General features: G+C 36.9%; 47 protein-coding genes (1 of these 47 only partly in view). 30 read left to right on the top strand and 17 right to left on the bottom strand.

All coding sequences use genetic code 11. From position 1 onward, the window contains the following. The 8 genes from secA to msrA form a co-directional block, all read left to right on the top strand. Positions 1-1,606 carry the 3' portion of a preprotein translocase subunit SecA gene (secA, locus tag FW781_RS20850; RefSeq protein ID WP_149389188.1) on the top strand. Its footprint begins 1,469 nt before the window's first position, so 1,606 of the gene's 3,075 nt are visible here — the last part of the coding sequence; the start codon falls outside the window, past its left edge; its stop codon occupies positions 1,604-1,606. Between the two features lie 151 nt (positions 1,607-1,757). Then, positions 1,758-3,944: a TonB-dependent siderophore receptor gene (locus tag FW781_RS20845; RefSeq protein WP_149389187.1), complete on the top strand. Its 2,187-nt coding sequence runs from the start codon at positions 1,758-1,760 to the stop codon at positions 3,942-3,944. Positions 3,945-3,991: 47 nt separating this feature from the next. Further along, positions 3,992-6,151 carry a TonB-dependent siderophore receptor gene (locus FW781_RS20840; RefSeq protein ID WP_149389186.1) on the top strand — a complete coding sequence of 720 codons (2,160 nt, stop codon included), beginning with the start codon at positions 3,992-3,994 and terminating at the stop codon, positions 6,149-6,151. Positions 6,152-6,190: 39 nt separating this feature from the next. Further along, the gene (locus FW781_RS20835; RefSeq protein WP_149389185.1) at positions 6,191-7,390 is read left to right on the top strand and encodes a PepSY-associated TM helix domain-containing protein; all 1,200 of its coding nucleotides are present in this window, start codon (positions 6,191-6,193) and stop codon (positions 7,388-7,390) included. Beyond that, the gene (locus FW781_RS20830; protein ID WP_149389184.1) at positions 7,390-9,504 is read left to right on the top strand and encodes a TonB-dependent receptor; all 2,115 of its coding nucleotides are present in this window, start codon (positions 7,390-7,392) and stop codon (positions 9,502-9,504) included. Before FW781_RS20835 ends, FW781_RS20830 begins: the two co-directional genes overlap by 1 nt. 51 nt (positions 9,505-9,555) lie before the next feature. Continuing rightward, positions 9,556-10,767 (top strand): PepSY-associated TM helix domain-containing protein, encoded by a 1,212-nt coding sequence (locus tag FW781_RS20825; RefSeq protein WP_149389183.1) that lies wholly within the window; start codon positions 9,556-9,558, stop codon positions 10,765-10,767. 79 nt (positions 10,768-10,846) lie between these two features. Next, positions 10,847-11,815, top strand: a complete 969-nt coding sequence (locus FW781_RS20820) for an ROK family protein (protein ID WP_149389182.1) — start codon at positions 10,847-10,849, stop codon at positions 11,813-11,815. A gap of 421 nt (positions 11,816-12,236) precedes the next feature. Beyond that, positions 12,237-12,791, top strand: coding sequence for a peptide-methionine (S)-S-oxide reductase MsrA (msrA, locus tag FW781_RS20815; protein WP_149389181.1), 555 nt, complete (start codon positions 12,237-12,239; stop codon positions 12,789-12,791). A 179-nt stretch (positions 12,792-12,970) separates the two neighbouring features. Here the strand turns inward: msrA and FW781_RS20810 are convergent, their stop codons facing one another. Together FW781_RS20810 and FW781_RS20805 are read right to left on the bottom strand one after the other, a co-directional pair. Beyond that, positions 12,971-14,731, bottom strand: a complete 1,761-nt coding sequence (locus FW781_RS20810; RefSeq protein WP_149389180.1) for a RagB/SusD family nutrient uptake outer membrane protein — start codon at positions 14,729-14,731, stop codon at positions 12,971-12,973. An 18-nt stretch (positions 14,732-14,749) separates the two neighbouring features. Further along, a complete protein-coding gene (locus FW781_RS20805) occupies positions 14,750-17,794 on the bottom strand; it encodes a SusC/RagA family TonB-linked outer membrane protein (RefSeq protein ID WP_149389179.1) in 3,045 nt (1,014 codons plus the stop codon). A gap of 330 nt (positions 17,795-18,124) precedes the next feature. On the opposite strand from FW781_RS20805, the gene FW781_RS20800 reads away from it, so the two are divergent. After that, the gene (locus tag FW781_RS20800) at positions 18,125-19,201 is read left to right on the top strand and encodes a phosphatidylinositol-specific phospholipase C1-like protein (RefSeq protein ID WP_149389178.1); all 1,077 of its coding nucleotides are present in this window, start codon (positions 18,125-18,127) and stop codon (positions 19,199-19,201) included. Between the two features lie 146 nt (positions 19,202-19,347). On the opposite strand, the gene FW781_RS20795 is transcribed toward FW781_RS20800, so the two are convergent. Both FW781_RS20795 and FW781_RS20790 read right to left on the bottom strand, forming a co-directional pair. After that, a complete protein-coding gene (locus FW781_RS20795; RefSeq protein ID WP_149389177.1) occupies positions 19,348-21,135 on the bottom strand; it encodes a metallophosphoesterase family protein in 1,788 nt (595 codons plus the stop codon). A gap of 75 nt (positions 21,136-21,210) precedes the next feature. After that, complete coding sequence (locus FW781_RS20790; RefSeq protein ID WP_149389176.1) at positions 21,211-22,050, bottom strand: hypothetical protein; 840 nt, start codon at positions 22,048-22,050, stop codon at positions 21,211-21,213. 360 nt (positions 22,051-22,410) lie between these two features. Between FW781_RS20790 and FW781_RS22555 the strand changes: the two genes are divergently transcribed. From FW781_RS22555 to FW781_RS20780, 3 genes are all read left to right on the top strand, one after another. Further along, positions 22,411-22,572: a hypothetical protein gene (locus FW781_RS22555; protein WP_172625774.1), complete on the top strand. Its 162-nt coding sequence runs from the start codon at positions 22,411-22,413 to the stop codon at positions 22,570-22,572. A gap of 291 nt (positions 22,573-22,863) precedes the next feature. After that, positions 22,864-24,327: a tetratricopeptide repeat-containing sensor histidine kinase gene (locus FW781_RS20785; RefSeq protein ID WP_149389175.1), complete on the top strand. Its 1,464-nt coding sequence runs from the start codon at positions 22,864-22,866 to the stop codon at positions 24,325-24,327. A 12-nt stretch (positions 24,328-24,339) separates the two neighbouring features. Next, a complete protein-coding gene (locus tag FW781_RS20780; RefSeq protein WP_149389174.1) occupies positions 24,340-25,005 on the top strand; it encodes a response regulator in 666 nt (221 codons plus the stop codon). 132 nt (positions 25,006-25,137) lie between these two features. On the opposite strand, the gene FW781_RS20775 is transcribed toward FW781_RS20780, so the two are convergent. From FW781_RS20775 to FW781_RS20765, 3 genes are all read right to left on the bottom strand, one after another. Further along, positions 25,138-25,587, bottom strand: a complete 450-nt coding sequence (locus FW781_RS20775; protein WP_149389173.1) for a GNAT family N-acetyltransferase — start codon at positions 25,585-25,587, stop codon at positions 25,138-25,140. Beyond that, positions 25,580-26,203: a ribosome biogenesis GTP-binding protein YihA/YsxC gene (yihA, locus tag FW781_RS20770; RefSeq protein ID WP_149389172.1), complete on the bottom strand. Its 624-nt coding sequence runs from the start codon at positions 26,201-26,203 to the stop codon at positions 25,580-25,582. The genes FW781_RS20775 and yihA overlap by 8 nt, the downstream gene beginning before the upstream one ends. A 68-nt stretch (positions 26,204-26,271) precedes the next feature. Next, entirely contained in the window at positions 26,272-27,033 is a 762-nt protein-coding gene (locus FW781_RS20765; protein WP_149389171.1) for an alpha/beta fold hydrolase, read from the bottom strand. Positions 27,034-27,305: 272 nt separating this feature from the next. Here FW781_RS20765 and mraZ point away from each other — a divergent pair, with 272 nt between their 5' ends. The 17 genes from mraZ (at position 27,306) to FW781_RS20680 (ending at position 47,098) form a co-directional block, all read left to right on the top strand. After that, positions 27,306-27,764, top strand: a complete 459-nt coding sequence (gene mraZ / locus FW781_RS20760) for a division/cell wall cluster transcriptional repressor MraZ (RefSeq protein ID WP_149389170.1) — start codon at positions 27,306-27,308, stop codon at positions 27,762-27,764. Positions 27,765-27,815: 51 nt separating this feature from the next. Continuing rightward, a complete protein-coding gene (rsmH, locus tag FW781_RS20755) occupies positions 27,816-28,709 on the top strand; it encodes a 16S rRNA (cytosine(1402)-N(4))-methyltransferase RsmH (RefSeq protein WP_047378000.1) in 894 nt (297 codons plus the stop codon). Between the two features lie 100 nt (positions 28,710-28,809). After that, positions 28,810-29,175, top strand: coding sequence for an FtsL-like putative cell division protein (locus FW781_RS20750; protein ID WP_002981890.1), 366 nt, complete (start codon positions 28,810-28,812; stop codon positions 29,173-29,175). Continuing rightward, positions 29,159-31,150: a penicillin-binding transpeptidase domain-containing protein gene (locus tag FW781_RS20745; protein ID WP_149389169.1), complete on the top strand. Its 1,992-nt coding sequence runs from the start codon at positions 29,159-29,161 to the stop codon at positions 31,148-31,150. The genes FW781_RS20750 and FW781_RS20745 overlap by 17 nt, the downstream gene beginning before the upstream one ends. A 57-nt stretch (positions 31,151-31,207) precedes the next feature. Continuing rightward, a complete protein-coding gene (locus tag FW781_RS20740; RefSeq protein ID WP_149389168.1) occupies positions 31,208-32,668 on the top strand; it encodes a UDP-N-acetylmuramoyl-L-alanyl-D-glutamate--2,6-diaminopimelate ligase in 1,461 nt (486 codons plus the stop codon). A 41-nt stretch (positions 32,669-32,709) separates the two neighbouring features. Then, on the top strand, positions 32,710-33,087 hold the full coding sequence (locus FW781_RS20735) for a four helix bundle protein (RefSeq protein WP_149389167.1): 378 nt from the start codon (positions 32,710-32,712) through the stop codon (positions 33,085-33,087). 44 nt (positions 33,088-33,131) lie between these two features. Next, on the top strand, positions 33,132-34,373 hold the full coding sequence (mraY, locus tag FW781_RS20730) for a phospho-N-acetylmuramoyl-pentapeptide-transferase (RefSeq protein WP_047377995.1): 1,242 nt from the start codon (positions 33,132-33,134) through the stop codon (positions 34,371-34,373). 82 nt (positions 34,374-34,455) lie between these two features. Beyond that, positions 34,456-35,781, top strand: a complete 1,326-nt coding sequence (gene murD, locus FW781_RS20725) for a UDP-N-acetylmuramoyl-L-alanine--D-glutamate ligase (RefSeq protein ID WP_149389166.1) — start codon at positions 34,456-34,458, stop codon at positions 35,779-35,781. 65 nt (positions 35,782-35,846) lie between these two features. Next, positions 35,847-37,085, top strand: a complete 1,239-nt coding sequence (locus FW781_RS20720; protein ID WP_149389165.1) for an FtsW/RodA/SpoVE family cell cycle protein — start codon at positions 35,847-35,849, stop codon at positions 37,083-37,085. A gap of 1 nt (position 37,086) precedes the next feature. After that, positions 37,087-38,190: an undecaprenyldiphospho-muramoylpentapeptide beta-N-acetylglucosaminyltransferase gene (gene murG, locus FW781_RS20715; RefSeq protein ID WP_149389164.1), complete on the top strand. Its 1,104-nt coding sequence runs from the start codon at positions 37,087-37,089 to the stop codon at positions 38,188-38,190. Positions 38,191-38,240: 50 nt separating this feature from the next. Then, the gene (gene murC, locus FW781_RS20710) at positions 38,241-39,599 is read left to right on the top strand and encodes a UDP-N-acetylmuramate--L-alanine ligase (RefSeq protein ID WP_149389163.1); all 1,359 of its coding nucleotides are present in this window, start codon (positions 38,241-38,243) and stop codon (positions 39,597-39,599) included. Between the two features lie 30 nt (positions 39,600-39,629). Continuing rightward, positions 39,630-40,601, top strand: a complete 972-nt coding sequence (locus FW781_RS20705; protein ID WP_172625773.1) for a cell division protein FtsQ — start codon at positions 39,630-39,632, stop codon at positions 40,599-40,601. A gap of 87 nt (positions 40,602-40,688) precedes the next feature. Continuing rightward, positions 40,689-42,074, top strand: coding sequence for a cell division protein FtsA (ftsA, locus tag FW781_RS20700; RefSeq protein WP_149389162.1), 1,386 nt, complete (start codon positions 40,689-40,691; stop codon positions 42,072-42,074). 91 nt (positions 42,075-42,165) lie between these two features. Then, the gene (gene ftsZ, locus FW781_RS20695) at positions 42,166-44,079 is read left to right on the top strand and encodes a cell division protein FtsZ (RefSeq protein ID WP_149389161.1); all 1,914 of its coding nucleotides are present in this window, start codon (positions 42,166-42,168) and stop codon (positions 44,077-44,079) included. Between the two features lie 89 nt (positions 44,080-44,168). After that, entirely contained in the window at positions 44,169-44,615 is a 447-nt protein-coding gene (locus tag FW781_RS20690; protein ID WP_149389160.1) for a GatB/YqeY domain-containing protein, read from the top strand. Between the two features lie 452 nt (positions 44,616-45,067). Further along, positions 45,068-45,478 (top strand): BrxA/BrxB family bacilliredoxin, encoded by a 411-nt coding sequence (locus tag FW781_RS20685; RefSeq protein WP_047379990.1) that lies wholly within the window; start codon positions 45,068-45,070, stop codon positions 45,476-45,478. A gap of 105 nt (positions 45,479-45,583) precedes the next feature. Further along, positions 45,584-47,098, top strand: coding sequence for a GH3 auxin-responsive promoter family protein (locus FW781_RS20680; protein WP_149389159.1), 1,515 nt, complete (start codon positions 45,584-45,586; stop codon positions 47,096-47,098). Positions 47,099-47,165: 67 nt separating this feature from the next. Here the strand turns inward: FW781_RS20680 and FW781_RS20675 are convergent, their stop codons facing one another. From FW781_RS20675 to FW781_RS20630, 10 genes are all read right to left on the bottom strand, one after another. Beyond that, complete coding sequence (locus FW781_RS20675; protein WP_149389158.1) at positions 47,166-47,576, bottom strand: hypothetical protein; 411 nt, start codon at positions 47,574-47,576, stop codon at positions 47,166-47,168. A 26-nt stretch (positions 47,577-47,602) separates the two neighbouring features. After that, the gene (locus FW781_RS20670; protein ID WP_149389157.1) at positions 47,603-47,965 is read right to left on the bottom strand and encodes a hypothetical protein; all 363 of its coding nucleotides are present in this window, start codon (positions 47,963-47,965) and stop codon (positions 47,603-47,605) included. A gap of 4 nt (positions 47,966-47,969) precedes the next feature. After that, complete coding sequence (locus tag FW781_RS20665; RefSeq protein WP_172625772.1) at positions 47,970-48,941, bottom strand: endonuclease/exonuclease/phosphatase family protein; 972 nt, start codon at positions 48,939-48,941, stop codon at positions 47,970-47,972. Between the two features lie 73 nt (positions 48,942-49,014). Continuing rightward, on the bottom strand, positions 49,015-50,007 hold the full coding sequence (locus tag FW781_RS20660) for an endonuclease/exonuclease/phosphatase family protein (protein ID WP_228720248.1): 993 nt from the start codon (positions 50,005-50,007) through the stop codon (positions 49,015-49,017). 9 nt (positions 50,008-50,016) lie between these two features. Beyond that, on the bottom strand, positions 50,017-50,745 hold the full coding sequence (locus FW781_RS20655) for a rhomboid family intramembrane serine protease (RefSeq protein ID WP_149389155.1): 729 nt from the start codon (positions 50,743-50,745) through the stop codon (positions 50,017-50,019). 6 nt (positions 50,746-50,751) lie between these two features. Next, a complete protein-coding gene (gene mutL, locus FW781_RS20650) occupies positions 50,752-52,542 on the bottom strand; it encodes a DNA mismatch repair endonuclease MutL (protein WP_149389154.1) in 1,791 nt (596 codons plus the stop codon). 316 nt (positions 52,543-52,858) lie between these two features. Then, positions 52,859-53,686 (bottom strand): YoaK family protein, encoded by an 828-nt coding sequence (locus FW781_RS20645; protein ID WP_149389153.1) that lies wholly within the window; start codon positions 53,684-53,686, stop codon positions 52,859-52,861. A gap of 26 nt (positions 53,687-53,712) precedes the next feature. Then, positions 53,713-54,207 (bottom strand): hypothetical protein, encoded by a 495-nt coding sequence (locus FW781_RS20640; protein WP_149389152.1) that lies wholly within the window; start codon positions 54,205-54,207, stop codon positions 53,713-53,715. A gap of 230 nt (positions 54,208-54,437) precedes the next feature. Further along, positions 54,438-55,838: a sensor histidine kinase gene (locus tag FW781_RS20635; protein ID WP_149389151.1), complete on the bottom strand. Its 1,401-nt coding sequence runs from the start codon at positions 55,836-55,838 to the stop codon at positions 54,438-54,440. A gap of 3 nt (positions 55,839-55,841) precedes the next feature. Continuing rightward, positions 55,842-56,549 carry a response regulator transcription factor gene (locus tag FW781_RS20630; RefSeq protein WP_149389150.1) on the bottom strand — a complete coding sequence of 236 codons (708 nt, stop codon included), beginning with the start codon at positions 56,547-56,549 and terminating at the stop codon, positions 55,842-55,844. Positions 56,550-56,755: 206 nt separating this feature from the next. On the opposite strand from FW781_RS20630, the gene FW781_RS20625 reads away from it, so the two are divergent. Then, positions 56,756-57,325, top strand: coding sequence for a helix-turn-helix domain-containing protein (locus tag FW781_RS20625; protein ID WP_149389149.1), 570 nt, complete (start codon positions 56,756-56,758; stop codon positions 57,323-57,325). Positions 57,326-57,671 lie beyond the last annotated feature (346 nt).

Below are 57,671 nucleotides of genomic sequence, written 5' to 3'. Positions count from 1 at the left end.
CACAATGAGCCAGCTACTGAAAGCATATACATTATTTGAAAAAGATGATGAATATGTAGTAATTGATGGTGAAGTAAAAATCGTTGACGAGCAGACAGGTCGTATCATGGAAGGAAGACGTTATTCTGACGGCCTTCACCAAGCGATCGAAGCCAAAGAGAATGTAAAAATTGAGGCAGCGACTCAAACTTTTGCAACGGTTACGCTTCAGAACTATTTCCGTATGTACAACAAACTTGCGGGGATGACGGGTACTGCTGAAACTGAAGCCGGTGAGCTTTGGGAAATCTACAAACTAGATGTAGTAGTTATCCCAACAAACCGTCCAATTTTAAGAAATGACAAACAGGACTTAGTTTTCAAAACTAACAGAGAAAAATATAATGCCGTAATTGAAGAAATTGAAAAACTAACAGCAGCAAGAAGACCTGTCTTGGTAGGTACAACTTCTGTTGAAATTTCTCAATTATTATCAAAGGCACTTCAGTTAAGAAAAATTCCACACCAAGTATTGAATGCGAAGCTTCACAAGAAAGAAGCAGAGATCGTAGCAGGTGCAGGACAGCCGGGAGTTGTAACTATTGCAACCAATATGGCAGGTCGTGGTACGGATATTAAGCTTTCTAAAGAAGTAAAAGAAGCCGGAGGTTTAGCAATTATCGGTACCGAAAGACACGATTCAAGACGTGTTGACAGACAGCTTAGAGGTAGAGCGGGACGTCAGGGAGATCCTGGAAGTTCTCAGTTCTATGTATCTCTTGAAGATAACCTGATGCGTTTGTTCGGTTCTGAAAGAATCGCTAAAATGATGGACAGAATGGGTCATAAAGAAGGGGAAGTAATTCAGCACTCTATGATCAGCAAGTCTATTGAAAGAGCTCAGAAGAAAGTAGAAGAAAATAACTTCGGAACCAGAAAGAGACTTCTTGAGTATGATGACGTAATGAATAAACAACGTGACGTAATCTACAAGAGAAGAAAGAATGCTCTATTCGGAGATCACCTGAAATATGACATTACGAATATGATTTTTGATGTTGCTAATTCTATCGTTGCGAAAGGAAAAGCTTCTGGAAGTTATAAGGATTTTGAATATGAGATCATTAAAACATTTACAATGGAATCTCCGGTTTCTCAAAATGATTTTAATAATAAAACCGTTCCGGATCTGACCAATATCTTATTCAAGGCCGCTCAGGAAGATTACGCAATGAAGCTGAACTTACTGAAAGAAAAATCTTTCCCAATCATTGAGAATGTTTACCAAAACCAAGGTTCAATGTTCAAAATGATCCAGGTTCCTTTCACAGACGGACACAAAACAATGACTATTGTAGCTGATCTTAAAGAGGCTTATGATACTCAGTGTGAAAGTTTAGTGAACGATTTCGAAAAGAACATTACTTTATCAATCATTGATGAAAACTGGAAGCTTCACCTTCGTGAGATGGATGACTTAAGAAGATCTTCACAAGGAGCTGTTTACGAGCAGAAAGATCCATTGGTAATTTATAAGCAGGAATCTTTCCACTTATTCAGCGAAATGATCGACAAACTCAACAAAGAAATTATTTCTTTCTTATACAAAGGAGAAATTCCAGCTTAAGAAAAATTTAATAATATTATCTAAAAACCGTTATGGCATTGACCATAGCGGTTTTTTGTTATTCAGTATATAATAATTTTATGATAAATATCAATTATATTATTTATTTAGAACAGTTAAAAATAATATATTTGCAAAAAATTTGACTTTCATGAAAAATATACTAATCTGTGCTTCTGTGCTGGGATCGGTAGTGACCTTTGCTCAACAGAAGGATTCTATTAACGCCAAAAGCATTGATGAAGTATTACTTATAAACACGTATATTAAAAAAGACAGTGAATATTCAAACAAAATGCCGCTAAAGGCTATTGAAAATCCACAAGTTTATTCAAGTGTTGATAAGAATATCTTAGAAAATCAAGGAATTTATACGGTAGACGATGCGTTTAAAAACATTACCGGCTTACAGCCCATGTGGACTTCAAACGGAAGAGCGGGAGACGGTGGCGCCTATGTAAGTTTAAGAGGTTTTGTATCTGCAAATTCTTTAAGAAACGGAGTTCTTGGGGCAGTAACAGGTACAATTGATGCCATAAACCTTGAAAAAATGGAGGTTCTTAAAGGCCCATCAGGAACTCTATTCGGAAGCTTATTGTCAAGTTATGGAGGGGTAATAAACAGGGTGACAAAAAAACCATATGAATCATTTGGAGGAAATATCTCTTTGGCTGGGGGTAGTTATGACACCTACAGAGCGGCAGTAGACATTAATACTCCGCTTACTCAGGATAAAAAATTATTATTCCGTTTAAATTCTGCTTATACCAATGAGGGAACTTTCCAGACAGAAGGATTCAGAAGAAACCTTGCAATAGCTCCCAGCTTAAGTTACAAGCCTACCGATCGTTTAAGCATTAATTTGGATATGGAACTTTTCCAGATGAAGAATATGAGTGATCAAACCTTTTTCTTCTATTCCGGAAGCTATCTGCAAAAAGTAAACAATATCAAAGATCTTAATCTCGATTATAAAAATTCCTATTTGGGAAAAGATCTTACTAATACAGGAAGAAGTATCAACTTTTTTGGACAGATAAATTATAAAATTTCAAATTCTATTACTTCTTCTACCAATTTCAGTACGTCTTCCAGCTACTCAAATGGATTTATGCCTTACCTCTATTTTATGGGGGATAGTGCAGATAGTATGTACAGAAGTGATCAGTCTACAAGAGACAGCAGAAAAAAGTCTCTTAATTTCCAACAAAACTTTAATGGTGATTTCCGCATTGGAAATCTGAGAAACAGAGTTGTATTAGGGTTTGATTATTTGAGAGTAAATAACAATCAAAACTTCTACGATGTCAATGGGTTTGATAGAGATCCACAAGGAAACTCAATTCCTGTTCCTTTACACCAACCCGGCTTTAACTATACAAATTTCAACGGTACTGCACTACAGGAAAGATATGATGCTATGGCGGGAAATGAAAACCCATACATCATAAAAGGAATTCAGGAAAACTACGCGGTATATCTTTCAAACGTATTGAATATCACTAATAATCTTAATGTTTTAATGGCATTAAGGGTAGACAACTTTACAAATAAACCGGGTGTTACAGGTGCTGCCAGCTCTGAAGAAAGTAAAAGGCTAAATCAGACCTTCTTTTCACCAAAACTAGGCATCGTGTATGAACTTATTAAAGACAAGGTTTCTATATTTGGAAACTATCAGAATAGTTTTAAAAACCTTTCATATTTTGTTGATGGGTCGGGGATTACAAGAACACCACTTCCTGAACAGGCTAACCAGATGGAAGGAGGAATCAAAACAAGCCTTTTTAACGGAAAAGTATCTTCTACATTCAGCTATTACAATATTAAAGTAAAAGATGTTTTAAGAAATCTACAGCTTGCCTCTAACCCGCAGGCTCAGATCCAGGACGGTACTATTGTAAGTAAAGGTGTTGAGCTTGAGATTAACGCTTATCTGGTGAAAGGTTTCACAGCAATTGCCGGATTTAGTTACAATGATTCAAAATATACAAAAGCGGATCCTTCCGTGGCAGACAGAAGACCTAACACATCAGGCTCTCCTTATCTGGCTAACCTATATGCAAGCTATCAATTCCTTGACGGAAGGCTTAAGGGGCTTGGATTTGGGCTTGGAGGAAACTATGCGAGCGAAAATAAAATTTACAATTCTGCAGATGGAGTATTTTCTTTACCATCCTATGTTGTCTTAAATGCCAGCGCTTATTATGATGCAAAAAAATTCAGAATTGGTGTTAAGGTAGACAACTTTACCAATCAGCATTATTGGATCGGATATACCACAGCAAACCCACAAAGGCTGATCAACGCTGTAGGAACACTAACATATAAATTTTAAGTACGATACGTACATTACTGATACACACATTAAGGACTTTATAAACAATGAAAAGAATAACAATAGGAGCTGCATTACTGACTTCAATGCTAAGTTTTGCACAGGAAAAAAAAGACACCATCAAATCCAATGATATTGAAGAAGTAATTGTTAACGGAAGATATTATCAGAAGTATAAGCTGAATGAGGTTTCAGGTTCACTAAGAATCCAGACTCCTATTCTTGAGCTTCCTCAAAATGTACAGTCTATAAGTTCTCAGGTTCTTGCTGATCAGCTTACATTGAACATGTCTGAAGGAATTGTCCGTAACGTAAGTGGGGCAAGAAAAGTAGAACACTGGGATAATGTATATTCTAATGTATTCATGAGAGGAGCCAGTATTGCTACCTTCATGAACGGAATGAATGTTTCATCTACGTGGGGTCCAATTAATCCTGATGCCTCTATCATAGACAGAATAGAGTTTGTAAAAGGTCCTGCCGGATTTATGGGTTCTATGGGAGATCCAGCCGGGTTTTATAATGTGGTAACTAAAAAGCCTACCGGAAAGTTTGCCAACAGTGTACGTTTCACTACGGGAAGCTATAATCTTTTCAGAGGAGAAGCTGATCTAGACGGGGTTCTTGTAAAAGATGGTGTTTTAGACTACCGTATTAATTTAATGGGTAGCTCTAATAATTCATGGGTTGAAAATGATAAAACAAGCAAAATTATTGTTGCTCCTTCCATTACTTTCAGACCTACAAAGACCACTACATTCACCGCTCAATACAACTATCAGTATTTAAAATTCAATCAGCCGGGAGCTTATCTGATGTCTAATGACGGATATGCTTCGCTGAATGTACATACCAACTTTAATGACCCTAACTTCAAAAAAACGGAAGTAAAAGATCAGAGTTTATTCTTAAGCTTAGATCAGAAGCTTTTCAAAGACTGGGTTTGGAGTACACAATATGCTTATATGGACCTGAATTACGACGGAGGTTCATGGTGGGGAACTTTTGATTCAGCCAATAAAAATATTTTAAACAGAACATTAAGTAACTGGCAGGCCAAAGGAAAAAACCATATTTTCCAGACCTATGTTAGAGGAACATTAAATACCGGAAACATTGTTCATAAAATAATTGCAGGATTTGATTACGGAGACAGAAAATACAAGGCAGATTTCTCATCTTTTGCAGGAGGGCCATTCCCTATTGATATTTATAATGTTCAGTATGGTGTAGATCCTTCAAAACTTCCTTCCTCAGATTTTTATACCTTAAACACTTCTGCTCCATTTTATAATGACCAGGGAGTAAAATACACTTCTTATTATGCTCAGGATCAGATTGAAATGTTTAACAATAAGCTAAGAATAACATTAGCGGGAAGATACACAAGCGGTAAAACTTATTCGGCATATCCTAACCTGAGCCCTGGAACTCCTATTGTACCTGATACAGCAGGAGAGTTTACACCAAGAGTGGGAGTAAGCTACTCTATTAATGAAGATTTCTCGGCGTATGGTATCTATGACAAAACTTTTACACCACAGTCGGGAACTGGGATTAACCAAACTAAGATTACAGACCCTTTCAGAGGTCAGAATATTGAATTTGGGTTGAAGAAAGACTGGTTCGGTGGAAAATGGAATACGACTTTTGCTGTGTACGAAATCAGAAGACAAAATATTCTTGTTGCCGGAAATTCAAATGAAAACGGTGGTGTAGCTTTTCAAGTTCCTACCGGAGAACAAAGAGCAAGAGGTTTTGAAACTGATATCAAAGGAGAGATCATCAAAGGGCTGAACCTTATTATCAACTATGCTTATACAGATGCAAAAACCATCAAAGACACAGATCCTACAAGAATTGGAATCCAGTCTCCTGGAAATGCAAAAAATGTACAAAATACTTGGGTAAGCTACAGGTTTGAAAACGGCCTTATGAAAGGTTTCGGAATTTCTGCAGGGTATCAGTATCAGGGAGGAAGACAATCCTGGTTTGGAGTGAGTGCCACAAAAGATCAAAGTCTTCCGGATTATTTTGATACCAATTTCGGGGTTTCTTATGTTGCTAAAAAATTCGATGTTAACTTTATGCTGAATAACGTTCTTAACAGAAAGCTTTACAGTGGATACAGAGGAGACGGAGGAGAATATGCATGGATCTACAATGCTCCGCGTAACTGGAGGGTATCAATAGGATATAAATTTTAAAAATCAAAGGTTAGCCCCTCACGGGGTTAACTTTTTGCTATGAAAAAGCATCACCATAAAAAGAAGACTTCTTCAACAAAAAAATGGTCTGCCAAACTGCATCTGTGGTTTGGTTTATCTGTTGGTATTATTGTATTTATAGTCTCTCTTTCGGGGACTTTATATATTTTTAAGGACGAAATACAGAATAGTTTACGTAAAGAAGCTATTTATCTGAAAAAAGAGGAAATCGGGGAAAAGCCTTTGCCGATTCATCTGCTTCGTGAAAAAGTGTCGCTGGAGCTTAATGAAAAGTATCCTGTAAGCGCTGTAGAAATTCCTTTAGATAAAACAAAATCCTATCAGTTTGAATACTACGACAAAAGCAAAAAAGGATGGAATTATTTTCAGCAGGTACACATCAACAAGCTGGCCTATGTCAATCAGTATACCGGAGAAATCCTTGCGGTCTACAATGAGAAGTATGATGTATTCAACATCCTGAAATATATCCACTGGGGACTTCTACTCAACTCAGAATGGGGACCATACACTGTAGGAATCCCAACTGTTCTTTTTGTCATCATGCTGATTACAGGAATTATTTTATGGTGGCCTAAAAATAAAAACGCCAGAAAAGGACGTTTCTGGTTCAATTGGGAAAATGTAAAAAACTGGAAACGTAAAAATTATGATCTTCATAATATCCTGGGCTTTTATGCATCATTTATTGCCCTTCTTTTAAGTGTTACAGGGCTCTATTTTGCTTATCCCTATGTAAAAAACACTTTTACTTTTGCATTATCCGGTTCATGGGAACTTCCAAAAGAAAAAGAAAGAAAATCTCCGGACTCCCTGATGACAAAGAATGAAGCTGTTTTTGATCTGGCCGCAGTACAGACTGAAAAACTGTATGCAAAATCATCCAGCTTCAGAATTAATTTAAACGGAAAGAATAAAAAAGGAAAAGAACTGAAAAACCTTCCTGTAACGGTATACGGACTGGATGGAAGATACAGCGAAAGAAATCTCCTGACATTTGATAAATACTCCGGAAAACTACTAGCCAACAAACCTCATCACAATCTCAGTACTGCCGAGAAATACTCCAATGCCAATTATGATATTCATACCGGATCCTACTTCGGAATCATTGGAAAAATCATCTGGTTTATGGCAGGCCTCACGTGTACATCACTCCCTGTAACCGGATTCCTGGTCTGGTGGGGGAAAAGAAAGAAAAAAGGAAAGAAAATATAATGAAAAAAGCACTTTTATCAGCTGCCTGCTTAGGAACTACTACCGTTCTTGCTCAGGTAAAAGATAGTTTACAAACCAAAAATGTAGACGAGGTTGTCATGACTGCCTCCAGAAAAAAGGAAAACATAAAAGAGGTTCCAAGCTCTATTACAGTGGTAGGAGAAAAACAGATCCAGTCTCAGCTGACTGTTAACTCAGATATTACGAGCATTTTGCAGTATACGGTTCCCAGTTTAGGAACAAATTCCGGGCAGACTTCCAATTCGGGACAGACTTTAAGAGGGCGCCAGGTGTTGGTTTTGATTGATGGGATTCCACAATCTACCCCGCTTCGTAACGGAGCAAGAGATTTAAGAACAATAGACCCTTCAGCCATCGAAAGAATTGAAGTTATCAAAGGAGCTTCTTCCATCTATGGTAACGGAGCAGATGGAGGGATCATCAATTATATTACGAAAAGAAACAAAACAGATAAAAAAATCTCCGGAACTTCACAGATTGGTTTTACAGGCCAGCCTTACGGTGGTACTTTAGGAGTAAGAGCCAGCCAGCTTTTATCCGGAAAAATCAACAAATTGGACTATACCCTTTCATTAGCCTACGAAAGAACGGGATATACAAAAGACGGAGACGGTGTTTTGATCAGCCCTACCTACAGCATTGCCAAAATGGACAACTACAATGGATTGCTTAAAATCGGGTATGATATTAACGAGAATCAAAGAATTGAAGCTTCCTACATTGGCTATTCTTCAAGATCAGACCTGAATGTGGGATTAAAAACAGGAAAATACAGCATCACTCCCACCTCTGGTGAGGGAATAGGAAAAGGATTGGAAACAACTCCTCAGGGAACTCCGAAAAACCACAATATCAGAGTGAGCTATGATAATAAGAACCTGTTTGCAGGAACTTCTTTAAATATCAATCTTTATTATCAGGATTTTAAAACCGTTTACGGATATAGCGATACTTTTTTTAATGGAGGGCAATCCAATGTTATTTCCCAGAAAAAGGGAGCAAGATTTAATTTGGATACCCAGCTATGGAATTCCCCGAATTCACAAGGAGAAATTATCTACGGAGCTGATATTCTGAATGATGAGACCGTACAGAAGCTTGAAGACGGACGTTTCTGGACTCCCGATATGAGTATGACCAATATTGCCCCTTTCGTATTGGCAAAAATTGATCTTTTCAAAAAATTTACCATCAAAGGAGGTCTTCGCTACGAAAATATCAAAGTGAATGTAGATGACTTCAATACGCTTTCTACGCTTAAAAGTGACGGAACTTTCACCCAAAGTATTCCTGTAACCGGTGGGAAATTAAGCTATAATGCATTGGTAGGAAATATCGGTGTCCGTTATAATATTGAGCCTTATATCAACCTTTTCGGAAGCTTCTCTCAAGCCTACTCCATCAATGAACTAGGAAGAATCCTGAGAACCTCAACTTCTGAAACGATTAAGAGTCTGGAAACGAAACCTATTATCGTTAACAATTATGAATTGGGAGCAACAGGACAGCTTTCCAGCTGGCTTAATTATGAACTGACTTCTTATGTGAGTACTTCAAAACTAGGAGCATCATTTGTGCAGAGCCCGGACAGAGCACTGATGATTCAGAGATCACCTGAAATTGTATACGGAGTGGAAGGATTTTTACACTTCACCCCTGCAAAATGGATTCAGTTTGGGGGAAGCTACAGCTGGATGGAAGGTATTACTTCTGTAAAAGATGACGGTGATTATTCAGCGAAAATCAATAACAGCAGAATTTCTGCGCCTAAAGTTCTGGCGTATGTACAGGCAAGACCTATCCCTACTCTATCGATTGGTCTTGATATGCTTCATTCTTTCCAGCAAAACAGATTTGAGCCCAATGCGAAAACAGGATTGTATGCGTACGGTGAAGGATATGTTCCGGAGTATACCGTTTTTAATTTCAAATCAAGTTATGAGGTTAACAACAACTGGAGGGTATCATTAGGGATTGAAAACCTTTTCAACAAAGTGTACCAGCCTGCCATTTCATGGTGGACAGCAAGAGACAGTGATTTCACCAATGCTCTTGGATTGAGAGGAACATTCATGATCGAATATAAATTTTAATTAAACTAAATAAAAAGTAAAACATATCTTTGCTTTACTTTTTACTGCTATATGAAGAAAAATCATCATCATAAAAAAAAACCGGGATTCTTTAAAAAATGGTCTGCCAAGCTGCACCTTTGGTTCGGATTGGGAATAGGTTTTCTGATCTTTATTATCTCTATCACCGGAGCATTGTACGTTTTTAAGGATGAGGTGGAAAATATCACCCGAAAAGATGTCATCTATCATCAGGAGCAAAATATTGAACAGAAGCAGGTACTTCCTATCAGAGTAATGGAAAAAGCTGTTGCGGAACAGGTGAAGGAAAAATATCCGATTCACTGGGTAAATGTTCCTATTGACAAAAAAATGTCCTATATGTTCTTCTGGTATGAACACAATACGGATGCCTGGAATTATTTTGATGAATTTCCTATCTATAAACAGGCTTATGTAAACCCATACACCGGAAAAGTACTAAGAGTGTATGATGAGAAAAACGGGTTCTTCAATATTGTAAAAATGATCCACTGGAGCTACCTTTTGAAACAGGACTGGGGAACGTATGTAGTAGGAATTCCTGTTATCATTTTTATCATTATGCTGATCTCAGGGATCATCTTATGGTGGCCTAAGAACAAAGCAGCAAGAAAACAGCGTTTTGCCTTCAAATGGAAAAATATTAAAAGCTGGAAACGTAAGAACTATGACCTTCATAATGTCTTAGGTTTTTATGCTTCTATCTTTGCTTTAATCTTCTCCATCACAGGACTTTTCTATGCATTTTTTGTTGTTCAGGCGATGATCTATGTCATCTTTTCGGGAGGAGAAACAAAATATCCAGACTTTTCCCACATTAAAACAAAAGCGCCTATCGAGCTCAGAACAGAAGGGACACTGGATAAAATCATCAATACCGTAACGGAAAAATATCCTGACTCCTATGGTTTTGCCATAGATTTAGGACACCCACATATGGATGATCACGAGCACCCTAACTTTGAGGTGTATGTGAAACATCTTTCTTATTCTTATCATAAAAGCAGCAGCTTAATCTTTGATGAAAACTCGGGAGAGTTGCTGCACACTCATGATCCGAAGGACAAAAATTTTGGGGAAAAAGTTGTGAGCGCCAATTATGATATCCACGTAGGAGCTATTTTAGGCCTTCGGACCAAGATCATTGCCTTTATTGTAAGTTTGATCTGTGCCTCTCTTCCGGTTACCGGATTTATGATCTGGTGGGGAAGAAAAAAGAAAAAATCGTTAAAAACAGCTTAACATATTAAATAAAATCCGGTTAATAATCTATTAATACAATCTTTTTTATAATTTTAGCCCCTAGAATTTAATAATAGAAATGTCATTAATAGATTTATCAAAACAAGTTGCCCTTGGAGTTGACATCGGCGGAACCAATACTAAATTCGGAATCGTAAACCACCGTGGAGAAGTTCTGGATAAAGGAAACCTGAGAACCGACGAATATGACAAAGTTGAGGATTTCATCGATGCGTTATATGAAAATGTTCGTCCGATGATGGAAAAGTATGGTACTGAAGCACACTTTGACGGAATCGGAGTAGGAGCTCCTAATGCAAACTACTATAAAGGAACCATAGAATTAGCTCCCAACCTTCCATGGAAAGGGGTTATTCCATTTGCTGAACTGATGACCGCAAAATTCGGACTTCGTTGTACCGTAACCAATGATGCCAATGCTGCAGCCCTGGGAGAAATGCTTTTCGGAGCAGCCAGAGGAATGAAGGATTTCATCATGATTACACTGGGAACAGGAGTAGGAAGCGGAATCATTGCCAATGGAAGCCTGATCTACGGACATGACGGCTTTGCAGGAGAATTGGGACATACAATTGTAAAACCAGGCGGCAGAAAACACTGGAGTACGGGTTCTGAAGGAAGTCTTGAAGCCTACGCTTCTGCTACAGGAATCACCATTACAGCAAAGAAAATGAGAGCAGAATTTCCGGAATCTATGCTGAACCAGTATCCTGAAGACGAAATCAATTCTAAAACAGTATACGAATGTGCTATCAAAGAAGATCCAATTGCTATTGAGGTTTTCCGATATACAGGTCAGAAGCTGGGTGAAGCAATAGCCAATTTTGTGATGTTCTCATCCCCTGAGGCAATTCTTCTATTTGGAGGGGTAATAAAAGCAGGAGATTTTATTTTAAAGCCTGCTAAACTTCATATGGAAAGGAACCTTCTTCCGATCTTCAGAAATAAAGTAAAACTGGTATTCAGTGAACTTGACGAAGCAGATGCTGCTATTCTTGGAGCAAGTGCTTTGGTTTGGGAAAAATAACTGAAATCTTTTTAAGAATATAGAGCATCCTTTTTTAGGGTGCTTTTGTTTTTCCCACAGATTATGCAGATTTTCACAGATGATTGGGTTGCATTTTGTCATGTTTATTTGTGAAAACATTGGTCTTATTCGTGTTTAAAATACGAGAATATAGATGCTTCGACTAAGCTCAGCATGACATTGCTAATACTAACCTCTTTAAAATAATTTGCAGAGATAAATGCAAGAAATTACATGCTATTTTCCTTGTGTTATTTGTGAAAAGCATTGGTGTTATTTGTGTTTAAAATCATTTGTCATATCTATCACGACAATTTAAGTTTAATAGGCTAAAATCATATTCAAATGAAAAAGTTTTTCCTATTTTTGATCAGTTTTTTCCGGATCAGGAAAGGATCATAAAACAATATAATTATCAACAATGGATAACAATAATTTAGAACAGATTACTTTCGGTGGCGGATGTTTCTGGTGTGTGGAAAGCTGTTTCAATATGCTGAAAGGGGTACAATCCGCTATTTCAGGATATTCAGGAGGACATAAAGACAATCCGACATATCAGGAAGTTTGCACCGGAGAAACGGGACATGCAGAAGTAGTACAGATCACTTATGATCCTGCTGTTATTTCTTACGAACAGTTGATGGATGTATTTTTCTTTCTTCATGATCCTACTCAGCTTAACAGACAAGGAAATGATATTGGAACCCAATATCGTTCTGTTATTTATTATAAAGATGATGCTGAGAAGGCAAAGGCCGAAGAAGCCATCAAAGTTTCTCAGGAATCAGGAAGATGGACAGGAACGTATGTAACAGAATTAACTCAATTCGATAAATTCTGGCCTGCAGAGCAGTATCATCAGGGATATTACAATGAAAACCCGACACAGCCTTATTGCAGTGCTGTAGTAGGTCCAAAAATCCAGAAGTTTAAAAAGCATTTCGGGGAACTGGGAATGCTGAACGCAGAATAAAACCTTATATTTTTAAGTTTTGGCTAAAGCCGGATTTGATTGTATAATTGACTAAACGGACTAAAGTCCGTTCCTATTAATATCAACTGAATGGCTACAAACCGATACAAAATAACAGAAGCGAAGAGGAGATCTCTTCGCTTCTTGTTTACGCAAAAATAATTGTTTATATGAAAAAACTAATATCCTGGGTTTTGGGTAAAATCTTTTGAGGCATCAAGGGTTGCCTGGGGAATCGGGAAAATTCTTCTGTAAGGCTGAGTCGCTGGTTTTGCAGTTCCCGGCAAATCAAATTTTCCGAACCTGATCATGGCCTTTCTTCTGTACATTTCCCAATACAATTCATATCCTGATTCTTTAAAAAGAGCATCAGCATCCAGAGAAGTTAGCGCAACTCCCGGAGCATTATTCTTTAAAGCATCATTCGTTCTTGTTGTTCTTAATCTATTAACATCAGCCAGCGCTCCCGATACATTCCCATTTCTGAAAAAGGCTTCCGCTCTCATCATATAGATGGTTCCTAATCTGTATAATGGGACATCCATTCCGCTGGTTCCGTTGTTTCCATACCCGGGATCAAATTCAAACTTAAAATTTCTTACCCCTCTGTTGATCTGGGCCTGTGTAAATACAGCTTCTGAAGGATTGTCAAAATTGAGCTCCGGAGTAAAATCTGCAGCAAGGGTTGTGTTTTTCTCTGTGAACAATTTGTATACTTTGATTCTTCCATCCGATGTAAGGTCAAAGTTACCATTGGCAAGAATTTTAGGACCATATTGCTGACCAACCTGTAATCCTCTGTTGAAGTGAAACCATGGTTTTCCAGTTCCTTCCACTTTACTAGTTGATGGTACACTTACATCCGTTCCGTCATTTCTGAACCATGTTCCGTCTTCATACTGATAGGTTCTCTGGAAACGCGGGTCATCATGATTTCCGTTCCATGAATAATAGAATTCCGGAGTAACGCAGTTCGCATTGGTTCCTCTGTTATCAGGCGATGGCTTTTGGATTCTTTCCATGGACATATAAGCAAGATCATTGTCTGCATTTCTGTTGGAATTCTTTTTCTGAACAATAGTAAAGATCATTTCCTTACTTGTATCATTGTTGATATCAAAATTGTGGAAGTAATTGGATTCTAAACTAAAAAGACCTCCATTAATCAGCATATCGGAGTACTTGATAACCATCTCCATATCATTCCCTCCTCCACTTAATGCCTGTTCCTTAAAGTTAAAACTACCTGCCGTCTTGTTTTTTAAAACAGCTCTGTTAAGATACATATCAGCCAATAATGCGTACGCAGCCTGTTTGGTAAACCTTCCTGCATGTGTATTCTGAGTTTTAATATCAGCCAGATTGGGAATAAGACCTTCCACTTCTGTAATTAATGCATCAATGGTAGATTCTGCCTTTCTGATCTGAATGGGAGCGTTTAAATTATCCGGATCTCTGTACGGAGCCTGTCCATACAAATCGATTGTTGTATAGGTATAGAACGCCAATAATCCTTTTGCTTCAGCCAGAAATAAAGTCTTATTATTGATGTTACTTTTGTTGATACTTCCTATAGCAAACAGAGATTTTGTAATTCCTGAGTTCAGCTGGTTCCAGGTTGTTTTTACCACATCATTATTTGCATCCCAGGTGAATTCGTGCATAGCTCGCCATTTTCCTCCGTCTCCCCAGTCGCTTCCTCTTGTTGGCAGGATAGCTTCATCTGTAGAATATTCCTGTAAGGCAAACACACTTCCATGATCTACAAAAGTTCCGTCACCAAGCTGTCCGTAAGCCGCAGCAAGAGACGCTTCAGGGTCTGCATTTTCAGTTCCCATTACCTCATCAATTACTTTTTCATCCAGATTGGTGCATCCCACTAAAGACATTACTGCAATGGACAAAACGATTTTATTTAGATTTAAAAATTTAGATTTCATGATTTCTTTTAACTTAAATTAAAACTTAATAGTAGCTCCCAAAATGAAAGTCTTTGCAGACGGATACGTCGTGTAATCAATTCCTAAAGACTGATTTCCCTGCACCTGCTTGTTGGTGTCAACAAGTGGATCGTATCCTGAATAACTGGTAATGGTAAACAGATTCTGTGCACTTACATACAGATTGATACTCTTCAAAAATTTCAATTGATTCATGTCAAAAGTATATCCTAATCTTACGTTGCTTAAGCGAATAAAGTCTGATTTTTCAAGGTATAAAGAAGACAATTGCGGCTGATTGGCAAAGCTTGCTCCTGAATCATAATATTTCTTCAACACGTTTCTGTCTGAAGCTAAATTATTGATATTTAAATCCAAAGCTGTATTATTTACCAAATTTCCACCTGTCTGCCCAATGAAAGAGAATGCAAAATCAAACTTCTTGTATTTCATATAAGAATTGATCCCGAAAGTAAAATTAGGAATAGCTCCTTCAAAAATCTTTCTGTCATTTGGGTCAATCTTTCCGTCTCCGTTCAGATCTTCATAGATATATTTTCCATTGGCATCAATCCCCAAATAATTGTACATATAGAAAGATCCTGCTTCATATCCGTTTTTGTAGATATTTGCGGTAACGCCTGAAAGCCCAGGTCCTGAAACTTCACCAGAATTAATTCCGGAAACCGGAAGATCTTTCACCACATTATTTACGGTAGCTCCATTGATGTCAAAATTCCATGTAAAGTTTTCGTTTTTAATAATTTCTGAGCCAAAAGAGAATTCAAAACCTTTATTAACGATCTTTCCATCAGCATTCAGCCAGACAAAATCTGTGGGGCTTAATGGAGTGGAAGGAATAAATAATATCGGGTTTTTGGTAGTTTTGTTATAGTATTCCAATGAACCGTACAATTTGTTTCTGAACAAGCTGAAATCCAATCCAATATTCGTTTGTGCCACAACTTCCCATTTCAGATTGGGATTGGGTGTTCTTACCACCTGAACTCCATTGATCAGGTTTAAGTTATCATACAAATAGTATCCTGCACTTTGTGATAACAGATAACTTGCTTTTGTAATTTTATTGATAACTTCCTGATTTCCTGTTTCTCCCCAGCTCCCTCTTAATTTCAACTCATTGATAAATGAAACATCTTTCAGGAAATTTTCCTTTGAAATGGTCCAGCCTGCAGCAACTGACGGGAAATATCCATATTTATTATTATCTCCAAAACGGGTGGAACCATCAGCTCTTAATGAAGCTGTTAAGAAATATTTTTTATCAAAATTATAATTTACCCTGCCGAAGTAAGACTGCAATTCGTTTTCCTGAGAAGTTCCCGGCTGTGGAATAAATACGTCTCCGGAATATCCAGGATTAATTTCCGGCGAAATCCCGGCTCCCTGATTCACAAAGTTTCTTACGCCAAGATAAGTAGCAGTAGCTTTAAATTTCTGATAAGAAAAACCTCCTAATATGCTGAAATTATGTTTGTTTAAGCTAAGATCATACGTTAAATAATGTTCCAAAAGAATATTATAAGAATCCAGATTGGCCTGTGAATAGATTCCTTTCGGACTTCTGTCTGTAATGTTCGGGAACATGGTTGTATTTCTTTCGGATAAGCTTCTGTCAACACCTAAATTAAATTTATAATTCAATCCCGGTAAAATTCTCAATGTTGCTTCTGTATTTCCCAGCACTCTGAAAGTATTCGTTTTATCTTCGTAAACGCTCAATAAATAAAGCGGATTGTAATGGGCGTTCATATTGAAATTGGTATAATTTCCGTTTTGATCGTAGACAGAACGCGTAGGATTGGCCATTAAAGCATGAATAATAAGCTGCCCGTCAGACCCTGCATTTCCACCGTTTGGAATTCCCGTTTCTCGGATATCACTGGCGGTAAGATTCAGCTTCACCTTTAATCTCTTGTTATCAAAGAAAGATTCTTCAGCATTCAAACGGGCTGTTGTTCTTTTAAAGCTGCTGTTCAGGACAATCCCGTCCTGATCCATGTGAGAAAGGGAAGCAAAATAATTCCCTGTTTCTGTAGCTTTTGAGAATGAAACAGAATGATTGGATGAGACAGCATTTCTGTAGATCTCGTCCTGCCAGTCTGTATTTCCGCCATGGTCATAAGATTTATCAATCCCGGCAGATCTGTACTCATCGGCAGTCATCAGATCTAATTTCTTAATCACTGAAGAAAAGCCTAAATACGTATCATACGTAAACATTGGTTCTCCTTTCTTTCCTCTTTTTGTTGTTACCAAAACGACACCGTTTGAACCTCTTGCTCCATAGATTGCCGCAGCAGAAGCATCTTTCAAAACTGTAATGGATTCGATGTCACTAGTATTCAAAAAGTTGAGAGGATTCTTTGCGGTTGTATTTCCAAGTCCTACATTCGGGCTTTGTGCACTCACCGGATCATTATTCAAAGGAATACCGTCTACAACGAATAAAGGAGTACTTCCGCTTCGGATGGAACCGATACCTCTGATGGAAACATTCACACCTGCTCCGGGTTCTCCGCTCGACTGAACAATACGGACACCGGCAATTTTTCCCTGCATCAGGTTGTCCACGGAAATGTTCATTCCTTCTTTGAAATTTTCTGCTTTCAGCTGGCTTACAGCTCCTGTTAAATCAGATTTTTTCTGAGAACCATACCCCACCAGCGTTACCTCTTCAATAGAAGTTGAGCTCTTTTTGGATTCTAATTTTACGGAAACCGAAGTACTGGAGATCTTCACCATCTGTTCGCCATATCCGTCATAAGAAATGGACAAGGTCTGGCCGATGTTGGCCGAAATTGAGAAGTTTCCTGATGAATCGGTAGAAACAGTGTCTCCGGTTTCTACAACAGTGACTTTTGCGCCTTCTATTGCAGAACCATTCTGATCCGTTACATTTCCGGAAATGGTTTCGTTTACCTGCGAAAACACAGGATAGTTTGAAGTAAATCCTTTAGCATCAGCTTGGTGAGCCACCAAAAAAATTAATGCAACCGGGATTAGCTTTTTAAACTTAAAAAAATTAATTTTGTGGTACATATCAATAAGTAAAGTAATTGCAAGACGTTACATTGCTTATCAAAAGCCGCTGTTGTTCCCGCAACAGTGGTTTTCTTTTTCAGGCAACGGTTAGTTTTTATTTCGGCATACAAAGTAAAAGGATCTGCCACAAATCTATTTTAACATAATATTATCTTAAAGTCAACAAAATATAAATATCTCAAATTGAGAGAATATAAACCTGCTAAATATCAAATCCTTATACATCTTTATTTTTCGATCATTCACGGAATTTTAAAAATTACTTAACATAATATATAAATTGTTACGGGTAAAGAGTGATTAATTTCGCATGTAAAATGTATCGAAATGAAAAAGGCTGTTTTTCTTGGCATCTGTTTATCTTCATTCAATCTAGTTTGGTCACAATCTCAGCAACTCGATGAATTAAAGATCAATGAAATTCAGGTAATTGGCTCACATAATTCTTATAAGAAAGCCATTCTACCTGAAGTATACCGTTTTTTATCCCAAAAAGACGTTCAGAACTCTTTACCGAAGATTCAATATGAACATATTCCTATCCCCGAGCAGCTGGATCTTGGGCTTAGAAATCTGGAGATTGATGTTTATGCAGACAGTAAGGGAGGAAAGTATGCCCATCCGAAAATTCTGGATCTTGTAAAAACCTCCGAGCCTTTTGATCCGGAAGGAAAAATGAAAAAACCGGGTTACAAGATGATTCATATTACAGATATTGATTATCAAACGTGGTATTATACGCTGGAAGAATGTCTGAAGGATTTGAAAAAATGGTCTGACAGGCATCCTCATCACGATCCTGTTTTTATAACACTTGAACCCAAAGATGGAAAATCGAATCAATTCGGGACAGAGCCGGAGCATTATACCAGTCAGCTTTTTAATGATCTGGATAATGAACTGAAAAAGTACCTCGGGAAAGATAAAATTATTACACCAGATGACATCAGAGGTTCCTATAAAACGCTGAACGAAGCTGTTTTAAATAAAAACTGGCCAAAAGTAAAAGATGCCAAGGGAAAATTTCTTTTTGTCTTAGATAACAATGGAGAAAACAGAGACCTATACGCAAAGGGGCATCCTTCATTGAAAGGAAGAATGATTTTCACCAACTCCACTCCCGGAACTCCGGAATCGGCTGTTCTGTTTATGAATGAACCGAAGAAAGAAAATGCAATGATCAAAGATCTGGTAAAAAAAGGATATATCATCCGTACAAGAGCTGATGCAGATACAATGGAAGCACGAAGTGAAGACTATTCAAGATTTGAAAAGGCAAAAGAAAGTGGTGCACAGATCATTACAACAGATTATTATTATCCCAGCAAATTATTCAAATCCAATTATAAAGTGAGTTTTGACAACAATACCTATGAAAGAAAAAATCCTTTAACAGGAAAATAATCCTGTTTGCTGCTAGATTTATAATTGAGGAGGCTGCCTGAATGGGCAGCCTTTCTTTTGTTTAAACACAAATAGCACTAATTCTTTTCACAAATACCACAAATATCTCATTGAATACAAATGGAGGGTTTATGAAATATTATAATTCACAGTTTTATTATTTTCTTTTTTTTCAAATCTATTTCAAAATGATCTGCCGGATCTCCGTCAGAAAGTAATGAAAGAATTTTAAAGACTGATTGTAACCGTCTTACAAATACATCCTGTGACTGAGTTTCCTGATAGAGTTTCTCCAATATTTGGTACTGCTCCAGCCTTTCTTTGGGAATGTCTTTTTTTGCCAGCTCATCTGCCGATTGAAATTTATACAGATCCAGCAGCAAATCATCAAAAGACCATTTTTTAAAAGTTTCTGAGCTGATTCCCTTTTCTCTGAGTTGATTATTATTTTGGATAAGTAATAACAAGTCTTCCCCACTCAGCTTCGTTCCTTTTTCTATAAAGTCTTTTGGCCAGTCATCAGGAATCATTCGCAAACGGACCAATTCTTTTACATGGAAAAGCATAAAATCATGATATGATGTTGTCTTTAAAATATCTTTATTCCAAACTATGTTACCTTTATTGCTTTGTAAAGCTTCATATTCTTTTTCATATAAAGGAAACAATTCGTTGAAATGTGGGACTTCATTTAAGACTTCAGTTTGTACTTCTAGCTTGTCGGGAGACTGTATCGTCAGAATTTTATACGCCGGCAGATAAGCTGCCAGTGAAGGAACCTGAACATTGACCAAAACATTCTCACCAAATTTCCTGATTCCTGTATCATTAATATGCATATGGCCTGCAAAATGAATCTGCAACCCTGCTTCAGCAAATACTTTTGCCACTTCTTCCTGAGGAACGCGCTCCAACTGCCACTTTTTCTCCCCCAACAGGTTTTTAATTTCGTTAGTTGCCCCATCATTGAAATCAATCATTGGGTAATGGGTAAATGCAATCAAGGTTTTGTTGTTTTTCTTTGCTTCATCGGCAAGTCTCCTTACCCATTCTATCAAATGCTGTTTGTTAGTCAGCACATTATTATAGCCAATACTTGCTCCTTTATAATTAGATGGATTGTGGGAATCTTCATTGATGTTTCTTGGAATATAGGTATTTCCGTCTATGGCAACCATCCACACATCTTTCACTGGTTCAACAACATAACTTAAATCCGGGACTGAAAAATCCTTTTCAACTTCATACATTCTTTTGGAGTAATCAGCAGACTGTAATCCTTTTCTGTAAGAATAATTTTTAAATGAATTATGATCAAAAGGTGTATTCCAAAACAGATCTTCTTTTTTAGGATAAAAACCAAAATCTTTTAATTCATTCAAAATCTCTAGGTATCCGGATTCTGCGATATCTTTCGTGATGACCTTATCTATTGATTTTCCGATACTTTCTTTGCTGTAGATTCCCAATGGGTTTCCATTTTGTCCGAGAAAATCATCTTTTCCACCATCATTTCTGAACGGTCCCACCGGATCGTGATTTCCTGTGGTCAGATAAAATTTAATCCCATATTTCTGGTGATACTTTTCCAAAATAGCATGAAGCCCGCGCAGGTTATAAGCCTGTCCATCATCAGAAAAATCACCGGGCATTGCTACGATTTTAATTCCTTTAGCAGCAATATCATCCAAAGCCTTGAGAAAGGCAAAATAGTTCTCATTAAAAATTCTTGTGGAATGTAATTGAGAATCCATAGTCCTCAGAATCGTGGATTTTCCCGTTCCGGGATTCACAATTCCTTTAAAATCATGATCCGAAAAACTTCCATACAGATCCTGAAAATGCACATCGGAAAGAAAAGCAATCTGTACAGGTTTCTGAGCGGAGAAAAACGTACTTATAAACAGTAAAACGGAGACAATTGATTTATTCATCTTAAAAATAAGACGAAATTACAGGAATGGCCAAGGAAATGTTTTAATTGAATTTTAAATTATTGTGAAGGAAATTTATTCTGCCGGCATTATACCGGATTTCTTTCCCGAGTATTTTCTAATAATATATTCGGTGGCTCTTTTTAGCTCTTTTTTGTTCTCCGGATCAATTCCGTCCATTGTGAAAAACTCGACTTTTCCATTAACTTTGGAATACCAAATTTTCCCCAGCGCGTTCTCTACTGTAAGTGTGTCTTTTCTTGTAATACGTTTAAAATATTTAATCTGAACATTATCTTTCGGAACAACATTCAGAATGGGGTTTTCTTCCTTACAGTCTGTCAGCCTGTATTCATTATTATCCCAATACATGCAATTCTTTTCAATACCTGACAGATTCAAGAGATTGAATGATTCATATGCATTTCTATTTCCAGTTGAACAATAATAATTACCAATAAGAAAACTTCCAAGGATAAACATACCAACAAGACCAAAACTATTTTGTCTGACAAATTCCGGCATTTTAAAATGCTGTTCATTGATGATATTAATATTAATTTTGGAAAGCCTTTCAGATATGATCTCCTCATCCTGATCCACACTGATTTTTACTGTAGTCAGATTTTTTTTATCATCATTCCTGATAAAAGTCCTGGAAAACTCTGAAAAATCTTTATACCCGATATACTGGCTCATTTTATTCAGTCTCTCCGGTTCAATATTTCTGTTGTTATTGCCCTCGACAAAATCTTCATAATATCGTATGAATGTTTTATCTGAAATATCATAGAATTTCAGATTATCAATAAAACAAAGATGCAGATAAGAAGCTAATCCACTTTTGGTGGTTTTCTCTGATTCTCTTCTTGCCTGCTCAAATACTTCATTAATCAGTAGTTTTTTCTTGGACATAAACAGTGTTTTCGGGCATTACAAAGTAGATGATTTTCAATCATACCACATTACGGATTTCCGTAATAACTCCACACTTATTTACTGTCTATTGATGTCTATACTTTGTCTAACATGTCTATTCTTTTTTGCTGCAAATTTGCTTTAGAAATCAACAAAAACAATACAAAACTGATTTCAAAAAACCAAAGAAAACAGAGATTAAACTCCGGATCGGGAAGCAGATGTTTTACCTCCGTTTTTAAAGGTTCACTTCCCCCAAAAATTAAGAAGCGCTTCGAAATTTTAACAGTGTACAGCTCGCGATAAAACTTCGTGAGAGGAAGAAATACGGTTTCAACTTCGAAAATTTTAAAAGGAATGATCCAAATTATAATGATGCTATTAGGTTTAGCATTTTCAGATAATAATGCCAATACTTCTACAACTGATAACAATTACCAACCCACTACAATCAACCTTTCTATGGAAAGTGGTAGTGATACGAGTGGAGATAACGGACAACTCCCTCCAAAAAAATAAAAAGGCACACACATATTCAGCGAAAGAGAAATCTTTCGCTGTTTTTTTTTAAATTCGACAAAACAAATAATTTTGAAGTTTTATTTTATTCTATTTTGTCTGATTATTCTATCGTGCTCTAAGAATAAACCTCCGGTTGTTAAACATAATTTAACCAATCCTTTCTATGATAAAGCCTTTGAATATAGAGAAAGTAAACAACCTGACAGTGCATATTTCTATTTTGACAAAGCTCGTGATTTATTCCTGCAGAGACAGGATAGTTTAGGTGCCGGAAAATGTTTAAACAATATGGCAATTATTCAAGAACAATTCGGTGATAACTACGGGAGCCAAGAAACTTCATTAGAAGCAACTAAATATTTAAATGAAAATAATACAGCCAATTATGAATATGTAAAGTCAAACTATAATAATCTCGGAATAACCAGTTATAATCTAAAGGAGAGTGACAATGCCATACGATTTTACAACCTTGCAATAAAATTCTCACCAAGCCAGGACGAAAAAAAAACATTCATTAATAATAAAGGAAATGCCTACCGTCAAAAGAAAGACTATAAAAATGCATTACAAATGTATGCCTCAATTTTAAAAGATTCTTCAAAAAATAAAAAATTATTGGCAATGGTTATTACGAATCAAGCCAGGACGAAATGGCTTCAGGATCCGGCATATGATCCAATCCAAGAATTTAATAAGGGGTTAGATATTAGAATTAAAGAACATGATATTTATGGACAGGTATCTAGCCATTCCCATTTGGCAGATACCTATCAGGAAAAAGATCCTCAAAAGGCCTTATTTCATGCCAAAAAAATGTATGACCTTGCGAGAGAAATAAAAAACCCAAATGATGAGGTTGAAGCTTTACAAAAAATAATCCTTTTAGAGTCGCCAGAAAGAAGTAAATTCTTTTTTAAAATTTATCAAAAACGGAATGACAGCATTGATATGGCAAGAAAAAAAGCTAAAAATCAATTTGCGTTAATCCGTTATGAAACAGAAAAAAATAAATCAGAAAATCTCTCACTCCAAAAGGGAATTGCTCAAAAGGAATATCAAATCACTAAAAAAAATATTTTAATTATAAGCATAAGTTTAGGGGCACTCGCCTTTATAATCATTGCTTTCTTTTGGTATAAAAAGCGTAAGCAAACTCTACTTTTAGAATCCGACAATAAATTAAAAGAACAACAGCTAAAAGTTTCAAAGAAAATTCACGATGTGGTAGCCAACGGTATTTATCAGGTAATGACTAAGATCGAAAATCAGGAAGATTTTGATAAAGAAAAAGTACTTGACGAACTTGAGTTTGTGTACGAAAAGTCCAGAGATATCTCTTATGAGAAAGCAGTCTCTGAAAATAAGCCGGAATTTAGCAAAAGAGTCTCAACTCTTATTGCTTCTTTTAATAATGAAAATGTAAAAACATACCTGGCCGGGAATGATGAAAATATATGGAAAACGTTGAAAGAATTTACCCGGGAAGAAATATATCAGGTCATGCGGGAACTTTTGGTAAATATGAAAAAACACAGCCATGCCACCCATGTTGCTTTTAAATTTGAAAGAAAAAATAACAGGATACAAATTCAGTATACGGACAATGGCATCGGCATTTCAGAAGGAATTACTTACAAAAATGGTTTGTCAAATACGGATTCCCGTATTGAAGCTATCCATGGAGAAATTATTTTTGACACTGAAACCGAAAAAGGGTTGAAAATTTATATTTCATTTCCTGCTTCTTAAAAAAGAAAAAGAATGTTCAAAAAAATTTTAATAGCTGAAGATCACGAAAGCAGCAGTATTTCTGTACAGAAGACATTAGAAGACCTTACTATTTCCACCACAGATTATGTTTATTATTGTGATGATGCATTAGCTAAAATTCAAAAATCCATTCGTGAAAATGATCTTTATGATTTGTTAATTACAGATCTTTCTTTTGAAGAAGACCACAACATACAAAATCTTAAAGATGGAAAAGAGTTGATAAAAACCATTAAAGAGCTGCAGCCTTCTTTAAAAGTAATTGTTTTTTCAGCAGAACACAGATCCGGAGTTATCGATAGCCTTTTCAACGAATACGGAATCAACGGTTTTGTTCGCAAGGCCCGAAATGATTCAAAAGAACTTAAAAAAGCAATTGCTTCAACCTATGTGAACGAAAATTATCTTTCTCTTGATCTTAAACAGGAAGTAAAGAAGCTCAACAATTATGAGTTTTCCAACTATGACATCACTTTGGTCTCTCTTTTATCTCAGGGAGTTTTACAGAAAAACATCCCTGTTTATCTTCAAAACAATGATATTAAGCCCAATAGTCTAAGCAGCGTAGAGAAAAAACTGAACAGCATGAAGGAAGATCTTCAGATAACAAGTAATGAACAGCTTGTAGCTTTTTGCAAAGATTTGGGAATTATTTAAACCCATTACGGTTTTCCGTAAGGTTAGTTTTCTTAATTGTTCTACTTTTGGAGTAAGAAATGATGAAAAACTAATAACACCCAATATAATTTTATACAGTTCGAAAAAAGGTATCTCAATTGAGATACCTTTTTATTTTCTTATCATTTCCGTATGCGGAATATCATCTTCCAGATATTTTTTCCCCGTATCCACAAATCCGAATCCGCTGTAAAATCTTAAAAGATAATCCTGCGCTGATATCTTAATTTCAGAAGTATGAAAACGGTTTTCTATGGTTTCTACAGCATATTGTATCAACTGTTTTCCAAGACTTTTTCCTCTCGCCTGCTCTGTTGTCAAAACTCTGCCGAAGGAAGTTTCATCATACTTTATTCCTTGATCAAAAACACGGCAATAGGCCAGCACCTGCCCATCTTCTTCCGCCCATATATGAACCGCTTTTTGGTCATAATTATCAAGATCAGGATAAGGACAGTTCTGTTCAATAACAAAAACGTCTATACGGGCTTTCAGTACAGCATATAATTCAGGAACCGTAAACTCGTCAAACGTTTTGATTTTCCAGACAATATTACTCATCGAAACTTATATTATTATTCGTTAAAAATTCATTGGTCTTTTGGATAAAATTAAGAATGTTGTCTCCGCCCTCTTTCTTTTCCGCTGAGGTAACATACAGTTCAGGAAGATCTTCCCAGGTTTTGTGAAGCTCTGCCTTATAATCCTCAACGTTTTTGATAACTACATTCGGCTTTAACTTATCTGCTTTTGTAAAGACAATTGAAAATGGAATTCCGCTTTCTCCACACCATTGGATAAATTCCAGATCAATTTTCTGTGGAGAATGTCTTGAATCTACCAAAACAAACAGGTTCACCAGGTTTCTTCTGTTCAGAATATAGTTGGTGATCAGCTTTTCAAAATCCTTTCGCTGAACTTTTGAAACTTTTGCATATCCATAACCTGGTAAATCGGTAAGATACCAGTTTTCATTCACCAAAAAATGATTGATCAGCTGGGTTTTTCCCGGAGTCCCCGAAGTTTTAGCCAGATCTTTATGATTCATCATCGCATTGATTAGTGATGATTTTCCCACGTTCGACCTTCCGATAAAAGCATATTCGGGAATATTGGGTTCGGGGCATTCCTGCCATTTTCCGCTGCTCTTTACAAACTCTGCTGTCTTGATAACCATTGTTGAATATATTTTAGAAAAATAAACCATTAAGAAAAGCTCTTAATGGTCATTTTATGATGTATTTATTAAACTTTATCTTTTATCCAGTTGTACAGGATTTCATTGAATTCATCCGGCTTTTCCATCATGGCAGCATGGCCGCAATGGTCTATCCAGAATAAATCCGAATTCGGAATAAACTTGTGCATATCCTCGGCCACTTCCGGCGGAGTTACATTATCCTGTTTCCCCCAGATCAGACACGTTGGTGTCACAATCTTAGGAAGGTCGTTCAGCATATTGTGTTTGATGGCACTTCTTGCCAGCATTACCGTTTTTATTCCTTTCATTCTGTCATTTACCACCGCAAAAACTTCATCTACAAGATCCTCTGTCGCAACCTTTGGATCATAGAAAACTTCTTCCGTTTTCTTTCTGATGTAAGATCGGTCATTTTTCCTTGGAAAACTATCTCCGAAAGTTCTTTCATATAATCCGGAACTTCCTGTAAGCACAAGATTTTTTACCAAGTCAGGTCTTGCCAACGTCAAGATAAGCCCTACATGCCCTCCCATTGAGTTTCCCATAATGGTTACCGGGCCTGAAATATGACTTTCTATAAACTTGATAATATATTTTGCGATTGTGGTAAGATTCGTATTGAGTACCGGCAGATCATAGATCGGCAGCTGAGGAACGTATACTTTGAAGCCTCTTTCCGAAAAAAAATCTACCATTTTATCGAAATTACTCAAACCACCCATTAACCCGTGCAACAGCACTAATGGATGTCCTTCTCCCGCTTCTACATAGGAATATTTCTTTTCTTTTTTTGTACTAAATATCATAAAACGCCTTAATAAAGCCTTGCAAAAATACAAATTAAACCTCAAAAAAATTTTGATTATCCTAATTTAAGATAAAAATAATATAATATTCTCCTTTTTAACTTTTTTTTTCAAACATGCTTTATTATGGCTTAAATAACACTTCCAACAACTGTCTTCATATCAGTATTTTACATTATTGAAATTCAATCTCTAATAAAACTTATTAACATTGAGTCAAAAAGTGGGAAAAAGTGGGAAATTTTGGAAATTATTATATAAATTTGTCCCAAATGAAAAATTTCATTGGGACATATGAGTGTAAAATTGACGACAAAGGCCGCTTAAAAGTTCCTTCATCTTTAATCAAACAGATGGAAAACTTCGAAGACAAGGCATTTGTAGTCAAAAGATCTGTGTTCCAGCCTTGTCTGGAAGTCTATCCTATGAATGCATGGGACAAGCTGATGGGCAAAATTAATAAACTGAACAGATTCATAAAAAAGAATGCTGATTTCATACGAATGTTTACGGCAGGAGTAAAGACAGTAGAATTGGATAATGCAGGAAGATTACAGATCTCCAAAGATCTTACGGTTTTCGCAAATCTTCAGAAAGATATTGTGATCACCAGTGCAGGAGAACTCTTTGAGATTTGGGATAAAGATGCCTATGAAAAGGTAATTGCTACCAATGAAGCTGATTTTGCAAGCCTTGCCGAAGATGTGATGGGCTCTTTAGATGAAGAATAACTGTAGCAGGTTATTAATTGATTATATATTAAATAAAAAACACAATTAAGCATGTATCATAACCCCGTTTTGTTGAAGCAGAGTGTTGATGATTTGGTGACGAATCCTGACGGAATATATGTGGACTGCACCTTTGGAGGCGGAGGCCATTCAAGAGAGATCTTGAGCAGACTTTCCGACAAAGGGAGATTGTTCAGTTTTGACCAGGATCTGGATGCACTTAAAAATACAATTGATGACCCTAGATTTACATTAGTTAATCAGAATTTCAGATTTCTGGAAAACTCATTACTGATGTACGGAGTTCCTCAGGTAGATGGTGTTTTGGCCGACCTGGGTGTTTCTTCACACCAGTTTGATGAAGCAGACAGAGGTTTTTCTACGAGAAGCAATGCTCCTTTGGACATGAGGATGAACGTAATGCAAAATCTTGATGCCAAAAGGGTGATCAATGAATATGAAGAAAGTGAACTTGCAGATCTTTTCTATCATTATGGAGAATTAAGAGAAGCAAGAAAGCTGGCAAGAGAAATCGTTCATCACAGAAAAACAAAAAGCATAGATACTACTGAGGATTTGAAAAAGCTTTTCAGCTACATTCCGCCTCATAAGGTTAATAAATTTTATGCCCAGCTTTTTCAGGCAATAAGAATTGAAGTTAACCAGGAACTTGAAGTATTAAAAGAAATGCTGGTTCAGGCTTATAATGTATTGAAACCGGAAGGAAGGCTGGTCGTTATTTCTTACCACTCTTTAGAAGACCGTTTGGTAAAAAGATTCCTGAAAAACGGAATGTTTGAAGGAGAGCCGGCAAGAGATATTTACGGAAATTATAAAAAGGCATTTGAATTGATAAAGAGTAAAGCAATCATTCCTGATGATCAGGAGATCGAAGAAAACTCAAGAGCAAGAAGTGCTAAAATGAGAACAGGTATAAAAGTATAAAATGTGAATAAGTGAATCGTCAATGGTGAATCATTTAGCAAAATAAAAATTGACTATTGACCCGAAGTAAGTTCACTGCGAAGCAAACTGATATAATAAAGTGGCAAAAAGAACAACAAATCGCCCCCAGAAAAGACTCACTTTTATAGATATTATAAAAGGAAACTTTCTGAACCGTGATGAGATCAAAATACATTATAAGTATTTTCTCCTGTTGTTTGTACTGATGATGGCCATGATTTATACCAACCATCTCGTCAATAAAAAAATTAAAATTGTAAACGCCTTAAAAGAGGAAACAGAAGAATACAAATCGAGAAACGCTTACGCCCAGAGTAAGCTGATCAAAGTGAAAATGGAATCAGAGCTGGGGAAAGAGGTCGCCCGGGATTCATTGATGACCCTGGAAAACCACCCTCACAAATTGCTAATAAAACTGGACAGTACAGATGCAAAAGCAAAATGAATACGACAATAAACGTAAGAAAACGTTACGATGGGGCTACCTCTTTGCAGTGGTAGCTTTGTGCGTGTTTGTAATGTTCTTGGCAAGAATTGTTATTCTTCAGAATACCAATGTTCAGGAAATTAAAGACGACTACATTAATAAAAACTATCGTGAAGCGACTTTAAAGGCCGCCCGCGGTAATCTTTTTGCGTCTGACGGATCTATTCTAGCAACCACAGTGATGCGCTACGACATCTATCTTGACTTCAAAACAATGAAAGATACGGTGTATTCCAATAATATCGGGGCGCTAACGGATTCTCTGAGCAAAATGTTCGGAAAATCCAGAGGAGAATTCAGACAGAAGTTTGATGAGCAGAAGAAAAAGAAAAATCAATACTACACTTTGGTAAAAGGTCTTGACTTTGACCAATACGACAGAATCAGAAAGTTCCCGATCTTCAAAAGAGGTAAAAATAAAGGAGGATTTATCGTTGACCGAAACTATAAAAGAGAACTCGCTACTTCAGAAATCGGTGCCGGAACCATTGGGATGGATAACGGAGAACTTAGATCAGGATTGGAAGGCGCATTCTCAAAATATCTGACAGGAACTGATGGAAAAAGACTCGAGCAAAGAATCAATTCTTCTCAATGGAAACCTATCGACTTCTGGAAGGTTCAGGAACCTGTGGACGGAGAAGATGTGTACACGACCTTAGATCTTAGAATTCAGGACATTGCACACTCCGCTCTGGAGAAACAGCTGATCCATTTTGAAGCAAAACATGGAACCGTGATCGTGATGGAAGTTGAGACCGGAAAAGTACGTGCTCTTGTTAACTTAAGAAGAACAGATTCAGGAGATTACGAAGACTCTTACAACTATGCACTGAAAGATAATATTGAGCCGGGATCCACTTTTAAAACCATTTCGCTCTTAGCAGCAATGGATGACGGTTTCATTGATGAAAATACAACGGTAAATGTAGGAAACGGTGTCTGGACTTATGCAAAACAAAGAATTTCAGACGGACACGGCGGAGGAACTTATGACATCAGTGATGTTTTAGCGAAGTCCAGTAATGTAGGAACAGCAAAACTGATCACCAAATATTATGCAGAAAAACCTCAGATATTTCTTGATCACCTGAAACGCTGGAAATTATTCGATAAAATGGATATTGAACTTCCGGGAATCACAAAACCGAAGATCGTAACGCCACAAAATAAAAGATGGAACGCTGCAACACTGGCTTCTATTTCTTACGGATACTCTTCCAATGTTAACCTTTTACAATTAACAACTTTCTACAACGGAGTTGCTAACGGAGGTAAAATGCTTAAACCTTTATTCATTGATAAAATCATGAAAGACGGTAAAGTAATGTACAGTGCTAAACCTGAAGTAATGGTAAACAAAATGGCTTCTGAAAAAGCTATTAAAATGATGACCAGCGCTTTAACCAAAGCAGTAGAAAAAGGAACAGGACGAAGCATATTTACCCCGAATCTTAAGATGGCAGGTAAAACCGGAACCGCAAGATTTGAATACTGGCTGCCCGGTCCTATGAAATACAGAGCATCATTCGCCGGATTTTATCCTGCAGATGCACCGAAATATACCTGTTATGTCATGATAAGTGAACCTAATACATCAATAGGATTTTATGGAGGTCCCGTTTCAGCACCGGTGTTTAAGGAAATAGCAGGAAAAACATTCCTGAAAACCCCTCAGAATATTGAAAAAGAAATGCTGGTAGACAAAAAGGTAAACCTGAGCAAAATGGTTGAACCTAATGTAAAAGTAGCAGTCAATGATAAGCAAATGCCTAATGTAGTAGGATTAATCGGTAAAAACGTAATCCCGCAATTGGAAAACTTAGGATACCGTGTCGACTATAAAGGAGTGGGAAGAATTAAAGAACAATTCCCTCTGGAAGGCACAACAATCAGTAAAAACCAGAGAATTTATTTGTCTCTGCAAAATTAGAAACAAAGTCCCGCAAGGACATTTAAAACAAAATAGGGCAAAGCCTTATTGATAAAGATGATTATAACAGAATTAGTAAACAGAATCCCAGTACTGGAAATCCACGGTGATAATAACCGTGAGGTAGCTGAATTAGTGATCGACAGCAGAAAGGTTACAGAAAACTCTCTTTACATTGCTATGAGAGGAACCGTAGTGGATGGTCATTCATTCATTGGAGCTGCTATTGAAAAAGGAGCTGCCGCAATCGTTTGCGAAGAATTTCCAGAAACACTGGTTGAAAATGTAACCTATGTTCAGGTGAAAGACTCATCTAAAGCTCTGGGTCACCTTGCTTCCAATTTCTACGGAAACCCTTCTCAGAAATTAAAGCTGATAGGAGTTACCGGTACCAATGGAAAAACATCTGTTTCTACCCTTCTTTTTGATGTTTTCAAAAACCTGGGCTATGAATCGGCATTGCTGTCTACTGTTGAGATCAGAATCGGGGAGGAAATTATTCCGGCTACCCATACCACTCCTGATGTAATTACCATCAACAGGATTTTAGCGGAAGCGGTAGAAAAAGGATGCGAATTTGCTTTCATGGAAGTAAGCTCACACGGAATTGCTCAAAACAGAATTGAAGGATTACACTTTAAAATAGCGGGCTTCACCAATCTTACTCATGATCATTTGGATTATCATAAAACGTTTGAAGAATATTTAAAAACTAAGAAAAGATTCTTTGATCAATTAGAAGATACAGCCATTGCCATCACTAATGTTGATGACAAAAATGGAAATGTCATGCTTCAGAATACTAAGGCCGCAAAGAAGTCTTATGCTTTGAAAACCATGGCAGACTATCACGGAAAATTATTGGAAGTAGATTTCAACGGAATGCTGCTGAACTTCAACGGAAAAGAATTCTGGACAACACTGACCGGGAAATTCAATGTATACAACTTGCTGCTTGTATTCGGGATTGCTGCTGAACTTGGTTTTGAGCAGGATGAAATTCTTCAGGCGGTCAGCAAATTAAAAAGAGTTTCCGGAAGATTTGAAACCTTCAAATCCGATGGTGGAATTTTCTTTATCGTAGATTATGCACACACGCCGGATGCATTGGAAAACATTTTGGACAGCATCAACGATATCAGAACCAAAAACGAAAGATTAATCACCGTATTTGGCTGCGGAGGAGACAGAGATCACTCTAAAAGACCTGAAATGGGAAATATTGCCTCTAAAAAATCAACATTGGCAATCATCACTTCAGATAATCCGAGAACAGAAGATCCTGCGCAGATCATCAAAGAAATTGAAGCAGGCGTTGAACCTCAAAATTTCAGCAAGTACACTTCAATTCCAGACAGAAGAGAAGCCATAAAGATGGCCATAAAATTTGCAGAACCTAAAGATATTGTTTTGGTTGCCGGAAAAGGCCACGAAACTTATCAGGAGATAAATGGTGTAAAACATCATTTTGATGACAAAGAAGTAATTAATGAGCTTTGGAAATTAATGTCCAAATAAATTGAAAGATTAAACTCATTTAATGATTTAAAAATTTGATGATGACGAAGAATTTTGAAAATTTCCCGGTATATATCAAAAGTTTAGATCTTATTCAGAAAGTGTATGAGTTTCTTCAAAATCAAAGCTTTGAAAAAGAATTTGAATTTAACAACCAAATAAAAAGAGCGAGCTTTTCAATTAGCAACAATATTGCGGAAGGCTCAGAATATAATAATAACAGACAATTTATTAGATATTTAAAAATTGCAAAAGGCAGCTGTGCAGAAGTAAAAAGTATGCTGATTGTAAGTAAAAGATTAAAATTAGGTGACGAAAATAAAGCTGGAGAAATCATCACCCTTTCAAGAGAGGTTTCTTCAAACATATCAAACTTTATTAAATATTTAAGTGAAAATATTGACAAACCCAATCTTTAAATCTTTAAATAAATTAAATTTTTAAATAATAAAAAAACAGAAACATGCTATACTATCTATACGAATATCTAACCAACCATGGAATCCATGTTCCGGGATTAGGATTGTTGAAATACATTTCCTTCCGTGCCGGAATGGCTGTACTATTCTCTCTGATTATTGCTCTTGTCTACGGAAAAAGAGTAATCAATTACCTGAGAACAAAACAAATGGGGGAATTGGTGCGTGATCTCGGATTGGATGGTCAAAAACAAAAAGAAGGAACTCCAACCATGGGAGGGCTTATCATTATTTTGGCAACCATCATTCCCGTATTGCTGTTTACAAGAATTACCAATGTGTATATTGTTCTGTTGCTGGTTTCAATGTTCTGGATGGGAGCTATTGGTTTTCTTGATGATTATTTAAAGAAAATCAAAAAAAATAAAGACGGTTTAAGTGGTAAATTCAAAATTGTAGGCCAGGTTGGTTTAGGGTTAATTGTCGGAATTACAATGTATTTCCACCCGGATATTACCGTTAAAAGAAAATATGCCGATGCTAAAGTAGTCAACAGAAACAATGTGGAGCAGAACTTTATGCCTACGGAAAAAATTACTGTTTCTACCGTTCCTTTTGCAAAAAACAATGAATTCGATTATAGCGGAATTTTGTTTTGGATGAATGATAAAGATGCCCATGAATGGGCATGGATTGTCTTTATTCCTATTGTCATCTTCATTGTAACAGCCGTTTCAAATGGTGCCAATATCACAGACGGAATCGACGGTCTGGCAGCTGGAACAAGTGCCATTATACTGCTATCGCTGGCGCTCTTTGCTTACCTTTCCGGGAACATCATTTTTGCAGACTATCTCAACATCATGTTTCTTCCCAATATGGGGGAAACCACCATTTTTGCCGTGGCAATGGTAGGTGCGGTGATCGGATTCTTCTGGTACAACACCTATCCTGCACAGGTTTTCATGGGAGATACCGGAAGTTTGATGCTGGGAGGAGTAATTGCCGTTTTAGCCATTATTTTAAGAAAAGAATTGTTGATTCCTGTATTATGCGGAATCTTCTTAATTGAAAACCTGTCTGTAATGCTTCAGGTAGTTGTTTTCAAATACAGAAAAAGAAAATACGGGTTGGAATATGCCCAAAACAATAGACTATTCAAAATGTCACCATTACACCACCATTATCAGAAAGAAGGTTTCCACGAAAGTAAAATCGTGAACAGAATGATCATCATCGGGGTAATACTGGCTATTGTATGTCTGATCACATTAAAAATGAGATAAAAACCAATTTAAAAATTAAAAGATTGAAGCATTGAATAATTTTTTTAATCATTAAATCTTTTAATCATTAAATCAAAATAATATGAAAATAGTTGTTTTAGGAGGTGGAGAAAGCGGATGCGGAGCTGCTTATTTGGCTAAAAAGAAAGGTCTGGAAGTATTTCTTTCAGATAAAGGAGCCATTAAGGATAACTATAAGCAGTTTCTTACCGAGAATGAGATTGATTTTGAAGAAGGAAACCACGATGAAGAAAGGATTTTAAATGCAGACTGGATCGTAAAAAGCCCGGGAATTCCGAAAAAGGCGGAGATTATCCATAAAATTCATGATAAAGGAATCAGGCTTTCCTCTGAAATTGAATTTGCTTCTGAATTTACAGATGCAAAGATCATTGCCATTACCGGAAGCAACGGAAAAACAACCACAACTTCCCTGATCTATTACATCCTGAAAAATGACGGATTGAATGTAGGTTTGGGAGGAAACATAGGATACAGCTTTGCCAAGCAGGTGGCAGATGAAAACCATGAATATTATGTATTGGAGGTAAGCTCTTTCCAGTTAGATGATATTCAGAATTTCAGACCTTATATTTCTTTACTGTTGAATCTGTCTCAGGACCACCTGGATCAGTACAACTACAACTATGAAGAATATGCGTTGGCAAAATTCAGAATCACTGAAAATCAGGAAAATGATAATTTCTTCATCTATAACAAAGATGATGAAATGAGCAAAAACCTTCTTGAAAAGCTTGAAATAAAAGCTAAAATGATTCCTTTCTCAATAAAAGAGAAATTACCCGAAGGAGGTTTTATCAATGAAGATGAAATTGTGGTAAAAATGAAAGACGAATTCGCAATGAAAGTTGATGAATTGTCGCTATTGGGGAATCACAATGTAGCCAACAGTTTAGCAGCATCTATTGCCGGTAAAATATTAAAAATCAACAATGAAAGCATCAGACATTCATTGATGACATTCCAGGCCGTAGAACACAGATTGGAATTTGTTACTGAAATTGATAATGTAAAATACATCAACGACAGTAAAGCAACCAATGTGAATGCTACTTACTATGCTTTGGAAAGTATGAAAACACCCACCGTATGGATTGTTGGTGGATTAGATAAAGGAAATGACTATACCGAAATTGAAGATTTAGTCAAAAGAAAAGTGAAGGCCATTGTATGCCTTGGAATAGACAATAAGAAGATCATAGATTTCTTTAAAGATAAAAAAGAAATAATTTATGATACTTCAAGCATGGAAGAAGCCGTAAAGATTTCAAAATCACTGGCTAAGAAAGGGGATACTGTTTTACTATCTCCGTGCTGTGCAAGCTTTGACTTGTTCAAAAGCTATGAAGACAGAGGACGCCAGTTTAAAGAACAGGTATTAAAGTAAAAAATGTAAAATGTCGGATGTAAAAAGTACATTTTGCTTGTACATCATACATCAATACAAAAAATATGGACGAACAGAACACAGAAAGCAGATTTGAATTTCTAAAGGGCGATAAAGTACTTTGGATGGTCATCCTTGTGATCTCCATTTTCTCTATTTTCCCTGTTTACTCTGCAAGTTCAAATCTCGAATACATTGTTAATAACGGGACTACAACGGGTCACGTTATCAAACACATGTTCTTTGTAGTCTTAGGATTAGCAATTATGAGACTGGTAGGAACTATAAAATATGAATACATCGGAAAGCTCAGCAGCATATTGCTCGGGCTGATGATTGTTTTATTGGTAGTTACTATGTTTACGGGTCAGACCATTGATGGAGCCAGTGCTTCCAGATGGCTTAAAATTCCGGGAACACCCATTTCTTTCCAGCCGTCATCATTTGCCTTTTTAATGCTGATCATCTATCTGTGCAGATATTTAACCAAAAAAATCACAAGAGAAAGGCTTCCAATAGAGAATATCATGTATATTTTCGGGCCTATTTTACTTGTTTTTGTACTGGTTGCAAAAGATAATGGTTCCACGGCGTTAATGATTTTAATGGTTTCCGTAGTGGTTCTTGTCATAGGTCAGCTTCACTGGAAATACATTGCAGGATTTATCTCTGCCTCATTTGTAGCCATTGTATTATTCTTATTAATAGCGCTGAATACTAATATGATCGGTGGAAACCGTGTTCACACATGGATGAGCCGTGTAGAAACATTTACCTCGAGCAAAGCAAAATCTGCCGATGTAGATGATGAAAGTATAAAAGCAAAAAACTATCAGGTAATGCAGGCCAAAGCAGCCATTGTACACGGCGGAATTACCGGAATGGGACCAGGAAAAAGTGCACTGAAACAAATGCTTCCACAATCTGCCTCCGATTTTATTTTTGCAGTCATTGTAGAAGAATATGGTGTAATTGGAGCTGCTTTTCTGATCAGTTTATACTTGATTATGATGATCAGGATCGTAATGATTGCCAGTAAAATGCCGGCGTTTTTCGGATCACTGCTCGTGCTCAGTCTCGGGGTAATGATCTTCATTCAGCTTTCAGTAAACATAGCCGTTGCTGTCAACCTGATCCCGGTAACAGGGCAGCCGCTGCCACTAATTAGTTATGGGGGAACCTCAATGCTGGTAACCTACCTGCAGTTAGGTATTATCTTAAATATAAGCTCAAGGATTCAGATTTATGATGAAGAAGGAATGGGTAAAAAACAAAGTATAGCAGAAATAAACGATATCGCTTAACATGGACAAAAAATTAAAAATAGTATTATCCGGCGGAGGGACAGGAGGACATATCTTCCCGGCCATCGCTATTGCTGATGAGATCAGAAAAAGATTTCCTGATGCAGAATTTTTGTTCATTGGTGCCAACGGAAAGATGGAAATGGAAAAAGTTCCACAGGCAGGCTATAAAATTGAGGGAATTGATATCGCAGGAATCGACAGAGGAAATCTGTTATCCAATCTGGGACTGCCTTTCAAAATTCTAAAAAGCTTATCAAAGTCTAAAAAGATTATCAAAAACTTCGCTCCTGATTTTGCCGTAGGAACCGGAGGATTTGCCAGCGGTCCAGCCCTTTATGAAGCAAGCAAAATGGGGATTCTGATTTTCATACAGGAACAGAATGCTCATGCAGGGGTAACCAATAAAATTTTAAGTAAGAAAGCTAAAGCTGTTTTTACAGCTTATCCGAAAGTAGAAGGTTTTCCGGCAGAGAAAATAAAATTTCTGGGCAATCCGATTCGCGAGAACATAGTTTCAGGAATGCAGGAAACCGCTCAGGCAAAAGAAAAAATGGGATTGAATAAAGATAAACTTACAATTCTCTCTGTAGGCGGTTCTTTAGGCTCCAGAACATTGAATAATGCATGGAAATCTCATTTAAAACAAATTGTAGATAAAGATTATCAGCTGATCTGGCAGACAGGAAAGCTTGATTATAAAGATATTGTAAACGAAACAAAAGATACAGACACTCGTAATATTCAGATCCTTGAATTCATCAAAGATATGGAACTGGCCTATTCTGCAGCTGATATCATCGTTTCAAGAGCCGGAGCAATTGCCATTTCAGAGTTGGCAGTGGCACAAAAACCGGTCCTTTTGGTTCCTTTCCCTTTTGCAGCGGAAGACCACCAAACTAAAAATGCCATGAACCTGGTTGAAAAAAATGCAGCAAGAATGGTAAAAGACTCTGAAATGCAGGAAAAATTCTGGAATACATTATCAGAAATCTGCGAAAATGAAAATGTAAGAAAAGAAATGTCTGCCAACCTTAACTATTTTGCCAAGCCAAATGCCGCAAAAGAGATTGTAGACGAAATTTTTAAAGTAGTAACGAGATAATTTGAATAGGAGAGATCTTTTAATCATTTAATCTTTCAATTTTTAAATAAATGAATATTTTACAAACATATCAGACTTTTTACTTCGTTGGAATCGGAGGTATCGGAATGAGCGCATTAGCGCGCTATTTCAATGCATCCGGAAAAAAAGTATTGGGCTACGATAAAACCAATACAAAACTGACTCAGAATCTGATGAATGAAGGGATTGATATTGTTTTTGAAGATCTTATTGATGAAAGGATAACTTCTCTTCAGAAAGAAGATACGTTAGTTATCTATACTCCAGCCATTAAAACGCTTGGAATACTGGATTACTTCAATGAAAATCAGTTTGAAGTGTTGAAACGGGCTAAAGTTTTAGGGTTAATCACTGAAAATACAGATTGTATTGCTATTGCGGGAACTCATGGTAAAACAACAACGTCTACCCTTGTGGCCCATTTATGCAAAGAAGCAGATCTGCCTTTCTCATGTTTTTTAGGAGGAATTTCTGAAAACTTTAAATCGAACTTCCTGTACAACGGTTCCAAATATTCTGTGGTAGAGGCAGATGAATATGACAGAAGCTTCCTGAACCTTTCTCCGGATTGGGCAGTTGTAACTTCTACAGATGCAGACCATCTGGATATTTATGGAGATAAGAGCCATATTGAAGAGGGGTTCAGACAGTTTGCGGCTTTAGTGCCTCAAGACAAACAGCTCTTTGTAAGAAAAGGAGTAGAAATTGGCAGAGGACATCAAACGTATGCAGTCAATGAGCCTGCAGATTATTATTCTGACAACCTGCGAATGGATCATGATAAAATTTATTTTGACTTCCATACTCCTACTGAAACAATAAAAGATTTTGTCTGGGAAATTCCGGGAATCCATAATGTGGAGAATGCTACTGTAGCACTGGCTATTCTGCATAATTTAGGCGCAGATTTTGATACGCTGAGAAAAGCAATTGCCAACTTTAAAGGAATTAAAAGAAGATATACCAAACATATTTATCAAAACGGTAAAATTTATATTGATGATTATGCTCACCACCCTACAGAAATTAATGCCGTAGTGAGTTCAATCAGAACATTTTACCCTGATAAAAAACTAGTGGTGGTATTCCAGCCTCACCTTTTCAGCAGAACAAGAGATTTCGCAGATGGGTTTGCAGAAAGTTTAAGCAAAGCAGATGAACTTATTCTGCTTGATATTTACCCTGCAAGAGAACTTCAGGAGAATTTTCAAGGAGTTAATTCAAGCTGGCTGCTGGACAAAGTGATATTAGATAAGAAAGAAGTATCGACATTATCCGATGCTTTTGAAAAAATAAAAGAAAAAGATTTTGATATCCTTCTTACCGTAGGTGCAGGAAATATAGATACCCTGTATGATCCTATTTGTGAATGGATTGAGAAAATTTGAGTATAAACGCAATGCTCGCGAAGAAAAAATATGAAAAATAAATACAGAATATTAAAAATTGCTGTCACTGTAATCATCCTTGGATTGTTACTGAGTTTCTCGTTGAAGAGATTCAGCCACCAACAGATTACAGACAATAAGATTTCTGTAAAAATGAGTGAAAAAACTCCGGTTTATTTTGTTGATGAAAAAGACATCAGGGAGATTGTAAGAAAAGAAAATCCCTCTGGAAAAGTAGGTGATCTTAATATTCCCTCTTTAGAAAAAAGAATCAATTCACTTCCGGCGGTTGACAGTGCCAATGTCTATCTGAACCTGAATGGAAAACTGAATCTGGATATCAAGCAGAGAGTTCCTGTTTTCAGGCTTAATAAAGATGGAAAAGACTTTTACGTAGATGAAAAAGGAGTTGAATTTCCAATTTCAAGAACATATTCTCATCCATGTATGCTGGTAACCGGGAATGTACAGCCGGATGAATATGAAAAACTGGCAGAACTGGTAGGAAAGATAGACAAAGATGATTTCAGTAAGAAATATTTTATCGGGATTTCAAAAAGCAAAGAAAGCTACAATCTTTTGACGAGTGAAGGAAATTACAGGGTAGAGATTGGAGATCTGGATAATATTGATTTTAAAGTAAAAGGATTTAAAACCTTCGTGGAAAAATATCTTGTCTACCAGGATCCTCAGAAGTACAGCATGGTTTCTGTAAAATATCAGAATCAGATTGTTACTACTTTAAACCCTTATTTTAAAGAAAATGACAGTATTTTAAAAGCTGGAAAACTAGAACTGGCAAAGGGACCTACTCCAATGGCGGCAGTAAAAAAGACCGAGACCAGACCAAAGACAACGGAAGCAAAAAAAACAAGCTCCATTCCGGCAAAACAGAAAGAGAGTACGAAACCAAAAACACATACAAACGAGGCGAAAAAAACAGAGAAAAAATCAACCGCTAAGGCCTTGTCCAAGCCAAAGGCAAAAGTAAAAATAGAATAAGTCTTTTCGGGACGTTCAATACACAAATAAAAGATCATCCTTAGAGAAAAAAAAGGAAAAAGTAGAAAAAATCAAATCGATATAAAAATGGAAAATCAAGAGTATTCAGTAGGTCTGGACATCGGGACAACAAAGATAGTCGCGATTGTCGGAAGAAGGAATGCACACGGGAAAATAGAAGTTCTCGGTGTAGGAAAAGCTAAAAGTCTTGGTGTTCATAAAGGTATTGTGAATAATATTTCACAGACTATTAATTCAATCAAGGCTGCAGTATCCGAAGCACAATCCAGTGCCGGTGTTCCTATCCGCAAAGTTACGGTAGGTATTGCAGGAAAACACATTCGTTCTCTGCAGCACTCCGATTATATTATGCGTGAACATCCTGATAAATTTATTACAGACGATGACATTGAAGCGTTAAAAGATCAGGTGAAAAAGCTGGTTATGCTTCCCGGAGAAGAAATTATCCATGTACTTCCTCAAGAATATAAAGTGGATTCCGAGGGTGAAATTCAGGAGCCCGTCGGGATGCATGGAAAGCGGTTAGAAGCCAACTTCCACGTTGTAGTAGGCCAAATGGGCAGCATCAGAAATATTGCCAGATGCGTTCGTGAAGCCGGATTAGAAATGGAAGCCCTTACTTTAGAGCCATTGGCGTCTTCTGAAGCTGTTCTTACCAAAGAAGAGAAAGAAGCTGGTGTCGCTATTGTTGACATTGGTGGTGGTACAACAGATATTGCAATATTTAAAGATAATATCATCCGTCATACCTGTGTGATTCCATACGGAGGCGGAATTATTACCGAAGATATCAAAGAAGGTTGTTCCATTATAGAAAAACATGCAGAACAACTGAAAGTAAAGTTTGGTTCGGCTGTTCCCGAATTAGAAAAAGACAGTACTTTTGTAACCATTCCGGGGCTTCACGGCAGACCGGACAAAGAAATTTCTTTAAAAACTTTAGCACAGATCATCAATGCAAGAGTAGAAGAAGTTTTGGAAATGGTCAATACAGAACTGAAAGCTTACGGTGCTTTTGAACAAAAGAAAAAGCTTATTGCGGGAATCGTTCTTACGGGTGGTGGTTCAAACTTAAAACATCTTCGTCAACTGGCCAATTATACCACTGGTTTTGACAGCAGAATCGGTTTTGCGAATGAATATATCGCCAACGATAAAAATCAATACCTGAAAGGCCCTGAATTTGCTACGTCTATCGGGTTACTGATGGAGAGTTTAAAGATCAGAGACAAAAAGCAGAATGCTGATGACATCATAGAAGTTGTTGCAGAACAGCCAAAGCCGGAAACCGCTTCGGTACAGACAGAAACTGTTCAGCAGGTTCAGCAGGCAGCACCTGTTCAGGAGCAGCAGTCTTTTGAGAACGAAAGACAAGAGAACAGAAAGGCGAAATTGACCTTCGGACAGTCGCTTATGGAAAAAGTAAAAAAATTCTTTGAAGAAGTAGAATAAATTATAAATGATGAATGATAAGCGATAAACGATCTTTTCCTTATCAATTATCATCAGTCAATTATCAATTATAATTATTAAAAGTATAGTTATGGAAAATATAGGTACACAAGGATTTTCATTTGATTTGCCAAAAGGAAATTCATCCATTATAAAAGTAATCGGTGTAGGGGGCGGTGGAAACAACGCTCTGAAGCACATGTACGAGAAAGGAATTCACGGAGTTGATTTCGTGATTTGTAATACAGATGCTCAGACTCTTGATAATAACCCGGTTGCTAATAAAGTTCAGTTAGGAACCACGATCACAGAAGGTCTTGGAGCGGGTGCAGACCCTGAGGTTGGAGAGAAATCGGCAATCGAAAGTATCGAAGATATTAAAGCTGCTATGGGCCAAAACACTAAAATGGTGTTTATCACTGCCGGAATGGGTGGTGGTACCGGTACTGGTGCGGCTCCTGTCATTGCTAAAGTAGCAAAAGACATGGGAATTTTAACCGTAGGTATCGTTACCGTTCCTTTCAGTTTTGAAGGTAAAAGAAGACTGGATCAGGCTGAAAACGGTCTTGATAAATTAAAAAATAATGTTGACTCATTAATTGTGATCAACAATGATAAACTAAGACAGCAGTTCGGAAACCTTGGATTCAAACAGGGATTCTCAAAAGCCGATGAAGTTTTAGCCAATGCTGCCAAAGGTATGGCAGAAGTCATTACAGGTTACTTTGATGTAAACATTGACTTTAGAGATGCTAAATCTGTACTTCAGAATTCAGGTACGGCTTTGATGTCTACAGGAACAGCTTCAGGTGAAAATAAAGCCGAAGAAGCGGTAAGAAAAGCCCTGGACTCTCCGTTATTGAATGATAATAAGATTACAGGTGCCAAAAACGTTCTGTTATTGATCAGAAGTGGCGCTGAAGAAGTGACCATGGATGAGATTGGTATCATCATGGACCACATTCAGAAAGAAGCAGGGAACACAGCAGATATTATCTTCGGAGTAGGTGCTGATGAAGAATTGGGAGATGCAGTAAGTGTTCTTGTTATTGCAACAGGGTTCTCTAACGAGAATAAGAAATTTTCAGGACCTACAGAGAAAATCAGAATCAGTCTTAACGACAGCTTTGATGCTCCCAAAAACTCACCTTTCAAAACAAGAGAGGAAAGAGAATCTGCACCTGATACCACCTATGACTCCAGCAGAGCCAACCATTTCAGATTAGATGATGAAGACCACAGCACACAGTTCAAGGTTACATCTATTGAAAAAAAAATGATTCTTGAAGAAGAGCAGGTGAAACCCGAAATAAAATTCTCTGATAAAGAGGAGGACAATATAAATACTCCTGAGCAGGCGTGGAAAAATGAAGAAGAAGCCGAGCAGGAATACAGCTTATTTTCTATTGACGAAGAGAATGAAGATCCAAATGATCTGGAAATTCAGTCTTTCTCATTTGATTTCGATAATAAAAAAGATGAGCCACAATCGGGAACTCCATTCAGCAACTCTTTTACGGAAGAAAAACCTGTTGAATTCAGTTTCTTTGTAAACGAACCTGTCAGAAATGAGCCTAATACCGATTTTGGGCAGCCAAAAGCAGAATTTAATAACCCTACCAATGCTGCTGTAGCTGAACCGGCTCAGAAGATTGAAACTTTCTACCAAAAACAGGAAGAGCCAAAAGCTGAAACAAGAAAAGCTGTTGAAAACAAAACAGAAATTGAAACTCCGAAAACGGAAGAATCAGAATTCACTTTTGTGAATAAAACGATGGACCAGGACAGAGTGATTGAAAGAAGAAATAAATTGAAAGAATTCAATTCCCGTTACCAAAGCTTTGACAGCACTAGCGAATTTGAATCTATTCCCGCTTTCAAAAGAAAAAATATTTCGATCGACGGAACCAATGCTTCAGATCAGAACATCAACACGTATCTGTCTGACAACAATGGATCTATGCAGATCAGAGAAAACAGATTTTTAAATAAAGACGTAGATTAAATGCTATAAGCGGTACGCAGTAAGCTATAGGCTATTACAGCCGAATCAAAAGGCTTACTGCTTATTGCCTAAAGCCTAAAGCCCAAACCATGAGTTTAGAAAATATTATAAGCGAAGCTATAAAAACAGCCATGAGAGAAAAAGACAGAGTAGCTCTGGATTCTCTTCGTGCTGTAAAATCTCAGATTCTTCTTTTACAAACGGAAGCAAGAGGTGCTGAAGTTTCTCCAGAGCAGGAAATTGCTATTCTGCAGAGAATGATCAAGCAGCGTAAAGATTCTTTTGAGCAGTTTTCGACTCAAGGGAGACAGGATCTTGCTGAAGTAGAAGAAGCTCAAATGAAAGTAATTGAGAAATTTTTACCTAAACAGCTTTCTGCTGAAGAACTTGAAACAGAAATTAAAAATATTATTTCTGAAACCGGAGCTGAATCTATTAAAGATTTAGGGAAGGTAATGGGAGCAGCTTCAAAAGTATTAGCCGGGAAATCAGACGGAAAAAGTATTTCCGAAATGGCTAAAAAGTTGCTGTCTTAGTTGAAAACTAACCGTTGATGGCAGTTCCATAACCCCTCAACTTATTTTCAACCATTTATATTAGGATATACAACCTTTGCATATCGATTTGATTAAAGAAGCCCGGAACTTTTTCAGTTCCGGGCTTCACTTTCTTTGGATATTAAAGTTTGTTAATCAGTTTTGATTCTAAACTGAAAAAAGAATTAAGATACTACCATATTCATAGAGTATTTAAGTGATTGATTGCTTGAGGGAAAGCCTTAAATGTTTTTTTCATGGTCGTTTGTTTTTCAGAATCATTTCAAAATTAATAATAATTTTCCATTATTCCTAATCTTAATTCACATTTTTTTGAATATTATTACAATATTAATATTTGATTAATTTTATATGACTAATCGATTGATAGTTTTTATATATTGAACAAACGCAAAGAAATGCTTAACTTTGTACAGATAAAAACAAAATATATGTATCCAACAGATTTAGTAATGCCTATGAAGGCAGAGCTTACAGATAAAGGTTTCCAGGACTTGACAACTCCAACTCAGGTAGAAGATGCGTTGAAGCAGTCTGGAACTACATTATTGGTAATTAACTCCGTATGTGGTTGTGCAGCAGGTGCTGCAAGACCTGGAGTTGTATACTCTTTGACCGGAGATAAGAAACCTGATCATTTAACAACTGTATTTGCAGGATTTGATACTGAGGCTGTAGCTGAGGCAAGAAAACACCTTGCTCCGTTCCCTCCAAGTTCTCCATGTGTAGCTCTTTTCAAAGATGGTGAATTGGTTCATATGCTGGAAAGACACCACATCGAAGGGAACCCTGCAGGTGCTATCGCAGCAAACCTTCAGGCTGCATATGATGAGTATTGCTAAGAAACAATAATCTAAATATCAAACCGTTACATATTTTGTAACGGTTTTTTTATTTAATTCTGTAAAAAATTTTCAGAAAATTCAAATATCATTATATTTGTTGGAATGGCAACCAAAGCACTTTTCAATACCGTAGTCAACTGGTTTATCCGTCAGAGGATAGATCAGATACAGAATTTCATGGACCATCCCATTGAGACCCAGAAAGGCATACTTTTCTCACAGCTGTTTCATGCGGAGGATACAGAATATGGTAAACTATACGGTTTCAACTCTATATCAAGTTATCAGGACTTTAAAAACAAAGTTCCAATTGTTACCTATGAAGAAATGGAGCCTTATATTGAAAAAGCAAGGCAGGGTCAGAAAGATATAAGCTGGCCGGGACTCATTAAACATTTTGCCAAATCATCGGGAACCACCAATGCTAAGAGCAAATTCATTCCTATTTCTGCCGAGAGTCTTGAATACTGCCACATGAAGGCAGGAAAGGACATGGTATCCATTTATGCCAATAATCACCCCGAAAACCAGCTTTTTAATTATAAAAATTTACGTTTAGGAGGTAGTTCTGAACTCTATGCTGATTTTAATACAAAATTTGGCGATTTATCCGCTATTTTAATTGATAATCTTCCGTTTTGGGTAGAAATTACCACAACTCCAAGTAAAAAAGTTTCCCTGATGGGAGAATGGGAAAGTAAACTGAAAGCAATCACTTCTGAAGTAAAAAACGAAGATGTGGGAAGTATCCTTGGGGTACCAAGCTGGATGATGGTTCTTCTTCAAAAGGTTCTAAAGGAAACCAATATTGAAAATATTTCAGAGCTATGGCCGAATTTGGAGGTGTTTTTTCACGGTGGAATCAGTTTTAAGCCCTACAGGGAGCAATTCAGGCAGATCATCGGAAAAAACATTAATTACTACGAAATTTACAATGCTTCTGAAGGCTTCTTCGGGATACAGGACAGATCAGACAGTGATGAGATGCTGCTGATGCTGGATTACGGTATATTTTACGAATTCATTCCTATGGATCAGTTCCATTTTTCAAATCCGAAGGTAGTAAGCCTGGAAGATGTGGAAGTGGGCAAGAACTATGCAATGGTAATTACAACCAACGGCGGCCTGTGGAGATACCTGATTGGTGACACCGTTGTCTTTACATCAACCAACCCATTCAGAATAAAAATAACAGGAAGAACCAAACATTACATCAATGCTTTTGGTGAAGAACTAATGATCACCAATGTGGAATCTGCTCTTTCAAAAGCCTGCGAGGCTACGGGAGCACAGATCACGGATTTCACAGGAGCTCCTGTCTTTATGAAAGGAAATGAAGGAGGTGCCCATGAATGGATCTTTGAATTCAGTCAGCATCCGGATGATCTTGATAACTTTATCGATGCTTTTGATAAGCATTTAAAGACCATCAACTCTGATTATGAAGCAAAGAGATACAACAATATGACCCTTAAAAGGCCTATCGTACATATTGCTAAAACCAACCTTTTCTATCACTGGCTGGAAGCTAAAGGAAAACTTGGCGGGCAAAATAAAGTGCCGAGGCTAAGCAACGACAGAGAATATATTGATCCTTTACTGGAAATGAATAAGTAAGAAAAAAAGACTTCTTACAATTAACAAATAAAAATGCCGTAATTCAAGTTGAATTACGGCATTTATTTTATTTACTTAAATCTTCTTTTACCTTTTTCGCGGCTTCCTCTACTTTTGAAGCTCCTTTTTTGGCGGCCTCTTTGGCATCCTGCCCTACTTTATTTGCTTCGGTTTTGATATCCTGACCAGCCTTGTGAAGATCCTGCTTTGTTTTATCAGCTGTTGCGTCAATTTTATCTTTAGCCTTCTGGGCGGCATCGTCAATCTTATTTCCGGCAGCATCTACTTTCGCCTTCACATCTTCTTTCGCATTGTTGATCTTCGCGGTATCAACAGTGGTTGGGGTTTCTGTAACGGTGGTAGTCGTTGTAGTAACTGATCCGTCAGCATTTTCTACCTCTTCTGTTTTCGTTGTTGATTTTGTACATGCTACAGTGAATACTGAGATCACTATTGCTGTAAGGATTTGTTTTTTCATATTGTATATTTTTAATGATATTGGCTTTATTGTGTTTTAATCTCCTGAGCAGCCGATGTTTCTGCAGACTTCTGCTTCTTTTCTGCTTCAGCCTTCTTCTTTTCCTCTTCCTGTTTTGCTTTATTTTCTTTTTCAAGCTCTGCCTTTAGCTTGTTCTCCTCTTCCTGAAGCTTTTTAGCCTGTTTTACAGAATCCAGATATTGAGGAGAAGACATTCTTATCTTTCGGGCAATATCTACTGAAACAGCGCCGGTAGAAAAGGAATCAACAGCAATAGTGTCATAGTTCCTTTTAACATCCTGTTCAGCGGCGAATCCCGGAGATTCTTTCTTGGAACACGCAGTGAGAAGAATTGTGAAAATAAAAATCGCAGACAGTATATTTTTCATGGAACTAATTTAGCAGAAATTCTGCAATTACAGGATAGTGATCCGATAATTTCACAGATTGATCTACTTTATAGCTTAGAGGAATAATGGATTTTGAACTGAAAATATAATCAATTCTCAAAGGTACCTTATAGTCATGAAAACTGCTTGCACTTCCCTTTCCTGCCACTAAAAATGCATCCTGAAGGTCTTTTCCCAGATTATAATATTCATAAGAATTGGGAACAGAATTAAAGTCTCCGGCCAAAATAACCGGATAAGGAGATAAATCTACCATTTTTCTGATTCTTTTTACCTGATCTTCATGGGCCTGAAATGTAGGGGTCATGTGAGACAGCAATGTAGAAACATTCCCAAACCCAAGGGCATCTAACTTCGTAAACATTGACTTATGAAGTCTGAAAGGTTCAAGATAAACATTGATGATTCTGATGACCTTTCCATTGATATCAATATCAGCGTAGAATGAATTTCCTCTTGCCTTCTCATCAATCAGCTCTGCCTGTCTTACAATTTTATGTTTTGTTTTCAGAATAACAGAAGGATATTTTATAAGATCCCGCTTTATGGCGCGATTGGTGTCTTTTTCCTGCACAAGAATAATATCTGCATCCTGTTCTTTTATATAATTTTTCACTTTATCCCAACCGTATTCTCCATATTTCACATTAAATGTTAATACTTTAATATCCCGTATTGTTTTTCCATTCTCTGTTTTTGGAGAAAAATTGATCCATCGTCTGATGGGATTATAGAAGATAAGTGTACCTAATGCAAAAGCGATGGCTATTTTTTGTTTTTTGAAGATCCATATCAGGGTAAGAATCAAATGTGCAGCAATCAGATAGGGGAAACCAAGTGAAAGCAGATTAAGGTAGCCCAAAAGATTAGGCGGAATCCATGCATTCCCTAATGTGCATAACAGCAAAACAGCAATAACGATATGTATAAATAGTAATATCTGATTCGACTTCATGAAAAAACGGTCTTGGTACGGTTTTCTTTCAACAAAAATCCTACCAAGCAGATAATTTTAACTCTTTTTATGATTATTTGCTCTCCGTGGAAAATTTCACGATGACAGGATAATGATCTGAAATACTTACAGAACGGTCAACTTCATAAGATATTGCCTTTAATGCTTTTGAAGAAAAAACATAATCGATCCTGATTGGGAACTTATAATCGTGAAAACTGGTTGCACTGCCTTTTCCGGCAGTTAAAAATGCATCTTCAAGCCCATCTGATAAATGATAATATTCATAAGAATTGGGAACAGAATTGAAATCTCCGGTCAGAATTACGGGATAAGGCGAATTATTAATGATCTCTCGAATAAGTGCTACCTGATCCTGATGCTTTTTAAAGGTGGGAATCAGCCTTTTTACAACATCTTTTGCTTTTTGTTCGTTGGTATCCGTATCTCCATTAAGTCTTACCATGTCTTTATCAAAGTGAAACGGATTAAGATATACATCCATAAACCGGTATACTATTCCATTAATCTCTATATCTGCCTGTAAACCAGGAACTCTTATGTTTTCATCCCTTGGATCTATAATCTTATGATTAATGATCTTATGTTTGGTCAAAATTGTTAACCCTGCCCCCGGATTTACTTTCTGATATCCTTCAAATTGATAATCTTTACCAGCATCTTCCTGCAAAAGAATAACATCCGCATTCTGAGATTTCAGATAGGGTTCAATTTCCGCATTTCCTCTTCCACCCGCCCTGGTATTGAAAGAGACAATTTTTATTTCTGAATCTCCATTTTTAGGAGAAGAATAATTCACCCATCTTTTAACAGGGTTGATCAATGCCAGCCCCGCAAACATGAATACAAAAGCTCTTTTTTTCCAGCTTATCACCCAGAATATCGTCAGAATAATATAAAAGATCATAAGTACGGGAAAACCCAAGGAAAGCAAGTTAAACCATGGAAAAACCTTTGGTGGGACATAGGCATTCAATAATGTGCCCAGCAGTAAAAACAGAATTCCCAGATGCAGGACGAACAGTATGAGTCGGAAAACCTTCACAATATTATTTTAATTGAAACGGTACAAATGCTTTTTCCAGCTTAATGCCAACAACCAACCTACCAACGCACCTCCTACGTGAGCGAGATGAGCAATGCCACCTCCGTTTCCAGAAAGCCCAAGGTACACGGAAACAACAACAATAATAGGCAGAAGGTATTTTACTTTTATAGGAACCGGAATAAACATAATTCCAATTTTAGAATCCGGATATAGGGTTGCAAATGCCGCCACAACTCCGAAAATAGCTCCAGATGCTCCTACCATAGGGGTGGCTACAATACCTTTGAAGTTTTCCAGTAATTCTTTTTGCTTAAGAATAGAATCGGCATTGCCCGCAAACTCAACACTGGCGCCAGACAAATATGCATTTACATTAAATCCAAGCTGTTCCAACTCATTGGAAAGCTGCTGAACTTCTACAAAATTCCACAAATTGAAAAGAAAAAATGCCCCTAAACCGCTTGCAAAATAAAGGATTAAATATTTTTTATCTCCCAATGTCTGTTCCAGAATGGGTCCAAAGCTAAAGAGTGTCATCATGTTAAATAAAATATGCATGATGCTTCCGTGCATGAACATATGGGTAATAACCTGCCATGAATGGAAAAAAGGTGAGAACGGATAAAAACCCGCGAGATAACCAATCATCTGGTTTCCCATGAAATAAGTAACAATAAATACTATAACATTGATTATAATAATATTCCTTGTAATTGGCGGTATATTGTTAAACATAATTTTTTAAAATTTGTTTTTAAAATCATTAAACGGAACTTCATAATAGCATCTTTTTCCATCCGGTAAAAATTCCGGGAAGCCTAATGCTGTAAAGTCTTTGATAAGCTGTTCCGCATCTTTTTTATAAATAAAGTCAAATCTTGACTTCGACTGCATTTTGCTCCATTGGTTATGATAGTACTGCAAAAATTCCTCTTCTGTCTTGTATTCCAGGATTTCAAAAAGGTTCTCCAGGAATTTCATGGCCTGGGTTTCTTTCAGCCCTTCAGGAAGTGAATCTATTCTAAGTACACTTTCATGAGCAATTTTCATGTCAAACCCTAATTCCGGAAGATATTTTTTGATCGAATTGTATTTTGTCTTCTCAATCTCATTCATATGATACTCCAGAGAGAAAAGAAGGGCATGGCTGTTTGTGTTTGATTTTCTGGTAGATTTATTTCCTTCAGAAACCAATAGTCTGTGCATTCTTCCGAGATCCAGCATCAATGTCACATCACCTTTATTGAAAAGCCAGTAGCCGTTCGGGAGTCTCATCAGATCTTCGTCAAAATCTTCATCTTCAAATAAATTAATCTTTGAAGGTTCAGCGGTAATATTCTGATGGTACATTTCCGTAAGATTCTGAATTTCTTCCGGATGCACTACATTTTTTTCTTCCAAAAACGGGTTATAATCCTTGTCTACAATGATCTCCGGCATTTTCACAAAACCACTTCCACCACCGTTTCCTTTGCTTGGAATCGGTTTATTCATCATTTCATCCAACTCCGGATCTCTGTCGAAATCAAGACTTGGAGAGACATTATAAATCCCTAAAGATCTTTTGATGGTTGAGCGGAGCAAAGCAAAAATAAGGTGTTCATCTTCAAATTTCACTTCGGTTTTCTGTGGATGGATATTCACATCAATTTTCTCCGGATCAAGCTCCAGGAACAGGAAAAACGAAGGAACATATCCTGGCTGCAGAAGTCCTTCAAAGGCTTCCTGTACTGCTTTATTGAAGTACGGGCTTCTGAAATATCTTCCGTTCACAAAAAGAAACTGCTCTCCCCTTGCTTTCTTTGCCCCTTCGGGTTTGGCAACAAATCCATGAAGTTTACACCAGATAATATCTTCTTTGATAGGAATCAGAAGCGGCTGAAGTTTTCTTCCGAAAACATCTACAATACGCTGCATCTGACTTCCTTTTCTCAACCTGAAAACGGCTTCATCATCATGAAAAAGTGAAAACTCCAGATTCTCATGAGCCAATGCAACACGCTGAAATTCATCAATTACGTGTCTGAATTCGATATTATTATTTTTCAGAAACTTCCTTCTTGCAGGAACGTTATAGAAAAGATTTTTTACTAAAAAGTTTGATCCGTCTGCTGTCTGAACCGGGTCCTGAAACTGGAAAACTCCACCTTCAATATAAATGTTGGTACCAATGGATGTATCTTTCTGTTTCGTTCTGAGCTCTACCTGTGAAACTGCTGCAATAGAAGCCAGTGCTTCACCCCGGAAACCTTTTGTAGCAATCTTAAAGATATCTTCTGTTCCTTTGATTTTGGAGGTAGCGTGTCTTTCAAATGCCATACGGGCATCTGTTTCGGACATTCCTTTTCCGTCGTCTACCACCTGAATAAGGTTTTTCCCGGCATCTCTGATGATCAATTCAATCTTCGTTGCATCTGCATCAATAGCATTTTCCAAAAGTTCTTTCACGATGGATGCAGGCCGCTGCACCACCTCTCCCGCTGCAATTTGGTTGGCTACATGATCCGGTAAAAGCTGAATAATATCTGACATAAAAACGTAAATCAACTTACAAAAATAGTCAATGGAAACGGGAATTAAAATACCAAAACCGTGATTTAATATTTAATTATCAACATTTTTACCTATTTATCCCCAACCGATTTTTTTAATGTTTGTAATGAAGGGCTTTAGCATGTCTATTTGACTGAACCGAAAATTTCCTTTTCTATTAACATGAAAAGTATGATGAAAAATAACAGAAACACGGGTCTGTAAGATTATTTTTCAGAAAAACGCCCCTATTCTACAATAAAATAAGGGCATTTACAGCTAGTTTATACAAAAAATTAATAGTGTGTTTTATATTTTAATCCTCAAAGACAAGCTTTCTCTTTTTCTCTCTTTTAGGAATTCCATGGATTTTATCATACAGATAAGCAAAGAGATTCGGTTTTTTATAAATCCTGCTGTATCTGTATTTCGTATTAAAGTGTCGGACATGAATTTTATAAGCATCATACCCGATGACGAACAGAAGACATAGACTGATTACATAAAACACTCTGAATTCCAGATAGTAATACGTCAATCCCGAGAATACGGCTCCCATTACATAAGCAAGCATAATACTCATCAGAAGCTTTGCCCTGCCAATCAGTTCTCCGTTTCTTCTGTATTTTTTCTGTGTAAACATAGATACCAGAATTCCCAGGTCGGTGGTTGTCCCGGTAAGGTGGGTGGTTTTCACAGAGAAGTTGGAAATACTTGCCGTAAGACCGTTTTGCAGTCCGGTGGCAAAAAGCATCAATGCTACCAGATATTCTGTTTCTTCTAATGTTTTCTGATAGTAAAACTGCCCGTATATTCCTACAAAAAGGAGACATATAATTTCCAGCGCGATGGGCATAGAATGGGCAAAATATTTACTTTTCCTATTAAAGTTGATGACAATAAAGTTGGACAGAAAACTTCCGAAGAAGAACAAAAAGATCCATCCTCCTACGACCCCTACCTGCGTCCAGTTTCCTTTACTGATTTCGGCCGCTAAAATAGCGTAGTGTCCCGTTACATTGGATGTAAAAGAGAGAAATATCAATAGGGAAGCAATATTTATAGTACCCGCCGTAAAGGCAGTCAGCGTCCCCAACCTGATATTATCTCCCAGTGTCCTGCTGTTACTATAATTTCTTAACATTTTTTATTTTTTTAATTGTGTTTTATTTAGACCTCCACAAAGATCTCTGCCAGCCTTCCTCTTTCCGGAAGTCTTTCTCTTACTTCAACGGTAATTTCATGGGATTGCAGTTCTTTGCATTTTTTGATGTAAGGAATCAGATCAAACTTGCCTTTTCCCTTACTTTTGATCGATGGAGAATAATAAGCCTCTTCAATATTTTCTGCCTTTACATACTGGTTGAATGTTCTCTGGAAACTTCCTGTAAAAACATCACAAATGATTTTATTAACCAGGTGGGGATACTTATTACTGATGATTCCATAGGCATCACAGAACTCTTCGGGTCTAATTTTATTAAAGACCGATGTTTTGGTAGTGAATAAAAGGTCTCTGATAGAATCTCCGGAATCATACCCGGATGTCAGAAGTATATTATATTGGTTCTCATCTTCTGACGCATCTTTCTCCTTAAGTACTTTTTTCAATATATTCAATGACTCAAGAGAGTAATCTGTCGCAATTAAAATTGTTTTAGCCATGTTCTTTATTATTTTGTATTGTGTTTATCTTTTTTGATGATACAAAACTAGAACGACCATATTAGAAGATCTTTGGAACGGAATTAAAATGTGATTAAAGAGATTAAAATGAGATTAGAAAATTGTTAAGGACAATTAACATGACGAAACAGCAAAATCGTAAAGGAAGGAAATTGCTTATGAATATTATTTGTTATCGGATTGTTTTCAGGCCGGTAAGAAGAGTCAGGCTATTCTCCTTTCTGTGTACTATAGAAATTCGGGAAGCGCATCTGTACTGTAGTTCCCTGGTTCTCGTGTGAACTCACGATCAGTTCACCATGATGCATTCTTACAATATTTCTTGCCAATGGAAGTCCTATTCCATAGCCTTCGTAGTTATTTGTATTGGAAGCTCTGAAGAATGGATCGTAAATTTTGTTCATTTCTACTTCAGGAATTCCGATACCATTATCTTTTACAATGATGTAAACATCTGTATTTGTGGCTCCGAGAGAGACTTTTACCTGCTGAAAATTTGAATATTTACAGCCATTACTGATGATATTGGCTACTGCAAGATGGAGCAGCTGTTCATTTCCCTGTACTTTTAATTTTTTTGGATTGTCCGGAAGCATGCTGATATCCAGATAAATATTATTTCGGGAATCAATTCTTCTCAGGGTTTCAATAACATCCCAAAGCAGCTGATCAATTCTCACCTTATCCATTTTCTGGATCTTTCCGTCGAATCCGGTTTGGGCAATCATCAGTAGAGCTTTGATCTTTTTATCCAGCTTTTCGGCTTCATCAAGAATGATTCCGAGGGTTTCTTTGTACTCGTCGGCTGTTCTGCTAATGGAAAGGGCAACATCTGCTTCTCCCATAATGGACGTAAGAGGAGTTCTCAATTCGTGAGAAACATTTCCGATCAGGTGATTCTGGGTTTCAAATGAGGTCTCAATACGGTTGAGCATATCATTGAATGTATCTACCAGCTCATTCAGTTCTTTATTATCAGGCTGGGACTCCAGTCTTAAGTGAAGATTTTCAGAACTGATTTCCTTTACTTTTCCTGTAATTTTTAAGATAGGTCTGAATAAGGTTTTCGACAGATAAAAAGAAAAGATCATACTGAAGAACAATGAAAGAACGATACAGGTAAGCAGTGTTCTCTTCAGAAATCCCAGATAATAAATGACATAGTGGTTTTTAGCAGAAGCAATAGCGATATAGTCTTTATTATCATATTTAAAGCTTTGTCCTATATAATAGAATTCCTGGTCATTATAATTAGACTCTCCTTCTTTGATGATATTTTTAAAGAAATAATCAGGAATATGAACTTCCTGAGATATTTTTTTGAAATTGGAATCTCTGGGAACGGCAAAAACATAGTCTTTTTCCATCGGAAGCTCCTCATCATTCAGACTGTTGAGAATATAGTTTTCCGGAAGGTCGAGATGATCTTTACTTTTTTCGATCTGAACAATAGTAGCTGTTCTGATCTTGAGGAGCTCATAAAACCTTTGGTGTGAAAAATTAACGATAGAGAAGTATACCAAACCACTGAACAGCAAAATGATGGCTGTAAAAACCAACATCAAGAGCACCATCGTTTTGGTCTGATTTGTAATAACTTTATTAAACATTCATTATGTTTTTTTCAACACATATCCCATTCCTATCACAGTATGAATCAACTTGTTATCATCCTGACTATCCAGCTTTTTCCTTAAATAGTTGACATATACATCTACCACATTGGTTCCCAGCTCGTAGTTCACTCCCCACACGGCATCCAGAATTTCAGCTCTTGAAATTACTTTTTCCGGATTATTCAGAAAATACAGCAGGAGTTTATATTCTGTAGAAGTAAGCGAAATATCTTCTCCGGCCCGTGTTACTTTCTTGGTATAATCGTTCACAATCAGATCCGAAAACTGAAATACATGTTCATTATCCGGCTCCGGTTCGGCAATTTCCTGTGGTCCGTTGTTATTACTTCTCCTTAGCAAAGACTTCACACGTGCCACCAGTTCAATAAACTTAAAAGGTTTTACCAGATAATCATCACCACCGCTCTCCAGTCCGAGAACGATATTCTCAGAAGTTCCCAAAGCAGTCAGAAAGAGAATCGGGACACTTTGATTGGTTTTTCTTATCTCTTTACAGACGTCCAGGCCATTCATTTCCGGAAGCATAATATCTAAAATTACCAGATCAAAATCGTTTGCCTGCACCAGCTGCACTCCTGTACGCCCGTCAAAAGCTACAGAAATTTCATACCCGTTTTCCTGAAGTCCCTTTTTAATAAAAGAAACCACGCTGGTTTCGTCTTCGATAAGAATAATTTTTTTCATAAATGAAATAAGGAGTTTTACAAAAATAGGGAAATTTTATTGGGATGGGCAAAAAGGGAAAGAAAGCAGAAGACAAATTCAGCGTTCCTTTCAATAATAATTTTCAATGAATTGATTCCCTCATCTATCCAAACTCTATAGAATAATATTACCTTTGCCTTTCATTGAATGACGAAAAAAATAATTCAGGTTAAATTGCATAGCGTATGAACGACTTTTTAATAGGTATCGGCAAGAGATTAAAGGATATTAGAAAAAAGAATAATTTAACCATCAATGATCTTGCCTTCAAAGCGAATGTGAGTAACGGTCTTGTCTCCAGAATTGAAAATGGCAGAACCATTCCTTCGCTTCCTGTTTTGTTGGATCTGATCCAGTCACTCGAAATTGATGCCAGCTATTTTTTTGAAGGCGTTGAGAAAAAATCCAATGCCAAATTCATCTATGTTCCGAAAGAAAATCAGCAAGTCATAGAAAAGGAGGTAGAAGCTGAAGGATTCAAATACATGCATATTTTCAGCAAGAGTCTTCATTCTCTAGGCTTTGAAGCGGTACTTCTTACTCTTGAACCTAATTCTAAAAGGGAAAAGGTAATTACCGATGCCTGGGAATTCAAATATATACTGAAGGGAGAAGTAAAATATGTGATTGATAATGAAGAAATCATTTTAAAAGAAGGTGATTCTTTATATTTCAACGGTAAGTTTCCTCATGTACCGGTAAGCATCAGCGATGAAAGCTGTGTGATGCTTGTTCTTTATTTTTATACTGCTTAATTACATTCTTTTTAACGCAAAGTTTTTGATCTGACTTTGTCATTCTGACGAAGGAAGAATCCTATTTCCATTCACAGTATGAGAATCATTTTATTCATTATTCCTCAATTTCCAATTTCCAGACAATTATAAAAGTTTACAAATATGCAACTTTAGTTTTTTCATTTTCTTTCTAAATGAACGAAATATGAACAGAAACAGGGGTAGTTTCGGCTGGTTTTTATTCCCCTTATTTCCTTGAAATATTTACAAAAAACGTTGAAACAGGTACTTCAAATCCCATTTTATTAAATTTTCAAAGGATAAGTTTTATTCTTTTAAAGTAAAAATAGCGTAATAAAACAGT

This window comes from Chryseobacterium panacisoli, from assembly GCF_008274625.1.
Classification (GTDB): domain Bacteria; phylum Bacteroidota; class Bacteroidia; order Flavobacteriales; family Weeksellaceae; genus Chryseobacterium; species Chryseobacterium panacisoli.
Note: the sequence above shows the minus strand (reverse complement) of the source record. Positions and strands in the feature narration are given on the sequence as shown.

What these genes read in the sequence shown, in the direction of transcription:
- FW781_RS20845 (WP_149389187.1), top strand. Translation starts at nt 1,758, where the DNA reads ATGAAAAATATACTAATCTGTGCTTCTGTGCTGGGATCGGTAGTGACC.
- FW781_RS20840 (WP_149389186.1), top strand. Translation starts at nt 3,992, where the DNA reads ATGAAAAGAATAACAATAGGAGCTGCATTACTGACTTCAATGCTAAGT.
- FW781_RS20835 (WP_149389185.1), top strand. Translation starts at nt 6,191, where the DNA reads ATGAAAAAGCATCACCATAAAAAGAAGACTTCTTCAACAAAAAAATGG.
- FW781_RS20830 (WP_149389184.1), top strand. Translation starts at nt 7,390, where the DNA reads ATGAAAAAAGCACTTTTATCAGCTGCCTGCTTAGGAACTACTACCGTT.
- FW781_RS20825 (WP_149389183.1), top strand. Translation starts at nt 9,556, where the DNA reads ATGAAGAAAAATCATCATCATAAAAAAAAACCGGGATTCTTTAAAAAA.
- FW781_RS20820 (WP_149389182.1), top strand. Translation starts at nt 10,847, where the DNA reads ATGTCATTAATAGATTTATCAAAACAAGTTGCCCTTGGAGTTGACATC.
- msrA (WP_149389181.1), top strand. Translation starts at nt 12,237, where the DNA reads ATGGATAACAATAATTTAGAACAGATTACTTTCGGTGGCGGATGTTTC.
- FW781_RS20810 (WP_149389180.1), bottom strand. Translation starts at nt 14,731, where the DNA reads ATGAAATCTAAATTTTTAAATCTAAATAAAATCGTTTTGTCCATTGCA.
- FW781_RS20805 (WP_149389179.1), bottom strand. Translation starts at nt 17,794, where the DNA reads ATGTACCACAAAATTAATTTTTTTAAGTTTAAAAAGCTAATCCCGGTT.
- FW781_RS20800 (WP_149389178.1), top strand. Translation starts at nt 18,125, where the DNA reads ATGAAAAAGGCTGTTTTTCTTGGCATCTGTTTATCTTCATTCAATCTA.
- FW781_RS20795 (WP_149389177.1), bottom strand. Translation starts at nt 21,135, where the DNA reads ATGAATAAATCAATTGTCTCCGTTTTACTGTTTATAAGTACGTTTTTC.
- FW781_RS20790 (WP_149389176.1), bottom strand. Translation starts at nt 22,050, where the DNA reads ATGTCCAAGAAAAAACTACTGATTAATGAAGTATTTGAGCAGGCAAGA.
- FW781_RS22555 (WP_172625774.1), top strand. Translation starts at nt 22,411, where the DNA reads ATGATCCAAATTATAATGATGCTATTAGGTTTAGCATTTTCAGATAAT.
- FW781_RS20785 (WP_149389175.1), top strand. Translation starts at nt 22,864, where the DNA reads ATGGCAATTATTCAAGAACAATTCGGTGATAACTACGGGAGCCAAGAA.
- FW781_RS20780 (WP_149389174.1), top strand. Translation starts at nt 24,340, where the DNA reads ATGTTCAAAAAAATTTTAATAGCTGAAGATCACGAAAGCAGCAGTATT.
- FW781_RS20775 (WP_149389173.1), bottom strand. Translation starts at nt 25,587, where the DNA reads ATGAGTAATATTGTCTGGAAAATCAAAACGTTTGACGAGTTTACGGTT.
- yihA (WP_149389172.1), bottom strand. Translation starts at nt 26,203, where the DNA reads ATGGTTATCAAGACAGCAGAGTTTGTAAAGAGCAGCGGAAAATGGCAG.
- FW781_RS20765 (WP_149389171.1), bottom strand. Translation starts at nt 27,033, where the DNA reads ATGATATTTAGTACAAAAAAAGAAAAGAAATATTCCTATGTAGAAGCG.
- mraZ (WP_149389170.1), top strand. Translation starts at nt 27,306, where the DNA reads ATGAAAAATTTCATTGGGACATATGAGTGTAAAATTGACGACAAAGGC.
- rsmH (WP_047378000.1), top strand. Translation starts at nt 27,816, where the DNA reads ATGTATCATAACCCCGTTTTGTTGAAGCAGAGTGTTGATGATTTGGTG.
- FW781_RS20745 (WP_149389169.1), top strand. Translation starts at nt 29,159, where the DNA reads ATGCAAAAGCAAAATGAATACGACAATAAACGTAAGAAAACGTTACGA.
- FW781_RS20740 (WP_149389168.1), top strand. Translation starts at nt 31,208, where the DNA reads ATGATTATAACAGAATTAGTAAACAGAATCCCAGTACTGGAAATCCAC.
- FW781_RS20735 (WP_149389167.1), top strand. Translation starts at nt 32,710, where the DNA reads ATGACGAAGAATTTTGAAAATTTCCCGGTATATATCAAAAGTTTAGAT.
- mraY (WP_047377995.1), top strand. Translation starts at nt 33,132, where the DNA reads ATGCTATACTATCTATACGAATATCTAACCAACCATGGAATCCATGTT.
- murD (WP_149389166.1), top strand. Translation starts at nt 34,456, where the DNA reads ATGAAAATAGTTGTTTTAGGAGGTGGAGAAAGCGGATGCGGAGCTGCT.
- FW781_RS20720 (WP_149389165.1), top strand. Translation starts at nt 35,847, where the DNA reads ATGGACGAACAGAACACAGAAAGCAGATTTGAATTTCTAAAGGGCGAT.
- murG (WP_149389164.1), top strand. Translation starts at nt 37,087, where the DNA reads ATGGACAAAAAATTAAAAATAGTATTATCCGGCGGAGGGACAGGAGGA.
- murC (WP_149389163.1), top strand. Translation starts at nt 38,241, where the DNA reads ATGAATATTTTACAAACATATCAGACTTTTTACTTCGTTGGAATCGGA.
- FW781_RS20705 (WP_172625773.1), top strand. Translation starts at nt 39,630, where the DNA reads ATGAAAAATAAATACAGAATATTAAAAATTGCTGTCACTGTAATCATC.
- ftsA (WP_149389162.1), top strand. Translation starts at nt 40,689, where the DNA reads ATGGAAAATCAAGAGTATTCAGTAGGTCTGGACATCGGGACAACAAAG.
- ftsZ (WP_149389161.1), top strand. Translation starts at nt 42,166, where the DNA reads ATGGAAAATATAGGTACACAAGGATTTTCATTTGATTTGCCAAAAGGA.
- FW781_RS20690 (WP_149389160.1), top strand. Translation starts at nt 44,169, where the DNA reads ATGAGTTTAGAAAATATTATAAGCGAAGCTATAAAAACAGCCATGAGA.
- FW781_RS20685 (WP_047379990.1), top strand. Translation starts at nt 45,068, where the DNA reads ATGTATCCAACAGATTTAGTAATGCCTATGAAGGCAGAGCTTACAGAT.
- FW781_RS20680 (WP_149389159.1), top strand. Translation starts at nt 45,584, where the DNA reads ATGGCAACCAAAGCACTTTTCAATACCGTAGTCAACTGGTTTATCCGT.
- FW781_RS20675 (WP_149389158.1), bottom strand. Translation starts at nt 47,576, where the DNA reads ATGAAAAAACAAATCCTTACAGCAATAGTGATCTCAGTATTCACTGTA.
- FW781_RS20670 (WP_149389157.1), bottom strand. Translation starts at nt 47,965, where the DNA reads ATGAAAAATATACTGTCTGCGATTTTTATTTTCACAATTCTTCTCACT.
- FW781_RS20665 (WP_172625772.1), bottom strand. Translation starts at nt 48,941, where the DNA reads ATGAAGTCGAATCAGATATTACTATTTATACATATCGTTATTGCTGTT.
- FW781_RS20655 (WP_149389155.1), bottom strand. Translation starts at nt 50,745, where the DNA reads ATGTTTAACAATATACCGCCAATTACAAGGAATATTATTATAATCAAT.
- mutL (WP_149389154.1), bottom strand. Translation starts at nt 52,542, where the DNA reads ATGTCAGATATTATTCAGCTTTTACCGGATCATGTAGCCAACCAAATT.
- FW781_RS20645 (WP_149389153.1), bottom strand. Translation starts at nt 53,686, where the DNA reads ATGTTAAGAAATTATAGTAACAGCAGGACACTGGGAGATAATATCAGG.
- FW781_RS20640 (WP_149389152.1), bottom strand. Translation starts at nt 54,207, where the DNA reads ATGGCTAAAACAATTTTAATTGCGACAGATTACTCTCTTGAGTCATTG.
- FW781_RS20635 (WP_149389151.1), bottom strand. Translation starts at nt 55,838, where the DNA reads ATGTTTAATAAAGTTATTACAAATCAGACCAAAACGATGGTGCTCTTG.
- FW781_RS20630 (WP_149389150.1), bottom strand. Translation starts at nt 56,549, where the DNA reads ATGAAAAAAATTATTCTTATCGAAGACGAAACCAGCGTGGTTTCTTTT.
- FW781_RS20625 (WP_149389149.1), top strand. Translation starts at nt 56,756, where the DNA reads ATGAACGACTTTTTAATAGGTATCGGCAAGAGATTAAAGGATATTAGA.